Source organism: Candidatus Poribacteria bacterium, assembly GCA_021162805.1.
Classification (GTDB): Bacteria; Poribacteria; WGA-4E; order B28-G17; family B28-G17; genus JAGGXZ01.
Genome location: JAGGXZ010000081.1, coordinates 1 through 57,671, shown reverse-complemented (window position 1 = coordinate 57,671; position 57,671 = coordinate 1). Strand labels below are relative to the sequence as shown.

Sequence of the window (57,671 nt, the reverse complement as noted above, 5' to 3'; positions counted from 1 at the left end):
ATAAGCTTCATTGTTTTCTTCGATCTTCGTAATTTATGCGGATTTGAGTCATCCAGATAGATTAGACCCCCTCGATCGGGAGAACCTTTCAAAAATTTCATCGATGAGGAGAGACCTTAACCTGGCTATCGTCCCGAGCATTACCCCGTCGAAGACGGCAGCACATAAAGTGCCGCCCTACGAAAGTGTTACAATGATCGTGAACCATTCCATAACTTAGTGTTCATTTTTATCACCTGTTAAGGGTTAAGGGTAACCGTCCCAACTCCTTGGCTTATTAAAGCCTCAGCTTCCTCTTTTGAGATTGGAACGGTATCTCGGTCAACATTATACTTTCCTGCAGGCAAAAGGTAATACTTGGTCGTCCCCGATCTCTTATCAATAACGACACGCTCAGGTTCTGGAAAATATGCTTTGGAAATTTCACTTTTTAGCAACAAAAGTGTTGTTAATTCCTCCTCGGTTAATAAATCCGGCTTTCTGAGAGCCAAATTGATAAGCCTAATCGTTTCCTCAGGTGGGATGAGACCTACGGTGCTGAGGATCTCCTCAACGGTAGGACAATGTTCCTCCTCATCCTGATTGAGGGAGTTGCCTTCTGACTCAGAAGCCTCTTCTTTCCCCTCGGCTATTTTCATCTCTTCCGTTGTTTTTCCGCTCTCTTCGTTCTCCTGCCCCTCAGATTGGACCTTCTCCTCAGATTGTATCTTCGCCGGTTCCTCTGGAAGTTCTTCCAAGAGCTTTTCTACTTTCTCCAGAAACTTATCAATCTCCTTATCTGAGATACCTTCATCAGGAGCTTTCGTCTTGGAAGTTATCATCTCTGATTTTATGACCTCTTCTGAGGAAGTTTTACCCCTCCCACCAACAGATGAGATAGGCATATGATGAGTTTTCAAAATCACCAGAACGATTATCACCAAGATTGTAAGCGAAAGCAGGATCATTAATCTCTTTGACCTGAGCAGATCCATATCATATCCCCCCTTTGAAGCTCATCAGCGAAGTCCAGGTCCGTCGGCGCCTTGTAAATCCTAGCTGAACTCCTTTCTATCCTTGTAGGAGGCATACTTGAGGCTGTTGCGGATCACATGTACAACACAACCCTGACCTGCCCCCCAAAAACTGGAACAAATTGAGTGGAGTATGGTAGAATATGAGCTACCTGACATCCCTATTGCCGCTTAAATCGTTCCAGTTTGATTCTCCGCACCGTTATCACAACCATCAGGGTCTTGTCCCCATCCAGGGAGATTCCACCAATCCCAATCACCCTCGTTTTGCCGTCCCTTATACTTGTCGTCCCTCGGAGATAAACCCTCCCCTCCTTCGGCTTCTTTTTACCTAAAGCTGCCCTCAGCTGTTCGGAGGTAGTGGGAGGCGTTGTAAACACCTGAAACTCTTCCAGCTTGATGCTTTCCTTCCCAACTCTCGGTATAAAGGATATTGAGTATCCCGCGCTATCGATACTCGCAGGACTTCCCTCCTCGCAACTCAGAACGGATGTGGATATCACCCTGTAGCTCCGGAATTTGAAGATGGGTTGTAGGGCCGAGACAAGCTCGGAGATCTCCTGGGGTGTCTCCCCATGTCCCTCCTTCTTAGAGGCAACTACCAATCGTAAGATAACCTCGACCTCGCTGAGGGGAATATCCAGGGCCTTTATCATCTCCTCGATCTCCGATGTGTTTGGTTCCCCAGGGGATGGCTTCTTCACCCTCAGCAGGATAGAGTTCGATTTCGAGTCAACCATTAAAGCTTTTTTGGCTGTGAGGGTGGGGAAGTTCTCGTCGAACCACTTCCGGATCTCAGAGGCGCTTCGGTAGTTCAACTTTATAAGCTTCACCTCCTCAGCGACCGCCGATACACTCAAAATCAGGGCCATTAAAAACACAGCTGTTTTCGTAACCCTCTCCCATCTCATCTTTCCACCTCCGTTTTGTTCTCCGAAATCACCCAGACGATATCAACGTCAGGGTCTACCGTCGTCATGGTAACGACAAATTCATAATCGGGGATCTCGATCTCAACATCACTTATGGATAGGGAGGGCGCAACTGCCTTGGCAGGCAGCATCCCCTGATTATCCCGAACGCCCGGCATATTGAACCAAAGGGGCGACGTTCCGAGGATCAGGATCAGTGCTGAGAAAGCCATTGCTAATTTGAGCTTACGCCTCCTCCTGCGCTTGTGAAGCCTATCGTAGAACAACCGCAGGTGTTGATCCGAAACATCTGACTTCCTTTCAACTTTAAGCTCATCTAAAAGCTCCACGGAGCCCTTTAACTCATTGAAGATGGAGCGGCATTCGTGGCAAACCCTCAGGTGTTCCTCGATCTCCTTAGATCGAGCTTCATCCATCTCGCCGTATATGTAAGAGAGCATCTCTTCATCCCTTAAGTGTCTTCTCATTGAGAACCTCCTTCAACCGTTTCAATCCTCTGGCCATTCTGCTTTTGACCGTCCCCTCAGGTATACCCAATATCTGGGCGATCTCCTTGAATTTAAACCCCTCGAGATGTTTCAAGATCAAGACCTGCCGCTGCTCGATTGGAAGCATCTGAAGCGCCTTTTCGATCTCCGAGCGTCTCTCCTTTTCGAGCAGCGTCTCATCGGGAGATCGAGATCTATCGGGGAGGTTCAGCGCCTCCTTGCCCAGCGGGCGAAAAATCCTGAGCCATCTCTGCTTCTTACGATATTCGTCAACGGTCAGGTTGGCCGCTATGCTGAATATCCAGGTCTTGAAGGACCCTCTATCGGGGGAGAACCTCCTGATATCGCGGTAAACCCTCAGAAATGCCTCTTGAACTATGTCCTCTGCTTGTTGCGACATCGTTCTGCTAACGAACCTCTTCAGAGCAGGATAATACCGGAGGAAGAGCTCCTCAAACGCCTTCTCCTCCCCGGATATAAACCGTCTGACCAACTCCTCGTCAGATAACATAGATTTGTCCTCGTGAAGGCTCGTTTATGTATACGATTTTACCATGAGAAAGGTTCCCGCACACCGGCTCATATCTTTGCACTTTACCGGATGATATGTTATGATTCTTCCACAAGACCCAAGGGAAGAGGTGATAGGTGTGTCCAGCGTGATCGAGAAACTGGATGTGCTGAGGCGCGTTGGAGCCGAGGAGCTCGTTGATCAGGCCTTAACCAAATTGATACAGATGGAGATTGAGAGGACGAGCTCGGAGCAGGAGCGTCTGAAACGGATTCTATCGGATTTTGAACGTAAATATGGTATCTCCTCAGAGGAAGCCCATCGGAAATTCGAATCCGGAGAGCTTGGAGATAATGCAGATCTCTTCGAGTGGACGGGTATATATGAGATCTACAGGACAAACGAGAACTATCTGAAGATGTTGAAGGGAAAACTCTAATGTCCTCCATAGCCGATTACTACCGTCAAATCTATATCACAGCTATATCACATCCAAAGGTTAAATCCCTTCAAAAACTTCGTGAGGAGATCGACGTTTCAGGTTCAGTGGGAATCTACCGGTACCGGATAACCCTGATCAACGGAGACCTGGTCGAGCTTACAGAGCGGATCGTGCTCCATAAGGGAAAGCCGATCCAATCCAAATACAGATTTCACTGGCAAGACAGCGATGGTCGCCTTAGGAAGAGATGGGATAACGCGCCTCATCACCCCGAGTTAAACGGATTTCCACATCATATACATGATGGCTCAGAGGAAAACGTAAGAAGTCATCCCCCCATTGATGCCATGGAAGTTCTCAATCTGATACTCCAGGACATAGGTTGACGGGCAATTTTAGCCCCTCCAGCGTCAGGACGCCCTTTTCACTTCAGATGCGCCCTCAGAAAAGAGAGAAACGCCCCCATGAAAAGGAACAGACAGAATAAGGCTAAAAGACCGATGTCCAGAATTCCCCTTTGAATTGCATCCGTCAGTGTATATCGCTCGACGAACTTCGGTATGCCTTCGGGATGGACGGGCCTCTGAGATAACCCTTCCTTTATGAGCCAGATGTGTAGGCTGTTTGGGTCTTTTCTGTCCTCCGATCTGATGAATTCCTCAAATATCTCTTTATATCGCTTCGCTTGAGCGATGAAATGTTTATGGCGGACAAATCCCGTCCCGGCCACGGCCTGTAATGCATATTGAAAGATAGCGGTAGGGGAAAGCCTTGTTATTTGAAACGCTCTTTCCACCTGTTTGAACTGACGCTTTAGATGCTCATCCTCCACCCTGCTTTCAGCTTCTCTCCATTCCACCAGATACCTCGCCCAAAGCCGGATCGCTTCGATCTTCGGCGGTTTTTCCGAAGGCGATGCTGCATAAAGCTTCTCATCAGGATACCTCGATTTGACCTCCTGTTGAGCTGATTTCAATCTGCGTGAGAACTCACTGCTTGTCCAAGAGCGTCCCCAACGACCAGCTATCGATCCGAGCGTGTTTGGGGACAACACCACGAGGATCACCCACACTAAAAGCAGTGTCACCAAGCTGGTTGATGAACGGGAGGAGCAGGTGGATACCACAAGTCCCAGACAAAGGAATCCGGTGAGATAAACAACCGACAAAGCTATTATCACGCCGATTCTAACCCAATCATTCCCTTCAAGCTGAACGTCCCCGGAGAGGTTGATAATCAGGAGGTTGACGAAGATGCCAAAAGCCAGTGGAATCAAAATCCCGGCCAACGCTCCAAACAGCTTGCCCAGCAACACAGCTCCTCGCGATACGGGATTGGAAAACACAAGTTGTAATGTCCCTCTCTCACGTTCCCCGGATATGGAGTCGAAGGTGAACAAAATCGCTACGAAACTCATCACCACTCCGACGATGAAGCTCCAGTCCAGCTCGGTGAAATCGGGAAGGTAGTTGTTCCTTCGATATCTGACCGGCGGATAGGAGAGCCGCCACAGCGATTTCCAGAAATAGCGGAATTTATTGTAGCCGACGCCGTAACTGCCGCCTGAACTTCCCTCCACCTTCTTCGGCAGAAGATCGTCACCGCCCTTAGCACAAAAAGCCAGATGGCTTGGGAACTTGTATAACCCTCCAGGACCTTCTATCGCGAGGTCGCTCAGGTTCCCCGCTTTCTCCTTCAACCTTTCCAAGGAGTTACTGACGTCGTTTGAATATTCCCTCAGACGGTCATCATAGTCCTTGATGAAAACGAGGGCGTTCGCCACCATCAACATCAAAACCAAACCGAGAGAGAGCGAAAACCTGAGACTGAGTATGTAATCCAAAAGCTCCCTTTTGATAATCTCCCTGATCATCTAACGTCACACCTCAAAAAGGAGGCATATCCTCCGAGGAAGAGGAGGAAGTTCAGGATGACCAGAAGTAGGATATCGACGCCCGCTCGTTTTAAGCTGTCACCTATTCCCTCGCGTCGTTCGCTGAACCTGGGTAGGTCGGTTATGTCGGCCACACCCTTGTCATCGGCGAACCATTGGCGAGAGGAGAATGCCTTTTTATCGGTAAGATATTGGACGATTTGATCCCGATACATTCTGGCCTGGGCCATGAAATTCAAAAAGTTTCCGAGGTCGGTTTCCGAAAGCACAGCCGTGGCGTTGTAATATGCCGCAGCGGGCGAGATGCGGGAGATGTTCAAAGCCAATCTTGCCTGACGGATTGGGTTTTCGTCCAGATACTTCCTGTAAACCTGCCAGACCTTATCCGCATACTCAACTGCCAGTCTGCATTTGAATCCATAAAACTCCTGGGCTAACCTGACCCCCTCCTCCGATCTGAAACCGTACGCCTTTACGGTTTCTCCCCAGGTGAAGCTGTCCGATCTGGAACTGACGGTCGAGCCGGCGTTAGCCATCTCGAAAGGGGATTTTAACCCCAACTTCTTCAGGAACTCATCCGATTTCGAGTTAAACTCCTTCCAGATCTCCGACGTAGCTGAGGCGACCGTCTCCTCAGAGCGAATGGGGGCGAGTTTATCCACCAGGAAAACGGTGGCGCTTGGGAAAATCAGAACAAGGGTGACCCAGAGGAACATGGCGAACATCAGGGCAGTGCTTGAGCGATGTGTCCGGATTGAAAGGAGAAGCCCCAGAAGATAAAAGAGGGAGAGATAAAGGAGAGAAACCAGAAAGATCAAACCGATACGCGCCCAATCGGCTCCTTTCAGCGATATCCCCGGTGAAAGCTGCATAACCAGCAAGCCTCCGAGTAGGCTCACCATCAGCGGCAGCAATAGACTGACCATCCCACCCAAATACTTGCCGAGTAAAACCGTATCTCTAGGAACGTCGTTGGACAGCATCAGACACAACGTGCCGTCTTCTCGCTCGCCGGAGATCGCATCGTAGGCGAAAAGCAAGGCCAACAAGCTCAAAACGACCTGGAAGACTAACGCAAGATCCACCGATGGGAAGACGCTCATGTATGGGTTGGCAGGGCTGTATTCCTTTGCCCTCATCGGGACGGTACCGACTGAAGCCTCAACGACATTTCCCAAGCGCTTATCCACCCCTTGATTGAAAACGCTCAAGGGTTTAGGTTTCCTGAAAGCCTTCGGCTTATGGTCGCCGCAGAGCTCCGAATACACCTTTATCTTCGACATCTCCTCTTCATATTCCCGAATCGCCGTCCGATAGCTCTCCAACCTGTCGGCGTAATCCTGCGTCAAAACATAACTGCTTGCCACGATCAGCAGGAGACAGACGAGGAAGCCTATCGAGAAGCGGAAGGTCAAGATGTTCGACAGGAACTCCTTTGCCACTATCGTCCCAAGCATCATTTCTTCTCTTTCCTCATCATAAATACAACACTTTCCGCGCTAGTGCATAAACGGATTGCTCGTCTAAACCGCCGGAGGCCACCCTTTCCAGGAGTTCCGAAAATAATTCTTTCATTATTTCACAATATCCTGATGGCTTGAATATATCCCCATAGCGGAGATATGAGCTGAAAGGACATCGTGATTGGCACCAAGCTCTATAGAGGCAATCCGAACACCCCTCCAGCGATCTGATCTCTCTTCCCCTCAAAGTTGAAGCAACCTTACCAGATATCATCTCATCGAAGCTGTTATAGTAGATATTCCCCATTTTAAACTTTGGTTCGTTAACCCAGTAACCACAAGGAAACACATCTCCAGAGGGTGTTACAGCACATATATTTGTCCCTGCCCCACATGGAGTTCTCCAACACATATAGTGTCTTGACGGCTGAATGAAATTCAAAAGGGCTAATCCTAACTCTCTTTCTCGTGGCATTTCACCTGTCGCTTTGTAATAAGGGATGAGAACTTCATCGAATACTTCAAAAAGCCTGTGGGTATATTCCCTTGGTGCCAAAGCATGTATCTTGGAGCCTCTTCCCGCCGGGAGGAGCGGCGTTAATACGAATCCGGTTATCCCGATTTTTAAAAAGAATTCAGCGATCTGTTTCATCCCGGAGACACTTTCAGGAGTTATAACGCTTATTACACCGAATGGTATCCCCTCTTCCCTCAACTTGGCCAGATTCTTCATAATCAGATCCCAGCTTCCTCTTCCATCCGGGAATTTCCTGTGAGTGTCATGATATTTCTTGGGTCCATCTAAGCTGACTCCCAGTCCAATTTGAAATTTCTTAACGAACTCTAACCATTTCTCTTCGAGGTGAAAGGCAAGATTTGTTTGAACTTGAAAATCCAGTTTTTTTGGGAACTTCTCCCCCTTTAACCTTTCAGAAACGTAATAACATGTATGTTCCATTACGTCGAAATTGGTGAAAGGTTCACCACCACTGAACTGCACCGTAACTCTGAATATGGCGTTGTTCAAGCAATATTCTATGATCCTATCTATGAGCTTCTCCGCTACATCGAAAGAGGCCTTATTTGCTTCATTTAAAGGTTTAGCGTCAACATTGCAGTAATCACACCTTAGGTTACACCCATTGGTCAGTTGAAACTCAAAGTATGTCATCCTCTTAAGCTCAGACGGGTTAGGAGGGGTGTAGATTGGAACTCCGTTTCTTCTTGCTATCCCTCTTATATAGAGCTCGCTGCCGATTTCCCAAGTTAGCGGAAGCGAAAATACCTTGTAAAGCTCCGGTGTATCCAAAACGATCCATCCCCCGGTGTCAGGGGATATAGCGATATATCTGTCATTGAAGCGAACCACCCTGATATCTTCTTCCAGTGAAAACCGAGGAAGCAGCTCGGGGTTAAAGATAGAGTACATCCTATCCACCTCCTTCTTTCATATAGAGGATCAGGCCTTTCCTAATAAGCCCCCGGAAAATCCTAATACCGCTTTCCCTTGAGATACCCGCCCTATCACATATTTCAGCCACGCATCTTTCTCCGTTGGATAAAAGTAGGAAGGTGAGGGAACTAGGATCAAGCCGAATCTCTCCGGGCCACATGAGATCTAACAGTTTTATAATTCCCTTATCCACATCAACTTCCAAATCGATCGCTTTATACGGCCTGACTGTCTCATCTATGTCCTCTATTTTCGAAAGCATCGTGGACGAATACGGTTCCATCCGGATTTTATAAAACCACCTTGCCTCCTTGGAACCAGCTACAGGTAGGTTATGATACCTAAGCTTCCCTTCTTCGCTTAGTTTTATAGAGCCGATTATGTAACTCTTTATTTCGTCTTTTATCCTCACAACAGGGGAAGCAGTTGGCCTCACCTTTCTTTTGATGGAGATCATCTCCTCCAGGGTTGACTTTATCCTCTTCCCAACAGCTTTTATGCTAAAGGTTGATAAAACGTGGGTTCTGCACCTATCGGACATTCTCCTCCACAATATGTCATCATCAGAGAGCAAGTTTAAGATATATTTGACTCCAGAGCGCCATTCTAACCTCGGTCCGTTATCGGTTAGGATCGTCTCCATAAGAAATCCTGTTTCCCCATGAAGCACTGTATCTTTGATACCTCCCCACTTTGAAGCAACGACCGGTAAACCACACGATTGAGCTTCGACCTGGGAAAACCCAAAGTTCTCATCATGATGAAGAGTTGGGTTGATAAACAGATCCGATGCAGAATATAGCTCCACTAAAGCGTTGTCATCGAGATAGCCAACGAATATCACTTTATCCGCTAAACCTCTCTTTCGCACAGCCTCTTTTAACTTGTGAGCGTATCCCCACCCGCAAACTCCGAACTCCTTCAACGGGGTTTGATCTGGAGCACCGGCGATGCACAAGACGGCTTCTCTCTCCTTCGTCACCTCCTCGAATATCCTTATCAGCACATATAAGTTTTTCTGCAGGCTTACCCGCCCAGCATAGAACAGCAGTTTACCCTTCTCAGAGATCCCATATTTTCTCCTTATCGATTCACGGTTAACCGATCTCCTGCTAAAAACATCGCAATTTACGGGGAACGGGATCACTTCTGTCATCAGATCACGCTGCTTGACCAATCTATCGAATATAATGAGATCGGAAGAGCATGAGAAAGCCAAACAATCGTAAGGTCTGAGCAGGCCATGGTAGGCAAGTAGCATCAATCCTCCATTAGGCATGTCTCCAAAAGTGAAAATCAAAACGGGGATATCAAGGTGAAGGTTATGTCGAATTCTTAAAGCCTCATATGACCCAACGATCGCATCTACCCGAAAGAGATCAGATTCGTTCTCCCACCCTTTTACCACTTCAGCTTCCGATTCTAATGAGAGCAATAAGTTTTCGAATACTCGCTGGATACTTTTAAGAACAGGAAAATCTTCCAATCGGTTAGGATTTGGGCCGACTAGCGCTACCTTCATTCATTCCCCTCCTTTGGAGGTTTCCGGTATTGTCAAACTCCATCGGCTGAAACGCCGGAAATAAGCAGAGAGAAGATGATGAAACTTCCCCCTCCTAAGAACCCTTATATCTACTGGGTTTCAACGAGGTTTTTCATTATTAATTTGACAGTACAGAAGTTTCCCCTTCTGGCTGTGGAACTACTCCTGTGTTTAGCCAACTGTTATTCCAACTCTGGTTCCAATTCACCCACTCTGGAGCGATCCCCTCGCCCATCTCGCCTCTCAACACCTGCTCGATGGGCATGGTCTCCAATATCTGAGGTTTCTCATACGCCTTTTCCATCCTGTTACCTCCTTATGCAAAGCTAGGGCCCCGGATATTGAGGCCCTAGCTGATCGTTTTATCCGGGAAACTCACCCTCCTGAACAAGCTCTAACTCGGCGAACCTATTGATCAGTTCCCTGACATCTTCCTTAGCGATATCAAGATCGACATCATAGATCTCCGCTAGCTTTCCGGCTATCTCCTCAGCAGTATGTTTCCCATCGCACATCTTAAGCACCTCTAGAGCGGTGGCGTTTATCCTGTGAACTTCACCTCTGGCATAGTTGTATATTATCGCTTCTCCCTGAGCTTCCTCTCCCAATTCCTTCACATCTATCCACGGATACATCCCGGGTTTCTGAATCATTCCCCTTCACCTCCTTCAGGGATTTCTATCCCTGGTTGCAAAACCGATTCTGTATTGCTCCAATTGGACCAATTAGGCCAATTAGACCAGTTAGGCCAATTAGACCAATCACGCCATTCCGGACTTTGACTTTCCTCATTTATCAATATCTGTTCGGCAGGTATAGTTTCCATTACCCGCGGTTTTTCATATGTCTTCATCTTTCTTACCTCCTTGCCTCCAATTGTTCAAGTTTTCGGAACTTCAACGAGTCCAGGATCTCCAAGGGTTTTTCCGATAAAGCTGTTAAAATTTGTCAGTCAGCCAAGAAAACTTATCCTTGCAAATTTCCACCACGTTCCATCCAATCTCCTCACAATCCGGGCCTGGTATTGGAAATTCCTTCCAACTTCTCGGTCTACCGGCAACAGCCTCTTAGAGAAGAAAACTTCTGCTTTTCCTCCGCTTTGCATCTCCCTCCAGATGTATATGACTTTCTCAAACTTCGCTATCGCCCTGACCTTCTCCAGCAGTTGTAGGCAGGTTTCCTCCGGCGGCTCAAGCTGAGGCAATTCCCTTGCCAACGCCAGCGTCTCCTCGAGCAGTTTAAGCTCCCCCGAGCACTCCTTACAGGTCGAAAGGTGTTCCTCGATCTCCCTCATCTCCCCTGATGGCAAATCCGACTCAAGATACCACGATAGTAGCTTTCTGCATCTTTCGCATCTCATCGCTTCATCCTCCCTATCGGCATTTCGCCGGATTTCAGGTAGGGGGTAAGCATCTCCTTCAAAGCCATCCGTGCCCGATGAAGACACGATTTTACCGCAGGGACGGACATCCCTGTAACCTGCCCTATCTCCTCGTAGGAGAGCCCCTGAATCTCACGAAGCAGGAACACCTCTCGCTGTTTCCACGTAAGGCGAAGGATAGCTCCCTCCAAAACTCGTCTCATCTCCCTCCTCACCAGCTCCTCATCCGGCGTCCTGCCCTCCCACAGCTCCTTCGGTTGAAGTTCCGCCCTCTCATCTATGGGGATGGTCTCGACCCTCTCCCGTCTGCGGATCTCCTCCAGGCAGAGGTTGCGGGCGATCCGGTAAAGCCATGGGGAGAAGCTGAGCGACTCGTCGAACCTCTGAGCGTGACGGAAAACGCGGAGGAAGGTCTCCTGGAATATATCCTGCGCCCTGTGGAAATCGCCCAGCATCCTGAGGATGAAGCTGAAAAGCGGCTTTCGATATCTGGCGAAGAGCATATCAAACGCCTCCACTTTCCCCTTTTTGAGCTGAGACATCAGTTCCTCGTCCGAAGGTTGATGGGACACGGCGTTTACCCTCTGAAAAGCTGTTCCATACTCTAATATGCAGGGGACGAGGAAAAGTTTCGCGAACGGGAATTTTAGATCCTCCTGAAGAAGCAGAAGCTCAGCATGAAGAAAAGCCCGTTTAAAAGGAGCAGAACGGACATCCTGATCATTACCCCGTCCAGGATCTCACTGATCTCCGGCAGTTTGTCCTCGAACTTCGGTATGGAACCGTAATCCACCACCCTTTGGATCAGGGGTCTCATCTTATTCCAATCCTCGATAAAGGAGTCAGGGTTAAAGGGATAGAGAGCTAAAAGCGTCTCCCTCAGATTCCTCCGATAATCTCGGACGCCATCGAGGAAGCTTTCATAGTGAACTACCCCCGTCCACGCGAGTTCCTCAATGGAGATCATGTAAAGCGCTGTGGGTGAGACCGAGATCAGCCGACGAGCAGGTTCCACCTGTCTCACCTGATCGTCCCAATATCTGTTGTAAACCTCGTATATCGCCTCAGCGAGAGCTAATGCCCTGCCGAGGGATTCCCTGGGGGACCATCTCCCGCTGAGCGGTGTGCCCGCCACATCGGGATGTTGCGATTCATACTCCCCCTTGGCACGTTCATAAGCGGTCCGCATCTCATCACTCACCTTCTCCGGGCTCGGAAGAGGGGACAGCCCGCTTGCCAACACCCCTCCCGTGTTGGGAAGCAGTATGCTCGAAATAGCCCATACCAGAAGGAGGATCATCAGACCGGTGGACGGCTCGTCAACCAGGGATGCAGGGTACCCCCTGCCATTGCCGCCGTCATCACGACCATCACGAGGGCAAACCTAAGGGAATGGAGATGGTCGAAAAACTCACGCATCCATATCATCCTTATCATGGCTCACCTTGTAACCACAAGGCATTGCTAAGTTGACAAGTAATCGCTGTTTTGGTATACTGAGTTCAAGAGATTTAAGACTTAAGGTATCATCTTGCGATTATATGAAGTTATCTGGAAAGATAAGTTTGTTAATAAAATCTCCGAAAAACATAACATAACGACCGATGAGGTCGAAGATGTTTTGTTTACAAATCCCTTAATTCGCCGAGCAGAGAAAGGGCGAATTAAGGGAGAAGATCTATATGTGGCTTACGGTCAGACGAGAGCTGGCAGATATTTAGTGGTCTTTTTCGTCCGTAAACGTTCAACTTCTGCTTTGCCTATTACAGCTCGTGATATGACTCCATCTGAGCGGAGGTATTACAATGAACAAAGAAAAACACATTGACCCAATCCCAGAGGAATTTAGCGATTATGAAGAGGCGGCCGAGTTCTGGGATACCCATGATACGACGGATTATCTTGACGAATTTCAAACGGTTGATGCCATTACCGAATTCAAAGGCAGACGTTACGAAGTGGAGCTCGATGAGGAGATCGCCCTCAAACTTCAAGCTCAGGCGATCCGTAAGGGAACCACGCTTAGCCATCTGGTAAATGAGCTTCTACGTGCACATCTTTCCACCCTTATCTAACCGGCCTTCTGACGAAGGTGACGAATCCCGATAAGAAGAACAGGAGGTTTAACAGGGCCAGGATCATCATCCCATGCGATGCCCGAATCACCGCATCGCTCAACCTCTCCCGCCTGTAGACGAACCTCGGTATATCCCTTAAAGGTTGAGCTTCCCTCCACCACCGGCTCAGATACTCCTCCAGGGTTTTGCGACCCAACCTCCCCTCCATCTCCACAAGCTGGTCGTATGTGGGGGCTTCATCCAGGTTCATCCTCGTGAAAAACTTGAGCGTCGTGAGCCCTCCGTTTCGCCTCGCATACTCGATTATCTCCTCCCTATATCTCCTCGCCTGCTCCATGAACCGGGAGCGAAGGTCGGGATCGGTTCCGGAGAATATCTCCGATATCCTGTAAAACAGCCATCCCGGGGAGAGGGATGCCAGCGCGTCGGATAAAGATCTCTGTCGTTTGAGCTTCCTCTCGTAATCCACGTAGATCTCCCATTTCCTCCGGGCATATCTGAGTTTAAGGGGCATGATGAACCCGATCCCTTCAAGATACCAGATCAGGTTCTCACGAGGCGCATACCGTATCTCCAGTGCGTAAGGCAGATCGCCCGACCAGATCGAACCCTTCATGAACCTCCATAGATCCTTAGGTCTCCTGTATTTTCCTGCCTCGTCCCATATCACCTTCCACATCTCCCTGTTGAGCGCCTCGACCTTCGCATCCACCGTCGAACGATCCTGGATCGGACGAAGCTGTCCCGCCAGATACATCATCCCGTCCGGAAGCAGAACCACGAGCGTCAACCATAGAAAGAGGGAGACCATCAGCGAAGTTGATGAGCGTGAGGATCGAGCTGAGATGAAAAGCCCTAGCGTTACCCAGAAGGAGAGATAAAGCAGGGAGGAGATGAAGATCAGACCGATACGTACCCAGTCCTCCCCGTTTAAGGGAACCGAGGGAAGAAGGAGGACGATCAGCAATCCGGAAAGCAGCCCGAAGAGCAGCGATGCCGTCAAGGTGGCCATTCCACCCAGGTATTTTCCCAGCATCAGCGTTCCCCTAGGAATCGGGTTTGAAAGGGAGAGCGAGAGGGTCCCTCTCTCACGCTCCCCTGAGATCGAATCGTAAACGAGCAGCACGGCCAGCAGGCTCAAAACCACCTGTATCACACGCGCGATATCAATCGGCGAGAAAACGGCGAGCAATGGGTTGTCACCACCCTGTAAGGAGAGAAGCTCGTGGGGGACATCGTCGTATGAGATCATCGCCGCATCGCCCACCTCCCCCTCAACTCCGATGCACATAAACCCCAGCGGCGAAGGAGGACGGTCGATTATCGGCCTCAATTGTGAGAAGACCTTGATCCCCTCCAACGTCTCATTGTGGCTCTGGAGGTTTTTGACGTATCGGCTCTGGCGCTGGAGCGTGTTCCCCCTCAGGATGAAGACGCTCGATATGATGAGCGCCTCACAGAGGATCACGGCGACCAAAAATCTCGCCGTCATGATGTTAAGGAGAAACTCCTTACGTATCAGCGTGAGAAGCACCTCTCAGCTCTCCTTCCCGCGGACGGTTATTCTACCGGTCCCCGTCACGACCGCCATGAGCCCGCTTCCGAGGCGGACGTTGGCGTAGAGCCTCCTCGAGTCACCCCACGGTCCAACCCTGACCGGGGGCTTCCACATTATCTCCCCCTCCTTCGTCTCGACGCTCAGCCCGCAGTCGCTGTACCGATCTAAAATCAGCTCGATATCCCCCTCCTTGGAGATGATCTCGTAATTCCCGGCGGGCATCGCAGTGAGCTCCGCCACAATCCTCCCTTTATGCGTGGTGGCCTTCAGCCTTGACGTGCATACATCCCTGAGATGAAGTTCTCCCTCAAGCGATTGAGCCCAGCATCCACCGGAAAGCCTTTGAACCTCTATATCACCTCCCACCGTGCGCAGCTCGACATCGCCGCGTACCCTCTCAAGCTTCACCTCCCCGAAGAGCGATTCGACCTTCACATCCCCTTCGACGCCCTCGAGGTGCACATGAGTGCTCTCCTCCGGAGGGCCGACGTTCACTTTTCCCGATGCTCCCTGACGATAACCTCTCTGCCGCCTAAACTCAACTCCCCCTCTACTCCCTCACTGTGAACGACCGTTGCCCTTCCGCCCAACTTTACACTTGCTCTCAGATCAAGCCTGTGATAAAATATCAGCGAATTCTCCCTTGGAGGATGCTAGATGAGAAATGAGAGGGGCTTATCATCGCTACAGATTCTGGCAGGTATAGTTGTGGTGCTGATCGTCCTCGCCGTCTTCGTCGCGCCGAGGATCCTGAAACAATCGGAGAGGGCGATGCACGCCAAGGCGTCCGAACAGATAGAGATGATAGGCATTGCACTTGACCTTTATGCCAAGGATAACGGGGATTATCCGACCACTGAGCAAGGCCTAAAGGCCTTGTGGCAAAAACCTGAAGTTCCCCCTATTCCGATAAATTGGAACGGTCCCTATATCGACGTTCCTATAACAAAAGACCCCTGGGGACGGGATTACATCTATATCAGGCCGGGGTTGAAAAACAGATATACCTATGATCTCATATCATACGGAAGCGACGGAATGGAAGGCGGTAAGGGAACGGCCGAAGACATAACAAACTGGGTCAATATCACCGAGTGAACCTGAAGCGGAAACGATCTGTCTCATTCAATCCAGGCGGGCCTCAGCCTGGATTTTTCCGTAAGAGATGATATCATAGTTCCCATTCCTCAAAATGTCGCCAATCGTATTTTGGCTCCCATCCCAACAGCCGCTGTGCCTTGCGGATGTCGAACACCGAGGCGAAGGGATCAGTCTCGAAATAAGCGGGATCCTTCACCGGAGGGGGATCGCCGTAGATCCTACGGAGCACCTCCAAGGTGGGGATGGGATAAAAGGTGTTACGGGCGGTGAGAAAGAAAACCTCAAATGGATATTCCTTTTCCGGCCCAAAGCGGTAATTCGCCGCCGCCAGGCAGGCGCGGGCCACATCCCTTACGGCGATATAAGCGCCGAACCAGGGTTTTTCATCTATGACACCCTGACGCGCGCGGGCGACGACGCGGGCTGCTGCCTCCTTAGAGCGCTTCAGCCAGACCCAGGCGTACCTCAACGAGATGACCTCCAGCCCATAGGCCTTCGCGTAGTTATCGCCGATCCGCTCCCCGAAATGCTTGGATAGGCTGTAGGTCTCATGAGGCCAACAGGGGTGTTCCTCGTCAATCGGCACGTAGAGCGGCTTGAGCGGAACGTTGTGGATTCCGAAGCCGGTGCTTGATTCGCTGCACCCATAGACTACCCTGCGGACGCCGTTCAACCTCGCGGCCTCGAACACGTTAAAGGCGGTCATCATGTTTACACCCATCACCTTCTCCGGCGGGTCGCTGAACGGATCTGGGATAGCCGCTAGGTGTACCACCTGATCGAACCCCTGTAGGGTCTTGCATGTGGCCTGGAAATCACAGAGGTCCACCTCGACGAACGGGACATCTATCTTCGGCGGGCGTATGTCCACCGAGACGACCTCGTGACCGGCGCGGATGAACTCATCGCAGACATAGGTGCCGATGGCACCGCTGCCACCGGTGATAGCAACGCGCATGATGGAAAACCCCTCCTTTATTTTATCTCCACGGGGATCATCTTCCTCTCCCCTTTATCTATGACCCAAAGCCTGATCATCTCGCGTCCTTCGCCCTCCATAATTTTCGTCAGCGATCGATTGAGCTGGTTGAGGTTCGATACGTTCTCACCTTCGACGCCTACTATGACCATCCCTGTTTTAACGCCTGCAAATGCCGCCGGCCCGCCTGGGATGACGTGCGTGATCAGAACGCCGTCGTGAACATTATCCAGGTTGTATTTTCTCCTAAGCCGTCCCGTCAGGTTTGAGCATTCTATCCCTAATCTCGCTAGGACCGGCAGCTTGGGTTTAGGCTGTCCGGTGTATATCTTGGGCATCTCGCCTATTTTTACTCTGAGCTCCCTGATCTTGCCGCCGCGAACGACCTTGAGATGAGCCCTCTTGCCGACGGGAGTATTCGCCACATCGAGTCGGAATTCCTTCAGGCTTTTTATGGGTTTACCCTCATATTCAACTATGATATCCCCCGGCTCAACGCCGCCTCTAGCTGCCGGAGATCCGCTTAGCACCTCCATCACGCGAATCCCGATCTTGTAGTCGGTTGGGACGGAGAACCTTGCCATCTCCTCTCCCGACACCTCGCGCATTCTCACACCGAGCCATCCTCTTATGACCCTGCCGTGTTTGATTATCTTCCGGCTGACCATCGCCACGAGATTGGAAGGTATAGCGAAACCCGGCCCTTCGACCAGGAGCGGCCCGGGAGTGCGGATCATCGAGTTCACCCCGATCACCTCACCCCTGGAGTTAAGGAGGGGGCCGCCGCTGTTACCTTTGTTCACCCACGCATCGGTCTGTATGTAATCCTCATACCTTATCGTTCGATCGAACATGGCATATCTGAATCCCGATCTCCCTTTAGCGCTGATGATGCCGAAGGTGACGGAGAAATCCAAGTTGAGTGGGTTGCCGATGGCGATGGCGAACTGACCGACCTTGACTTTGTCTGAGTCCCCAAGTTTAAGCGTTGGGAAGGGTTGATCGGCGTCGATCTTTAACACCGCCACATCGGTGTTGTGATCCGTGCCGACCACCTTGGCCTTGAACCTTCTGCCGTCGAAAAGGGTTACTTCGATTCTCTCCGCACCGCTTATCACATGCTCGCTGGTGATTATGTAGCCGTCCTGGCGAAATATGAATCCCGCGCCGCTGACCTCGGGTATGATCTGCGGTCTTGCCCTTTCCTCCTCAGGCGATTTCCATTCCGAAAAATCTATGAAGGTGGGATGGACGTTTCTGGCCGTGATCGCCACCACGGCAGGACGAGCATGCTCCACTATCTTCACCAAGGCCCTCTCAACGGACGCCAGCAGGGCGAAATCCGGATCCTCGACACCTGTCCCGATGGCAGATTGTGGTTTCACCGTGGTGCTCCCACAGCTCCCCAGGGCGAGGGAGATGATCATAAGCATAAAGATCAACGTTCCCCCGCGTCTAATCCCTCTCAATTTTATCACTTCCCCTCCTCTTTGAAAGGCCATTTATGGTCATTGAGTCATTTGGCTACGCCGTCATTCAAACTACAAATGACCACAAATGACATTAATGACAACAGACGACGCTTTTCTAGTCGGTCAGATCGAGCTTGTACAGCTCCTTAGGGTTATCCCAGAACCACCTCTTTATGATGAATATGGCGTCATCAAATCCCATAAGTCCCCTGTCGATCCTCCTCGCCAATACCCTTGCTATATCCTCCTTGGCCATAAGCAAGTGGCCGTAAACCTTCTCGAGGGGGCAACTGTAATCGCCGCCGAAGGCGATGATCTTGTTAATGGGTACCAGATCGATCCATTCATCCAGGGCCGAACAGGTCATCTCGGGCGAGATGATATGACACCAGCACAGGTTCAGCCAAACGTTCTGGTTGTTTTTGCCTATCACGCCTGTGTCTCTCACCCAAGGCATGCCCATATGATACAGGTCGAACCTCGTCCTGGGATGACGCGGGAAGACGGGGATCATATGTTTCGGATCGAGCACGCGGAAATCGCCCCACATCCCGGCATGTACGGCGACGACCATATCTAGGTCGGCACATATCTCCATGATCTCGTTCAGCAGGTAGTCGTAAAGCGCCTTCAGATTAGCTCCCTTCCCGCCGTTCAGGATCTTTTTAAACGCCTCCTCGGCGGCCTTTCTGTCTGGAGGATCGTTGGGCTGAGCTCTGGTCTTCAATCCGATGGCGCCCTCCGATTTCCATCTCTCGATCCCTTTTCGGGCGAGTTGGAGATAGTCATCCAGATCCCTCACCTGCACGTTCAGGTTCTCAGCTCTCCTCTCGACCTCCTCCGCGGATCGAACTGAGGCATATGTGTCCATGGGCATAAGCGGTATCAGGTAATCCAGGTCATAATCGGTTCTTCCAGCTTGGGTCAGTACCGCCCTGATATGACACTTATCCCACAGGATCCGCTTATATATCCCCTGGGTGTTCTCAGCCATCATCCTTTCGGATATGGCCATGTAGTTGTCATCGGTTATATCGTCGAACCCGTAGAACTCCTTGACCGCTATCAACGCCGGCCGTGCATATGAGCCATATCTGATAAATTTAAAGAAGGGCTTGAAGATCTTCCACCTCTCCTCGATCGGTTCTTCGGGATTTATCATCCTCTCATAATCCTGTGGGCTCATGCCGGCGGAGATGAAATCCGTTCTGGTATAGTGTGAAAACAGGGTCATCACGTCCACCTTGAATCCCACCCGGACCCTTTCGGGTGGCAGATGCTCATGAGCATCTATCACCTCGATCTCCGCCATAAACTCAAGCAGCTTCTCCTCGGTGGAGGAATATCTCATCATCGGCCCTCCTTGAGGGATTTCAGTCGAAAATATACCACAGCCCCCCTCCACAGTCAAGTAGGGGCGAGGCATTTACAAGGAGAATGCCTCGCCCTTATTAGCTGATATGCAGCAGGAGCTTAGCTATCTCGAAATACACGGCCAGTCCCACCACGTCGACCAGGGTCGTCACCAGCGGACCGGAAACGACAGCGGGGTCGAACCTGAGTTTTCGGGCTATGATCGGCAGGAAAGCCCCTGCCATGGTTCCTATGAGTATGACGGCCACCAGGGCGAAGGCGACCGTGAGGGCGAGGGCGGCGTTATTCCCCACGAGCCACACAGCCCTGAGTATAGCGATGAAGCTCAGGATCCCTCCCAGGAGCAGTCCGGAGCTCAGCTCCTTGTAGAAGATCCTAAAGGTATCCTTAAGTCCGATCTCACCCTTGATGGCCAGTTCCCTTATGATCATCGCAGCGGACTGTGCGCCGGCGTTGCCTCCTGAATCGATCAACATGGGTATAAAATAGGCCAGTCCCACGACCGCTTCAAGCGCATGGGAATATGCCTTGAGCACCGTTCCGGATATCGCCTCCAGAAGCAACAGCACCGCCAGCCACACCACCCGTTTCCTGACCAGAAGTGGGATTGAAGCTTGGAAATAGCTGATGTCTATCGTCTCGAGGGCGCTTATCTTCTGGATATCCTCATCCGCTTCCTCGCTCAACACATCCATGACGTCGTCGTATGTGATGATTCCCCGCAACCGTCCCGTGCCGTCCACAACAGGTATGACGTCAAGGTCGTATTTCTTACAGATACGGGCGACCTCCTCCTGATCCATATCGACGTCGACGCTGATCACCTCGGTTCGCATCAGCTCTCCCACCTTGGCCGTCGGTGGAGCGAAGACCAGATCTTCGATGTGCAGATATCCGACCAGAACGCCGTTTTTATCGGTGACATACGCGTATCGGATGGTCTCCTTCTTATCGGCCATTCTCCTGAGGTGCTCTATCGCCCGCTGAGCGGTCATGGTTTCCTTAAGCTCCGCATACTCGGTGGTCATCAACCCACCGGCGGTATCCGGCTTAAACTGTATCAGCTCGACCACGTCCTTCCGCTCCTCTTTTTTCAGAAGCGGCAAGAGCTTGGCGAACACCTCCTCCGGCAGCTTTGTCATCAGATCGGCCCTGTCATCGGGCGACATCTCATCCAGCAGTTTCGCCTGTCTAACGCTATTCAACTTCCCTAAGATCTCCTCCTGGACCTCGCCTGGCAATTGCTCGAAGGTCAAGATTGCTTTTTCCTCGTCAAGGAGGTTGAATAACCTGAACCTCTCATCCTCATCCTCAATCCGTGATATCAGGTCGGCGATCTCGCTCGGATGCGCCTCGCTCAGGAGAGAACGGATCGTCTCCACCTCGCCGGAGTCGAGAAGCGGCATAAGATCCCCCGGTTCGAGAGATCTCCTCTCCACCATCGTCAACGCCTCCTTTCATGTTCTTGTCGTATCCTGGAGCTCCAGTCGATCCCCGGCGAGGAACAGACGGGGTCAAAGGGCAGGACAGATCAGGCAGGGATGAATCAACAGATCATCTTCGTTCCATCCCACCTCCTCTTTGAACCCCGACGTTCCGCCGGGGTATTACACACCGATTGCTAGAATCGCTTTCCATCTCTGCCTTGTCTACCTCCTGAAAGATAGATTGGTTTTTCGGCGGAGAATTATATCATTTCACACCCTAGGTTTGCAACGACAAGCGCCCCTATGAGAGGGCTTTTTTAATGATTTGGCATAATCGAGCATAGGTAGGGGCATGCCCCTGTGCATGCCCTCGATTCTGGCAGGCACGGGGGCCTGCCACTACGGTGTCGGTGAAAAGCGTTGAAAACCCCTAGCCCCTATGATATAATTTTTATAAACATCACACCGACTGAGGGTGTGGGGAAGCGAGATGAAGAGAATTCCCCGAGATCATCCTCTTATAAAGCTGTTTCGGTGGGCGATCGATAGGGCGGTTTATACCTCTTCCACCCAATGCTCAACGGATGTGGAGAACTATCTCTGCGATGAGGTGCTGGCGAAGTTCGTCCACATCGACAACCTCTACATGATCAGGGATTCAGCCGGCAGGAGGGTGACGGAGATAGCCGAGATGCTGATGGAAGGCGAGAGGATCCCCTTAGGCGATTCCACCTTGAGGGAGATCACGCTCCACCAGTACATAGGCGATTATGCCCTCTTCATCGCCGGCCTCTTTCCAGAAAGCCTCAGGAGGATACGTAAAGGAGCGAATAGAGATTACCTGTTGATGACCCTCGACTCCATAGTTGTGCCCTTTGAGTCGCCTCTGGATTACTACATAGAACGAGGACGCTCATCCTACGGGAAGGTTTCCAAGTTCTACGTCGGTCTGGACGGCGGGAAGTTCATGCTGTTTTCGGATCTCTCCTCCCGTTTCAGATCCTACGTCCAATTGATGAGCCTGATACGCTTCTATCTGGAGTCGAGCCCACGATTTCAGGAGATCAAGAGGATTATCACCGGCTGATTGGAGTGGGATCAGTCGGGCTCGTCAAGTGGGATACCATACTGTTTCATTTTCCGCCATACCGTGACGCGGTTGACCCCGAGGGGCCTAGCAGCTTTTGATCCTCATACCACCAACCTCAACAGGCTGTAAAGTCCCAGAAGGGAGATAATGATGCCGCTGATGATCGGCAGCTTCATGAAAAACCGATTAAATCTCCCGCCGATCGTCATCTCGGCTATCCTTCCTACGTTGGCGGCAGTGATCGCTATGGTCGTTATGGTAAAGGCCACGCCGAGGCTGAAGATCAAAACCAGGATCAGCCCCCTGTTGATCTGGCCAGATGAGATGGCCGAAAGGAGGACAGCTATACCGGCAGGGCAGGGAACCATGCCCGCCGAAAACCCCATCAGGATCAGTTGTGGATATCTATATCCATGAGGGTGATCGTGATCATGATGTATATGCGGATGGGAGTGGTATCTCCCCTTAATCCCTCCGTAAAGCACCCATATGCCGACGCCCAGGATCATCAGCCCGGCGATTAACCGGAAAGAAGTTTGCACCGGCCCGACAAATGCCTTCTCGGAGACGAATTTGAAGATCACCCCCAGGACTATAACGCTGAACGTGTGGGTGAAGGCGGTGATAAGTCCCAGTATAACGGCATCCAGCGTTCTGCCGCTTGTTCCAACCAGATAGGCGGCGATAACGCTTTTGCCGTGGCCCGGCTCAAGGGTATGAAGCATACCCAACAGAAAGGCCGTGCTGAGGTAGATCTTCGATATATCCATTATTTCGCTTTGACCTCACCCCAGACCGTCGCCAGTTTCGATTCGGGTTCGACGGCCAGGATCAACTGTTTAAGCCCGTTCATCAGCTCTTTGATCTCATCTTGAGAAAGCGCCCTGCTGAATATCGCTACTTCGTCGACATTCCCTGAAAAGAAACTGGATCTGGAATTATTGGCATATCCGCAGCCGATGGTCAGCGGCTCATCGTCCACCCTGTTTATGGGAGCAGCCGAGGCGGAGGAGCCGAGAAATTCGCCATCAACGTAAAGCTTAACCTGTTGTCCATCGGAGGTACCCGCAACATGATGCCATTGGTTTACCTTCAACACCGGTTTCCCGGCATATTTCGCCCTTTCGCCCTTGATTGAGACACAGAAACCTATATCCCCTGTGGAACCTCCCAACAGAAGGAGAAACTGGTATTGATCCATAGCCGGCGTCCAGTTGCCTCTCGCCACCACCCTCGCCCAGTTAGCCCAATTTTTCACCTGCACCCAGGCCAAAACGGAGATCTCCTTTTCGATCGAGTTTAAGCTATCTGAGGCCGGGACCTCGACGTAACCCGATCCGTTAAACTCCAGTGCCTTTCCGAATTTGCCTTTCACCCATTTGGCTCCGGCGATCTGCCCGTCGTTTCCGTTCCCCGAAAGGTCCTTTAACACCTCCCCCTCGCCCTCATCGAAGAGCCACAGACCGACGAGTCCCTCGCGCTCGATCGCCGATCCGGTCTGGACGAGTGCAAGCATCAGCAGGACCGAAACGGATATCTTCCACATAGTCATCACCCCCTTGCTGGCTTCTCCTCGTATTCTATCACAAACGACATTCCCGTTCAAATGGATCGGCAGGAACTCACTTCAACACACGGTCATTGGGGCTGAAGGCGACTGACCCGAATTACGGCGAACCTTTTCGTTTCATCCCCTGTCTTAAACCTCTCATCGATTCTATAACCTGCCACCCAGACGATCTCCCCCTCGCTCAGTAAGATCGGCACCTTATCCCTTAGTTCCGGAGGAACCTTCTCGTCGATGAAGAGATCCTTCACCTTTTTATTGCCTTTCATCCCTAACGGTATAAACCTGTCTCCGGGACGTCTGTTTCGGACGATCAGAGGCGGAGAGAGCTTATCCAGATCCAGGACGGCGGTATCCTCTCCTCCCACAAACTCCGGCTTTACATCCACAACCTCAGTCGTTATCCTCAACCCCGCCTCCGGTATCTCCACCTCACCCGGCAGATCGAGCGTATATCGATAGGGAGGGGTGCTCTTTTGAGGGCATACCGTAGCTATAAGCTCGGAGTATCGCCTTTTCACCTTAACGCCGGGAAGATCCACCTCCGAGTTGGGTTTCTCCCCGGAGATAATGTGCAGGACGGAATTGATATGCGTCAGATCTATATTCAGTAGGTCACCTTTTGTCATCTCGATCGTGCGCCTTATGATCCTCCGCTTGATAGCGATATGTAGTTCGTTGAACCCCCTAATGGAAAGCCTCACATACGTTTTTGTCCGCTCGATCAACCTTTGGTTCAGCTCATCATCGGCGATCTGGGAAAGGAGATCGTCCTCGGTGGCCAAAACCTCCCCCGTTCTGGCCAAAACGGAGGAGATATTCGGGTTGTATCGGGCTAATATGGGTATGAGTTCCAGTCGAATTCTATTTCTGGCATAGATAGGCTCAAGGTTTGAAGAGTCGATCCTGTAGCTTTGACCGATCTCGGCAAGGAACTCATCGATCTGTCTCCTGGAGATCCTTATAAGCGGCCTTATGAAACGGCTTGCTCTGACGGGCGGTATCCCCGAAAGCCCGCGCATCCCACTCCCTCGGATAAGCCGCATCAACACCGTCTCAGCCTGGTCGTCGGCAGTATGCCCCAGGGCGATCTTAGAGGCACCTATAGCATCGGCGGTTCGCTTGAGGAATTCGTATCTCACTTTCCTGGCCCCCTCCTCTTCGGAGAGGCCCGTCTCTTCGATGAACTTCGGCACGTCTATCCGCTCGATGGTGATCGGGATCCCGAGCTTACGGGCTGTTTCGGCGACGAACCTCGCATCTTCCGCGGATTCTTCACCTCTGAACCGATGATCCAGGTGAGCGATGTGCAGGGTGATGTTCAGCTCCCCTTTGAGTAGATCGAGAGAGCGTAACAGCGCCATTGAGTCCGGTCCGCCTGAAACGGCGATCAGCACTTTATCCCCACCGTGGATCATCCCGTACTCTCGTATCGTCTCCCTAACTTTCCTGATGAAATCCTTGATCTTTCCCGGCATGGTTATCAAAAATCAACGTTTAGTTATTAAGCGTAGCGGTTATCCGTGGGGCTTCCCCTGAAAAATTGTATCATAATTCAGGTGAATTGGAAAGAATCGGCGGGAAAGGACAAGGGGTTTTCAACGCTTTTCGCCAGCGCTGTAGTGATAAGCCTCCGTGCCTGCCGGACTCGAGGGCATGCACAGGGGCGTGCCTTCTATCATGCCTGATTATACCAAATCATTGAAAAGCCCTGGGGAGAGGACGCTTGATATTCTCCCCCATTTGTGGTATATTAGCTTAAAGCTAAGGCCCGATTCCGGAGGAAGGATGTGGACTTCGTCATAATTGGAGGGTCAACCAGGATCGAAATTCAAACCGATTCCGCCGGTATCCGGATGATAAGTTTTCAGAACGCCCAAACCGGAACCGAATACCTACATCCGCCCGCTCAATCTTGGGCCTCCTATGTCGGTAATCCCTTTGCCATCAAGGTGCTGCGCGGCAGATTCTTCGGTTCCTATTTCGCCCAGCGACATTTCCAGGTTATTGAGGCCATATCAACGCCGGAAGGAGGACTCAGCGCGAGGCTGACCTGCAAGGAATTGCCGTTGAGGATGGAGCTCTTCGTGGAGCCGATATCGGTTGGTATACAGTGGACGGCGACGCTATGGAACGAGGGAGACGAACCGATGGAGATGGAGATCTACCTGCCGATGTTCCTCCGATCGGTGGTCGACTCGATTGAATCCGATAGGGTTCATCTGCCTCAGATAGCTGGGCTCACCATACCGGCCGGCGAAAGATATAGACAGAGCTATATCGGACAGCTCGCCGCCCCGTTTTTGATTCAGGAGGGCAATAACGAGGGGTTTTACATCCTAGATGAGAACAGGAACGATCTACTGGATGAATCCGCCGTCGAGGAGAGGCTCAGATCGGGAGAGAATCCGTTCTCGATGCGTTCCTTTATCTCAAGCGATCGTTTCGCGGCGGGAGGCGGAGAGGCTTGCCTCGGCCATTTCGTCTCCGAGATTCACTCCGTCTACCTTCGCCCGGGTCAACGCTCTACGCTCGGGCCGATCCTGGTAGGGGCGTTCACCGGATCGAGATGGCGGGCGTTAAACCTCATCAGCACACGGCGATCAGGCCTGCCCTTTCGCAATTCACCGGAGTGGTTCCGACATACATACCTGATAGGTGAACACGGAGCCTCATCCAAAGGGAATTTCACTGAGGATTTGATGGAAGGGCTTAGGTTGAATAGGACCGTCTTCACCGATCTCTTCTATTACCACTCTTACTGGTCCGGCGATGATCAGACCGGATATGGCAGCCACGTAAGCCGCGGCAACTATCTCTTCCCGAGATCGGACATGGGCGGGGATGAGGAGCTGAAAGAGGCCATTCAGAAGGTTCATGAAGCCGGCGGCAGGGTTTTGCTCTATGTTGAGGGGTTAATCGTCTGGAGGTACTCCAAGATAGGCCCTGATATGAAGAGATGGGCGATCATGAACGCCGATGGAAGCTACCTGGAGGTCTATTACAACTTCTGGCATATGTGCCCTGCCTGCTCAGGATGGCAGGAGGAGCTGGCGCGGATATGCGCTGAGTTGATCAGGAGATTCGATGCGGACGGGGTGTTCATAGACTCCACCTGTGCCACGGAGTATCATCCATGTTATAACCCCGAACATCACCATCCCTCCCCATATATCTGGAACTGGGGTATCAGGAAGATGCTTGAGAAGATCAGAGCCGCCGTCGACGAGGTAAAGCCTGAGGCGGTGATCCTGGCCGAGGGATGCGCTGATATAGCAAGGGAGTTCGTGGATGGTTTCCTCTCGCACGGACACTCCTGGAGCAAATTTCGCCTGCAGGACCCGATCATCAGGGTGGTCTATCCGAAGATGAGCAACTTCGAGAGTTGGGACGGTGAGAAAACCGGGGAGGCGGAAAAGCTGTTATTGTGGAACTTCGCCACAGGTCATCGTATCTACTCGCGCGCTTCCCAACGGGATCGGATCGCACCGGTGGTCGAGAAGGTGAAGAGGGCTTTCGATTTAGCGCCCGAGTTGGTCGAGGCGAAGCTTCTCGGTCCCCTTACGGTCAGACCCGAGCCGGTCCTCTGCTACAGGTTCGAAGCCGGAAGCGGAGTGATCTTGACGCTTATAAACCCGTCGGCTAACCCCGTGACCGTCACCTTGCTGGCGCCGAAGGGGGCTAAATCCCTGAGGGACAGGGTCAGCGGCCAGTCGCTTCCGATCGCCGGCGATAGATCCTCAATAGATCTGGACGGATTCGACGCGAGGGTGTTGGATGTGGAGAGATGATCGGAATCACAGCTTATATCCCCTTTTCACCTTCATATCTTTCCTCCTACCTTTTTCCCTCTGCCTTCTCCTTTCGCCTCTTGCCCTTGGCCTTATAACGGAGGAGGAGCTTGCTCACATGAAGTTCCCACAGGATGAATGGATGAGCCTGATGATATCAGGTGTTAAGGTGGGGTATTCTCACACCTATACGGATATCATCCGCCGTAACGGTGAGAAATTCATCAGAATTCGCTCCGAGATGAGGATGAGGATCAGGCGGATGGGAACATCGCTTGAACTCTCCCAGACCAAAGAATCGCTGCTGGGGATGGATCTTGCGCCGAAGCATTTCATCTCCAGCATAAGCGAGCCCGGTCAGATCAGAAAAACCGAAGGCTGGATCGAAGGCAAACGGGCGAGAGTGAAGCTACAACTCGGCGGGAAAACCGCTGAGGAAGAGGTGGAGCTGCCGGATGATGTGATCTTCGAGGAAGCGTTGGGATATCACGCCTTGAAAAGAGGTCTCAAGGTGGGGGATAAGTATAGACTGAACCTCTTCAGCATGGAACTGCTGAAGCCTATACCAGTTGAGGTGAACGTCCTCCGCCGAGATAAGATAGACTACCAAGGTAAAAAGATTCCCGTCTACGTCGTCAGCTATAAACTGGAGATGATGGGCGGCCTCGAGAACAGGGAATGGCTGGATGAAAACGGGGTGACATACAGAATGGAGATGATGGGGCTGATGGGGATGAAGATGGAGCTCGTCAAAACCGATATGAAAGAGGCCCTGGGCGAAGCTGGCGAGATAGATGTGATAATCGACACTAAGCTCTTCCCCTCCGGCCAACCGATATACGGCCATCCCAACCATCTGAAAGCCCTTGTGACCCTCAAGGGAGGTGATATCGGCAAAGCCTTCGTGCCCTCTCAGGAGCAGAGGATCAAACTCTTGGGGGGGAATCGAGCGATCCTCGAGATCGATAGATCCCCCGTGGATGAGTCCAAATCGGCGCAGACCCCTATCACCTCACCTGAGGTGGCGCAGTTCCTTAAATCCACGCTTTACGTTCAGTCGGACGATCCGGATATCAAGAGGAAGGCGAAGGAGATCATAGGGGATGAAAGAAACGCATGGCGCGCGGCGAAGCTGATATGCGGATGGGTCTATGAAAATATCTACGATAAATCCCTGAAGGTAGGCTTCGGATCGGCGAAAAACACGCTTGAAACATTGCAGGGGGATTGCACCGAACATACCGTCCTTTTCACGGCATTGGCGAGGTCGGTGGGAATACCGACCAGGATATGCGCCGGACTGGTCTATCAAGGCGATGCCTTTTACTACCATTTCTGGCCTGAGGTGTATATCGGCAGATGGGTCAGTATGGACCCAACGCTGGGGGAATATCAGGCCGATGCCACACATATACAGCTTGCCGGCGGGAAGCTGGAATCGGATACGGCCCTGGAATTCGGCGAGGGCGTGCTCAGAACGCTCAACAGGCTATCGATTGAGGTGCTGGAGGTGAAACCTTGAGGAAGGAGGGAATTTCAACCCTGGCCATACATGCTGGCGAGGGGATCTGCCCGACGACTGGTTCCGTGGCACCTCCGATATACCAGGCCACCACCTTCGCCTTTCGAAACGCCGAACAGGGAGCGGCGATCTTCTCCGAGGAGATGGAGGGATACGTCTACACTAGATGGGGAAACCCCACCCTCGCTTCCCTCGAGAGAAAACTCGCCGCCTTGGAGGGAGGCGAGGAGGCTCTGGTCACAGCTTCCGGAATGGCTGCCGTGACGATCGCCCTCCTCACAGTGCTGGATTCAGGTGATCATGTGCTCTGTTCAAAAGGGGTTTACACGGGAACCTACAAGTTCCTCTCATACAGCCTGAGGAGATTCGACGTGGAGGTAGATTTCGTTGACGGGACGAATCCGACGCTCTTTGAGAAGGCCATTCATCCGAACACCCGGCTCATCTATATCGAGACGCCGGCGAATCCCACGCTTGACGTGATAGATATAGCGGTCATTTCGGATATCGCCAGAAGACACGGTTTGCCGCTCTTCATAGATAACACCTTCGCCACGCCGTGCGGTCAGAGACCGCTGGAGCTGGGCGCGGACGTGGTGATACACAGCATGACCAAATACCTCTGCGGCCATGGCGACGCAATCGGCGGGGCGATTATCGGAAGGAGAAAGTTCATAGAGGAAGCCAGGAAGGTGACGCTGAGGATATACGGTGGCGTTTTGAGTCCGTTTAACGCATGGCTGATCATGAGGGGAATACACACCCTACCGCTGAGGATGAGAGCTCACTCGCAAAACGCCATGGAAATCGCCAAATTTCTTGAGGAACATCCGGCGGTCAAGATGGTCAGATACCCCGGCCTCCCGAGCCATCCACAACATGAGATCGCCTTGAAACAGATGAAGCTCTTCGGCGGAATGATCTCCTTCGAATTAATGGGGGGCGAGGAGGCCGGCAGGAAGCTGATGAACTCACTCAGATTGTGTACCTTGGCGGTAAGCCTGGGCGATACCCGCACCCTGATCTCACATCCGGCATCTATGACACATGCTGCCGTGCCGAGAGAGGAGAGATTGCGTTTCGGTATAACGGATGGCCTCATCAGGCTCTCGGTGGGATTGGAGGATGTGGGGGATATCATCGAGGACCTGGACAGGGGGTTATCCTACCTCGGCGAATCCCACTCCCCTTAAGAGATGTCAGGCTACAGTCAACCCTTGATTTCACCTCTCCATCATGCGATAATCCAAAGCAACTGATCAGGAAATCAGACCGGTGAAAGGGAGGTCGAAGTTGGTTAAGTGTGCGCTTATAGGCGGCAAGGGGATGGGCTTGAAACACGGAAGAAACTTCCACAGCCATCCCGATGCCGAGGTGATCGCCGTCTGCGATATGGATCCCCAAAAGCTCGATTTGCTTGAAAGGGAGTTCAGCGCCCCCGGATATCCGAGCATAGACGAGCTTTTGGCCAACTGCAGTCCCGATCTGGTCCTTCTGATAGTCAACGAGACCAGACGTATCCCGCCGCTCAGGCAGCTCTTCGCCGCCGGGCAGAACGTCTTCACCGAAAAACCCCTCTGCGGACTGGAGGGCCAGTACCGCGTGCGCGAGGAGGACGCCGTTATAGCCGCCCCTGCTATCCGAGAGTGGCGGAGCTCAGGGGTGAAGTTCGGCATCGACTTCAACTACCGGTTTATGGAGCACTTCAGGAGATTACACGAGGATGTCGTTCAAGGTACCTTAGGCCAGATCAGAATGGTCCGGGCGCGAGCCCACTTCAACTGCTGGTCGCACGTGATCGACCAGATCCTCTGGACGATGGGGTTGCCCGAATGGGTGAGCGCCATCGGCGATCCCAAACAACCTGGGCCATGGCCCCGTATGATCCACATGAGATGGTCCAACGGCGCCATAGGTTCGCTCGATGGGACGAATCTCTGGAGCATACCCCTGGAGATCACGATCTTGGGCGATAAGGGATATGCCGAGGCGAGGGGATTGGTCGGCTGGTATCAGCGCTATAAGCCGGGCTGGGGAGGTGGAGTTGAGGTATCCTGGGAGGCGAAACCGGAGGAGCCGGAGATGGAGAAATCCTTCGTCCGAATGGCGGACGGAGTGATCAAGGCGATGCTGGATGATGAGCCCATGCCGGCCGACGGGAACGCCGCCTGGAACGAGCTCCTCCTTGAGGCAGCCGTGCACCGGTCGGCTCTGAATGGTGGAGAATGGGTGAAGCCGGCCGAGGTTGAAAGGGACACGATGACCGCTTCATCTTCATGATGAGCGTCGCGTAAGGCGCAGGGCGTTTTATCTTATACTCGCATTACGCCCTACGCCTTGCGCCTTACTCCGTTTCCTCTCTGCGGATCAGGTTGAAGACGAAATCATCTCCGACGAAATCCACCTCGATGGTATCGCCATCCTTGAACTTGCCCTCCAGCATGCGCACGGCCAACGGATCCAGCACCTGCTTCTGTATCACCCTCCTCAGCGGCCTCGCTCCGTAGACCGGATCGTAGCCGAGTTTGGCGAGCTCCTCCCTGGCGGCATCGGTCAAAATCAGCTCCATTCTTCTCTCCCTCAATCTCTCCCTGACCTGATCGAGCTGCAGATCGACGATCTGTTTGATCTCATCCATGGTGAGCCTATTGAAGATTATGATCTCATCGATTCGGTTGAGGAACTCCGGCCTGAAACCGTTTCGGAGCTCACTCATGACCCTCTCGCGGATCTCCTCTTTCGAGAGATTGGGGTCCTGAATCCAGTGACTCCCCATGTTGGAGGTCATGATGATCACGGTGTTCTTGAAGTCAACCGTGCGTCCCTTCCCGTCGGTCAGCCTGCCTTCGTCCAGTATCTGCAGGAGCGTATTGAAGACCTCGGGATGGGCCTTCTCGATCTCGTCAAACAGCACCACCGAGTAAGGCTTGCGTCTGACGGCCTCCGTCAGTTGGCCTCCCTCCTCGTACCCGACATATCCTGGAGGTGCCCCGATAAGTCTTGCCACGGAGTGTTTCTCCATGTATTCGGACATGTCGATTCGGATCATGGAGTTAGGGTCGTCGAATAGGAACTCAGCGAGACATTTGGCAAGGTGTGTCTTACCGACGCCGGTGGGACCCAGGAAGATAAAGGATCCGATCGGCCTGTTGATGTCCTGCAGCCCGGCCCGTGCCCTTCTGACGGCGTTTGAGACGGCCTCGACGGCTTCATCCTGTCCGATCACCTTCTCCTTCAGCCTTTCCTCCATCTTCAACAGCTTCTCCTTCTCGCTTTCAAGCAACCTGGAGACCGGTATTCCGGTCCATTTGGAGACGATTTCAGCAATATCCTCCTCGGTGACCTCCTCCTTGAGCATCTTCTGTTCGGATTGGAGCTCCTTAAGCCGCTCCTGCGCCTCTTTGAGTTCCTTCTCCACCTGCGGCAGTTCCATATATCTGATCCTTCCGGCTCTGTCGTAATCGCCGTTTCTGATTGCCCCTTCCTCCTCGATCTTCAGCGTATCGATCCTCTCCATGAGGGATCTGATCTTCCCTATGGTCTCCTTCTCGTTTCGCCAGTGAGCCTTCATCTGATCGCTCTTCTCCCTGAGCTCGGCTATCTCCTCCTCGATTTTCCTAAGTCTCTCCTGGGATGCCGGATCTTTTTCCCTGCTGAGCGCCTGGCGCTCTATCTCAAGCTGCATGATCTTACGATCGATCTCATCTATCTCCGTCGGCACGCTGTCTATCTCCATCCTGAGCCTCGCTGCTGCCTCATCGATCAGGTCCACGGCCTTATCGGGGAGGAATCTATCCGTGATGTATCTGTGGGAGAGCACGGCTGCGGCTATAAGAGCGGAGTCCTGAATTCTGACGCCGTGATGCACCTCATATCTCTCTTTCAGCCCGCGCAGTATGCTGATCGTCTCCTCGACGGACGGCTCATCCACATATACCGGTTGGAACCTTCTCTCAAGAGCGGGATCTTTCTCTATATGTTTTCGATACTCGTCCAGGGTGGTAGCGCCGATGCACCTGAGCTCTCCTCTCGCCAGGGCCGGTTTGAGCATGTTAGAGGCGTCGATGGCCCCTTCGGCCGCTCCGGCTCCAACTATGGTGTGCAGCTCATCTATGAAGAGTATGACCGTTCCTTCGGCCTCCTGAATCTCCCTCAACACGGCTTTGAGCCTGTCCTCGAACTCGCCTCTATACTTCGTCCCTGCCACCAGAGCTCCCATATCCAGGGCTACCAACCTTTTGTCCTTAAGGCTTTCGGGCACATCGCCTGCGACTATCCTCTGGGCCAGTCCTTCAACGATGGCGGTTTTACCGACCCCCGGCTCGCCGACCAGCACGGGATTGTTCTTGGTCCTTCGGGAGAGTATCTGCATCACACGTCTTATCTCCTCGTCCCTCCCGATAACCGGATCGAGCTTCCCCTTACGGGCCTCCTCGGTCAGATCCCTCCCAAACCTCTGCAGCGCCTGATATTTGTCCTCCGGATTCGGATCAGTCACCCTCTGCGATCCTCTGATCTCTGAGAGAGCCCTGTAGATGTTATCCTTCGTCACGCCGTGATTTCTGAGGATCTGGCCCGCGGGAGTGGATGTGTCCTCTGAGATGGCCACGAGTAGGTGCTCGGTGCTTAAGTATTCGTCCTTGAGCCTCTGGGCCTCCTGCCATGCCACATCCAGCGCCTTTCTCAGGCTCGGAGATATATATACCTCCAAACCCGCCCCTTGAACCTTCGGCATCCGTTCCAGATGTTGTTGAAGCTGATGTTTTATCAGTTCCAGATTTGCTCCGAGCTTTTGGATTATCGGAGGTACAACCCCTTCCTCCTGCTCCAAAAGGGCCATAAGCAGGTGCTCGTTGCCTATCTCCTGATGGTTGTACCTCTGTGCTATCTCTTGAGCCGATTGAATGGCATCTTGAGCCTTTATCGTAAATCTATCAAATCTCATCTGTATCACCTTCCGCACATGATCTCACGCTCAGGAATAAAGCAAATAACGTGCCAGGTTCCGTCCAGCGCTTTATGCCCCATGTAACACGCCTTAAATCCTTTTAGCGGCGGATGGCATGTCATATTGGCATGTCCGGGAGAGCGACGGTCATAATGGCAGATAGGCTGTAGATGTTAGGCGTTCTTCCTTTTGACTGAACCTTCCAAACGTGCTAGAATAATATCGAGAACGACTCCAGCGATCAAGGAGGTAGCTATGCCGAAGTTCAGAGCGATACATACCATAGAGCTGAAATTCGACGTCGACAGGGAGGAATTTGAAGAATTTATGCTCAAGGAGTTTCTCCCGGCGATAAAGGCTCTTCCCGGTTGTATGGGCGCGGAGCTGCTGCGCGGATATAAGGGAAATCTCCCCGGAGTGGCCCGGTCGAAGGTCGATTACGCTTGGATAACGCTCTGGGAGAGCGTCGAGGCCAACAACAGGGTTTGGTCGCGCAACGGAAAACATTACACCCCTGAGAGCATAATGCGCGTTAACGCCAAGCTGTATCACTATGCCGTTAACTATACGCTAGTGGGCGGGTTTGAAGTGGTCGAGTGATGGGGAAATAAAAAGGCTTGATTTTCTCTCGCAAATCGGTTATCATAAAGGTCGGATACCCCCCTTTAGTGAAGGAGAGGAGTGCGATGGCGAGAGATCTAACCAGAACCTTAATCTGGCGGCCCAATGAGGAGGAAAGACGGGGAGGATCAAGGCAGCGGGATTATTACTATCGGGAATATCCCACTCAGGGGTACCAGACCTATCGCCAACCCTACCAACAACCCTATCATCCCTATCGTCGAGGAGGGCCACAGCGCCCCAGGCCCCAGCGACGTTTCAACGAGTTTAACAAACCGCTTAGGATAATCCCTCAGGAGGAGTTTCTACGCCTTAAAGCTGAGGGATACGGCAGATTCTACATCGATAAGCAGATACGTCGCAAGACGCCGATGGTCTTCGTCACATATGACGGCGTGTTGAGGGGGCTGATACTCAGGCGAATGCCGTATAACCTGGATCTGCTGGCCAACGGCGAGAAGATCCGGATCAACAAGCTGGACATCAAGTACTGTTACAAACAATCTCACGAGCCAAGGATACTGCCCTACATCCAGATCGACGAGGAGGTCAAAGCGCTCGGCCTCGGCCCGGAGATGGACCCTTCCAAGAGGTATCAGATAGACGATAGGGTTTTGATACAATGCTATAGGGAGCGTCGTCCCATCGTTCTTGTCCTCAGGGGCGGTGAGGTTTTCGGTGGGGTGATAGACTGGTTCAGTAAGTACGAGGTGAAGATCGAGCTGCCTTCAAGGCGGTGTGTTGTTTGCTTCCGCCATGCCGCTTACTCCTTAGGAGTGGCCGCCTACTAAACGAGGGAAAATCAACTTGGAGGCGGAATGGCGCGGCCATTCCGCCCTTCCCCCTAGCCTCTCCGATCATATCTTCCGTATTTCTCCCTCAACTCCATCATCATCATATACCTTTCAAGCGGCATCCCCTTGAAAGCCACGTTACTGGTGCAGAAGATATAACCGCCGCCGGGCATTCCATGCTTAAGCGAATAGAGGATATTCTCCCTCACCTCCTCATCCGTTCCGGTCTGGAGCAGACCACAGTTGACGTTCCCCGCCAGACACACCTTGTCACCGACCAGCCTCTTGACCTCAGCGATATCCACTCCGGCCTGGGGATCAAGGGAATGAAGCGCATGAGGGCCGCAGGAGACAAGCTGATCCAGTATCGGCATTATGTTGCCGTCCGTGTGTTTTATCACATAGGCGCCGTTCCGTTTGTGGTTCTCGATTATCCTGTGTAGATATGGCGTGACGAACTCGGCGAACATCTTAGGAGAGAGAAACGGACCGGTATTGAAACAGTAATCGGCACACATCGTCAGACATTCCGCGCCGGCATCTATCAGCCTTTTGCCCCATTCGATCGCCCTGTCGGCGGATGCGTCCAGCTCTCTTTTGACCTGATCGGGCTCCTCGAAGAGCCTTACCGAGACCTGCACCATATTCTGACCGTTTGGTATGGCCATCGTGCCATCCGCCTCGCCACAAAGCAGATACTCCTCGCCCACACCCATCTCGGCAAGCCTCTTTATCACCCTGATGTCGCCCGAACGGATGATCGAGTAATCCAACCGTTCGGCGATCTCGACCAACAGCTCGGCGTTATATCCTATCGCTCTGTCCAGTTCAGCGCCCGTCAGGTTCCTCGTGTCGATGAAATCCTTGCCTAGAAGTTCCTGAGTGAGCTGGAACTCAAGCTCAAACGTGGGAACTATATCGTCAGGCTGCCTTAACTCCAGGGCTGCTATAACTCGCTGTTTTGGAGTCATACTCCCCCCTCCGTTTATCGGTTAACGCCCTCCACCGTTCGCCATCTGGCAGGAGGCGGAGATGCGGACGGTTAATCACATACTCCCACGACCACAACCTTGACCCCTAGAGGACGGATCCTCAACCTGAATCCTCCTATATCATCCAGCTTCTCATGAGAGCCATCATCGGGATTCAGAACCCTAAAGGGACCGGAAGCCCTCAGCCGGATCTCATCGTTGAACTCATGATCTGAGAGGTTGAAGACGAGATAGATATCCGATTCATCCCTCACCCTGTGGTTGTAAAGTATATGCCTGTTGGGATGGATGAGGAGCAGATCGGGTTCGATCCTTCTCCTCAACGTTTTTATCATCTCTTCGACGCTCCTACAGAGTTTAAGCCCACCTTCAATCTCGCTCGCCATCAATATTCCCAAAGTCTCATCATGTCCCCTCTCCATCGCCTTGTTCGGTATTCTTTTAAATGCGATGAGAAGTCCTCCTCGGCGCGCGAAGTCGATCAGCTTACGGGCGGTGTCGAACCTTATGATCTCCATCGGCGGAATCAGCACGGCGCTGTACTCCTCCTGAGCTATCTTCAGTTTACCATCGACGATCAGGGCATCTTGAACCGCCCTGTCATCCAGAAAGTCGAAATCGATCTGATGCTCAAGCAGCCCTCTTGCTATCTCCTTCAGTGAGCCGCTAATCTGACGGATAAGCCGGGATTGAGTTTCGGGCGAGATCGATCTGGTGGTCGGAAGGAAATCGGCCCAGACGGAGGTTATGGGATACAGAACCGCCATATCGGCGACATGCCTCCCGCCTGTCATCACCGAAGCGAGCCTTCCCACAAAATCATTGAACTTCCTGTATTCATCCGGAGGTATCCTTCTCCAGGGATAATATGAGGTTATCACGTTTATCCCCGTAACGAACTGAAGGGCGGCGATGCCCTTCATCTCGTCGAGACTCACCTCCCTGCCGGCTGTCCTCTCGATATGGTCGGAGGTTTCACTCATCACCCTTTCCAAGCCTTGAATGTGGGCTGCGGAGGAGGCGAACTTGGCTCCCAAAAATCCGTTCCCCTTGAAGACGTTTTCAGGACATGAGCTGAGCATGTCTATGCCCGGGATGTCGAATCGCCGCATGATCTCAAAAAGGCTTCCCTCAAATGCCACATGATGGGTGATCTCCTCCTCCCAGAGAGGATGCCCTGTTGAGGCGATTCCGTTCTCCCTACACCAATCCTGTATCTGGCCGAAATATGATTCGGCACATAGCTCGGCAACAGCGTCATAATAGTCGCATCTCACCCTCCTGGCCTCGTCAGGCGGATCGACCTTATCGGTGAACAGCGCCACGATCCTGGGCTCGATATCATACCCTTTCATCCTCCTGAAGAACTCCGGGAACTCCTCACACCAGGGCACGGCCGCATATCTAGGCTCCGGGTCAGGATGTATATAGGCGGTCATCAGGGACGGTTCGTCGGTGAAGATCGCCTCTATGGAGATTCCGATCTTATTCGGGAACCTACGTTTATACTCCCGGTGTGTCAACTCGATGAATCTGGCAACGGCTTTTCTGTCGAGGATATTTATGTATCTTCGTCTCTTATAGACGTTAGCCGTACAATGTGTGCCCTCGAACATGGTCTTTTCGGCGATGGCCGCCACACACCATTTCCCCGCCCCGATCTCCGATCCCTTTATACGTCCATTCAGGTCGAGCCTGATCGGGTTATCGAGGGATATCCTATCCCCTTGCATGCGATAAGCCCATACGGCGTATATCTTCCTGCCTTCTCTGGGCAGATGGACGTCTATCACAACCGGCCCTTTAACCTCGCGCATACTACAGATCAGCCCGTATGCCTCGAACTCCGGGTGTCCCTCAAGCACCAACCCGCCGGCAGCTCCACTGGGATAGCCCTCCTCGTCGTAAAGCCATATGATAAGACCGAGTTTCTCGGCCGCATCAAGGCCGCATCTGAGGATCTCCCATTGTTCCTCGCTTCTCAGATAATCCCTAAAGCTGACGTTACAGACCACCCCGCCGATTCCCATCTCCTTGAGCTTCTGGAGGTTGGCCTCTATCTTTTTGAGGTCCCCTCCCTCCATAAGCCCATCAAATCCGTGTATGATTTGAAGGGTTCTATATTGATTGGGTGGTTCCTTGAACTCAACCATTTCCCCTACACCTCTCCATTATCTCTTCGACCACCTGGTCGACGCTCATGTCGGAGGTATCCAATCGAATGGCGTCGGGGGCGGGTTTCAGAGGAGCGACCTTTCGGGTGGAATCCTTTAGATCCCGGGCGATGATATCCCTCTCGATCTCATCCAGGCTGATCTCTATCCCTTTTGCCTTAAGCTCCCGCCATCTTCTAATAGCGCGGACCCGCGGCGATGCGTCCAGGTAGATCTTGAGATCGGCGTCCGGAAAGACCACCGTCCCGATATCCCTGCCTTCAGCGACGACCCCTCCCTCCTTTCCGAGTTCCCTCTGTTTTTGGACCATCACCCTTCTGAGCCCGGGAATTTTGACGTAATCGGAGATCACCTTATCGACCTCCGGGGAACGGATTCGATCCGTCACCTCCCTGCCGTCCATGAAGATACGTCTGCCGGTCGGATCGAATTCTATTCGGGTTTGGGAAGCCAACTTTATCAGTTTTTCCTCCTCTTCGGGCTTAACGCCCAGCTCGATCGCCTTCAGTGTCAGAGCTCTATACATCGCTCCCGTATCGAGATAGAGAAGTCCAAGCCTTTCGGCCAGCTTTTTGGCCACGGTGCTTTTGCCCGCTCCCGCTGGTCCATCTATCGCTATAACCGGTCTGGGTCGCATTCGATCACCCCTTCGGCCGAGATACACCCTGCCGGACAGACCTCGGCGCAAAGGCCGCATCCGTCACACGCCCCGGCGGAGATGAACGCCTCTTTACCGGAGATAGATATCGCATCATACCTGCAGACCGTAAGACATCTTCCACATCCCGTGCACCTTTCGGCGTCAATCCTAAATTTCACCGGTTGATCCCTCTCGACTTCGTCGGGAGGGGTGAAGTTTCGAGATGCTATCCCCCTGATCTCCCTGAGATCCCTGATGCCCATCTCCTCCATGAGACGTCTCAGATCGTTCAATATCCCGCCGACGAGCTTCATCCCTTTAAGCATGAAAACCGATAGCGCTTGAACCGTGCTCGCCCCCAATGCGATGTATTTCAGCACATCTTCAGCCGAGGTCACGCCGCCGGATGCGCTTATCTGGAGCGACGTGGCCCGGTACACCTCCAGCACGTGTCTGAAGACGAGGAACTTGCTCCACGGCCCGCCGAATCCCGCATAGGATCCGTGCAAGACGGGACGCATCAGAGAAAGATCCACGTCTATTCCGGTGAGCCTGTTACAGGCGGTAACGGCTTCAGCCCCCGCGCGTTCCAGCTCCACCGCTAAAGCGGCGTTATCCATATTGGGTTTCAGCTTAGGTATAACCGGTATGGAAAGCACCTCGGAGAGTCTTAAGGTCACCTCCACATACATCCTGAACTCGGCGGCATGTGTGTCGCCGGAGGTATGTGGGCAGGATATATCAAGCTCCAGCCCATCTGCTCCAGCCTCTTGTATTTTTAGCCCCAGATCGACCCACTCCTTCATCTCCGCAGCCAGGAGGCTGGCTATGATGGGCACACCTAAGGTTTTGGCCTCGCGGATGAGCTTCAGATAATCCTCTGTCTCACCTCTGAAGGCCTGTTCGAACGAATAGAGCACGAAGTTTCGGGTCAGGCCGAAGGGAAGCCGATATCTAGGACGGGGCCATCTGCGCATATGGGAGAGGGAATCCGAGACGGCGGATTTCAACACCACCCCACCGATTCCTGCCTCTACGAACCTCACTATCCATCTCGTTTCGTCCGAGAACGGTCCCGGGGCCAGGAGAAGGGGATTACGAAATTGTATGCCGCAGAAATCGACCTCTAACATCTACGGTACACCATTTCCTCCCCTGTTTCCCTAGAGTATAACACACCCCTTCATGGCCGTCAACTGACCCTTTCTGACTTTCTGACTCGGGGCGCGGCACAGTTGATTCTCCGCCCCGAATTGTTATATAATCCCGTTGAGTATCATCGGGACGGCCTTAGAAAGAGGGAAACAGGGATGATAGCAGTCATAGCGGACGATTTTACCGGCGCGGCGGAACTCGGCAGCATAGGGTTCCGTTACGGCCTGAGGACGGAGATCCGGAGGGAGTTCGAGCCCGACGTCGACTCAGACCTCCTAATCATCGATACCGATACCAGATCCCGATCCGAGAGAGAGGCAGAGGGAAGGATTGAGGAGGTGGCTAGATCGCTTTGGGAGATGAAGCCGGAGTGGATCTACAAAAAGGTGGATTCGGTCATGCGAGGACATATCCTCGCCGAGTTAACGGCGATGATGAGATCGCTGGGGAGGGGGAGGGCGCTGCTTATTCCCGCCAACCCCTCACTCGACAGGAGGATCTCAAGGGGGATCTATCTCGTGGGAGGTCGCCCTTTAAGTGAGACCGATTTCTCGAAAGATCCCGAATATCCCGCCGTCACATCCGATGTGCTTGAGCTGTTAGGTGCTTCGCGGGAGGTGGAAGTCCGTTTTTTAAGCCGCGGCCGCCCCCTTCCCGCTCAGGGCATAGCGATCGGCGAGGTTGAAAGGAGGGGGGATCTGCAGGAATGGGCCAAAAGGCTGGACGAAGATACGCTTCCTGCAGGCGGATCCGATTTCTTCAGGGCTATCCTCGAGCTGAAAGGGTTCAGGCCGTCGGAAAGGAGGATCGGGATGTCAAGGCGGCAAGGCAGATCGTTTTTCATCTGTGGCAGCAGTTCGGACTACAGTCGAAAGGCCATCTACCGCGCGGAAAGGCACGGGATACCGGTGTGCATGATGCCGATCAAGCTCTTCAGATCCGAGAGGATGATGGATGAGATACTGCGGAGATGGGCTGATGAGGTCGTATCCGCCTTCAGCAGAAGCTCCCGGGTCATAGCCGCCATCGGCCATCCCGTCGTGAGGGATCCGATACTCGCCAAAAGATTACGCTACTTCATCTCCGCCTTGGCCGAGGAGGTATTGGATCGTATCTCGGTGGATGAGCTTTACATCGAGGGCGGAGCCACCGCATCTTCCGTTCTACGTCGGCTTGGATGGAATAGATTCCACCCATGTGGGGAACTTGCCCCCGGCGTGGCTCGAATGCGGGTCGTCGGGGAGGAAGGGCTATATCTCACGGTTAAACCCGGTAGCTATCCGTGGCCTAATGAGATATGGAGGTGAAAGATGCACGTGAGGAACGTCATCGTCTACCGCGAGCCTGGACGGTTCGCCGGATGGCCTGCCAATTACGGCATATGGTCCTGGGGCGACGAGATCGTTGTCGGCTTCACCCTGGGATATCACAGGGCGGGACTCGGATTTCATACCATCGACAGGGAGAAACCCTCCATTAACGTTCAGGCCCGGAGCCTCAACGGAGGGGAGAGCTGGGAGGTTGAGAGGATGCCAGGACGCACCCCCGGAGGGAGGGGGATATCGGCCGATGAACACATGAGGGAGGATCTGCGTGTGGGAAAGGTGCTGGACGAAGGGGATGTCCTGATGGATCCCCCGGGCGGAATCGATTTTACGCATCCCGACTTCGCCCTCATGTGCGCGAGAACCGGATTGAGGGCGGGGGCGAGATCCTGGTTTTATATCTCATATGATAGATGTAGATCATGGCAGGGGCCGTATAAGCTCCCGATGTTCGGCACGCCGGGCGTCGCAGCTAGAACGGATTATCAGGTGCTGAGCCGAAACGAATGCCTGCTCCTTTTGACGGCTGCCAAGCCCAACGGAGATGAGGGATGGTCGTTCTGCGCAAAAACCGATGACGGCGGGAAAACCTTTTCCTTCCTCTCATGGATCGGCCCGGAACCGGCGGGTTACTCCATAATGCCATCAAGCGTCCGGCTCTCCGAATCCCGTATCCTCGTCGCCGTTCGATGCAAGGAGGAGGGGAAATATTGGATTGACCTTTACATCTCAGATGATAACGGCAGAACCTGGAGATATATGAACAGACCGGTCGAAAACACCGGAAGAGGAGGTAATCCGCCCTCCATGATCAAACTTCAGGACGGACGGCTGTGTTTGACATACGGCTATCGTGGCGTCCCGTATGGCATCCGGGCGAAGCTGAGCGAGGATGATGGAAAAACGTGGGGAGAGGAGATCATACTGCGGGATGATGGCGGCAACTACGACCTGGGATATCCCCGGACCGTGCAGCGATCTGACGGCAAGATCGTCACCCTCTATTACTTCAACGATCACCCGGAAGGAGAACGCTACATAGCGGCGACCATCTGGGAACCCTAGATTCTCAGCTAGCGCCTCCGACGGCGTTATGTATCTTGTAACGGATACCCCCCAGATGTTATCATTTTGTGAAAGCTAGCCAGAGGATGGTGTCATATGGACGGCATGAGAGGTTACTCACCGCCGTTGCCGATCAGCTTTCCCTCGTCATCGGCGGTTTCATCGCACAGGATAAGCTGTGCGAATCCGAAATGAGGTATCGCTCACTCGCCGAGAGCGATCTCGTTGGAGTCCACGTGAATGAGAAGCTGAGTACGTAGGCAGACCCTATCATATGTATGAACTGCTCAACAAAGTGGCAAAGGTGATCGAAGGAGATGAAAGATGATTGATCCCGATAGAGTTGAAAGACATCTGAAAACGCTCATAAGCGGTGACGTTAGGTTCGATGAGATAACCCGGACGATCTACAGCACCGCCGCTTGTCTTTATAAGATCAAGCCGATCGGGGTGATATATCCGAAAAACGCCGACGATCTGGTTAAACTGGCCGAATACGCATCCGATCAAAGGATATCCCTTACGGCAAGGGGAGCCGGTTCCAGCCTTGCCGGTCAGGCGGTGAATGACGGCCTGATCGTCGATCTGAGCAAATACATGAACCGTATAATCGAGATCAATCCCGATGATGGATATGCCGTCGTTCAGCCCGGGGTCGTCCAGGATATCCTACAGAGGGAGCTTAAAAGGTATGGCAAGTTCTTCCCCCCCGATACCTCAAGCAGCGCCTATAGCACCATCGGAGGTGGAATCGCCAACAACTCCTCCGGCGCAAGATCCGTCAAATATGGGACCACGAAGGATTACGTCCTATCGCTTGAGCTGGTGCTCTCAGACGGAGATCTGGTGAAAACCAAACCCGTTCCCCTGGAGCTTATACCCGATGATTTTCCCGGCAGGCCCGGCTCGCTTGAACAGGAGATCTATGAGGGACTTAAAAGTATCACCATTGAAAACAGGGATCTCATCGAGAGGTATCGGCCTAAGGCCAAAAGCTCAAGCGGATATAACCTATTCGACCTGATTCAGAATAGGATGTTCGACCTGTCGAAGCTGATCGTCGGATCTGAGGGAACGTTATGCATCGTAACGGAGGCTAGATTGCGCGTCATCGATCTCCCGAAGCACAAGGCTGTGGCGATGGCATATTTCGACGATGTCGTTAAGGCCGGAATGGCCGTGCCGATTCTGCTGGAACTAGGCCCTAGCGCGATAGATGTGATGGATGGGTTGGTTGTGGATCTGGTACGCATGAGGGAAAGGGAGCTGGGACGATTCCTACCTGAAAAGGTTGAGATGGTATATCTGATAGAGTTCGACGGTGAGGATTCAGATCGGGTTCGTCAAAAGCTCAAAGAGGCGGAGCGATCTCTGAGAGAGGAAGGGCTGGTCACCGATTTCCTGCCCGCCCGTGATCAGGATGAGGCCGATAAGCTCTGGAGGGTCCGAAAGGCCGGTTCCGCTATCTTGGGAAGGGTAAAGGGAGAGAAACGACCGCTGCGCTTCATCGAGGACGTGTCGGTTCCTCCCGAAAGATTGGCCGAGTTCCTCGGTAAGCTCTGGGGGATACTGAAGAGATATGACGTTCGCGTAGGTACGATAGGGCATGCCGGAGATAGCAACTTTCACGTCAGACCCCTGTTAAATCCCAAGGACCCATCGGATATCGAGAAGATGCGGCTGATAGCGGAGGAAACCTTCTCGCTGGTGGTGGAGATGGAGGGGTCGATTTCGGGCGAACACGGCGACGGATTGCTGAGAACGCCCTTCCTCAGGAAGGAGTTCGGCGAGCTTTACGATCTGTTCTTCCAGGTCAAACGCCTGTTCGATCCGCTCAACCTGCTCAATCCCGGCAAGATCATCCCTCAGGAAGGCAAGGGATTCACCGATAACCTCCGTTACGGGCCGGAATATCGATATATACAGACCGGATCGAGGCTTGATCGGGAGAGGATGCACGAGGAACTGGAGAAATGCGACGGCTGCGGCACATGTCGGTCGTATTGCCCGGTGTTCGGTGCCCTGGGAGAGGAGAGAGGAGCCAGCCGCGCCAAGGTGAATCTCATCAGGGCCGCTCTTACAGGCGATCTTCCCCCTGAGATGCTGACCTCAACCGAGTTCAAATCGGTGATGGATCTATGTTATAACTGTAAGCGATGTCTGAACGAATGCCCGGCGTTGGTTAACGTCCCAATGCTTTGTCTTGAGGCGAGGGCCGTATATGTGCGCGAACACGGCCTCTCGATTCAGAATCTATTCCTGGGCAACGCCTCGAAAATCGCTCCGCTCGCCACTACTTTCGCCCCTTTGGCCAATCTGACGATGCAACTCAAACCGATCAGATGGCTGATGGAGTTGATCCTCGGGATACACAGGGATAGGAGGATGCCCAGGTACAGGTTCATGACCCTTTCCAGGAGATATCCGAGGCGAAAACCGACGGGGGAGAAAAAGGTGGCCTATTTCGCCGGGTGTTACGCCAACTACAACGATCCGGCCGGCGAAGGGGTATCGACGGTTGAGGTGCTGCGCAGACATGGGTATGAGGTTTACATCCCGAAGACCAAATGCTGTAATGTGGCTAAGATCACGATGGGCGGTATAGAGGAGTCAATGGACGATATCCGTGAGAACGTGGACATCCTCTCCCAACTGGTCGATGAGGGATTCGAGATACTCTTCAGCGCTCCGAGCTGCCTCCTGGCGGTGAGGATGGAGTATCCGGAGATATTGGACGATGAAAGATCCAAAAGGCTGGCGGAGCACTGTCATTACATATTCGAGTTCCTGTTCGATCTGAAGGAAAGAGGCGAGCTGGTGGAGGAGCTTAATCCGGTCGATATGAAGGCGGCATATCAGATACCGTGTCATCTCAAGGCGCTCGGTGAGGACAGAACGTTGGTGATTTTGAGACGGATACCGGGACTGGAGATTACAACCGTGGCTGATAGATGTTGTGGGATAGCGGGGACGTTCGGAATGAAAAAGCAGTATTACGACCTGTCGCTGAAGGCCGGGGAACCGCTTTTCCGGCAGATCCTCTCCAGCGGTGCTGAGATCGTCATATCGAGCTGTGGAACCTGCAGGTTACAGATAGAACAGGCCACAGGATTGAAAACGATACACCCCATAGAGGTTTTATTCAGGTCATATGAGGTGAAACCATGATGGTTCTGAGTAAGCCTGAGGAGGTGCAGAGGCATTGCGAGAGGGTGCGTCTTCAGGGCAAGAGGATCGGATTCGTCCCCACCATGGGGTATTTCCATGAGGGACACCTGACGCTGATGCGCAGGGCAAGGGAGGAGAACGACCTCCTCGTCGTCAGCCTTTTCGTTAACCCCACCCAGTTCGGGCCGAACGAGGATTACGAGAGGTATCCCCGAGACCTCGATAGGGACAGGGAACTTGCCGAGAAGGAAGGCGTCGATCTCCTCTTCGTCCCATCGGTCGAGGATATGTATCCGGCCGGATACGCCACATATGTCGAGGTGACGGGAACGTTAACATCGGTGCTCTGCGGCGCCAGGCGTCCCGGACATTTCCGCGGCGTCACGACCGTAGTCGCCAAGCTTTTCAACATAGTCAAACCACATAGGGCCTATTTCGGCGAGAAGGACGCCCAACAGCTCAGGGTGATCAAACGCATGGCGAAGGATCTGAACTTCGACGTCGAGATCATCTCCGTCCCCACGGTCAGAGAATCGGACGGACTGGCCATGAGCTCGAGGAACGAGTATCTTTCCCCTGAGGAGAGAAAAGCAGCCCTTGTCCTTTGGAGATCCCTAAACTTGGCCCGAAGCCTCGCGGAGGCGGGCGAGAGAAAGGCCGATCGGATTATATCTGAGATGCGTAGGTTAATCGAATCTGAACCGCTCGCTAAGATAGATTACGTCGAGATAGTGGACTCCGAGACGTTGGAGAAGGTGGATAGGATAGAAGGAGAGGTTCTGGTGGCTTTGGCCGTCTTCATCGGAACCACCCGTCTCATAGATAACATGATCATCTCTGTTTCGTGAAACACAAACGTTGCACAACAGCTTCGTTGCGCGACGAAATCTCCCGATTTCTCCCGTTGGGATTCATCTTTCGTGGCGGGGGATCCGCTGCTGATGGCGAGATGGCACGTGTCTTGCTTATAAATCCTCATCAATATGAACCGAGGTGATACGATTGATCTTGAAGGCGGTGATAGGAGCAATCGTGGGAGGAGCTCTGGGATTCGCTATGAATAGGATCTACACGAGATATAGCGAATCCAAGGGATATTGCATCTTCCTCTGTAATCCCTATGGCGCCATAATCTACGGCGCGGCCATGGGTGTGTTGGTCGCAACCATGTGAGAGGAGGTGTTCGGATATGGAGATAGAGCTGAACGAGAAAAACTTTCAGAACGAGGTCCTCTCATCCGATAAGCCCGTTTTGGTCGATTTCTGGGCATCCTGGTGTGGCCCGTGTCTGATGCTAGCTCCGATAGTGGAGAGAATCGCCGAGAAGTATGAGGGGAAGGTTAAGGTAGGCAAAGTCAACGTCGATGAGAACCTATCGCTCGCCTACAGATATGGAATTCGAGCCATACCGACGGTGATCATCTTCCACAAGGGGGAAGCCGTCCGAAAACTGGTCGGTGTCCGCTCGGAAGCGGAATACAGCAGCGAGCTTGAGAGGCTGATCTCAAAGGATGAGAAAGCGTGATTTCCCGTGGTAGGGACGAGGCATTTAGTTTTGAATGCCTCGCCCCTACTTGCGGGTGATCTTGAAGTTCGCCACGCTTTCCTCGCTTTCCCTGTAACCTATTCTGATCGCCTTCGCCCTTATCCTCGTTTCCCCTATCGGCAGGCGTATCGGTTCGGTATAGAGCCTCCAGTGAGGCCTCTCGCCATCCTCAAAGGTATAACCGATGGAAGCTCCCTGAGTGGCACAGTGGATCTGCAGCAACACCGGCGCGGTAAATGCGCCTCCCTTCGGAGCAGGCTCCAGACCCGGATTCTCCTCACAGATCGGGATGAAAAGCGGAGGAGCGGTCTGAGGCTGTCTGCCCTCGGGATACCAGCGTCGTACCATCTCCTCCTCGGAGATATGTCCCATATCGCCGACTTCCTCAAGCCACTCATCCAATGCCCTGCGCATCCTCTCCAAAACCGGCCTGTATTCCGGATCGTAGGCAAGGTTGTTTATCTCGTAGGGATCGCTCTGCGTGTCATATAGCTCCTCAACAGGACGCCGCGATCGGAACATCAGCAGCTGAGGTCCTTCCAATTTCCCCTCCAGATATAGACGCCACATCTCCTGCAGGATGGGATGACGGTTACGATAGGGTATCCAGAGCAGATATGGCAGATCGGGCCGGTAATTACGGATGTATTTGAATCGCTTGTCCCGGACGGCACGGACCATATCGTAGGACTCGTCATATCGGTCGCGGGTGGCGTAGACGTATTTTCTGGGCGGAGCGGCCTGTTCCCCGAGGAAGGCTCGTCCCTGCATGTGGTATGGGATCTCCACGCCGGCTATGGAGAGAACCGTGGGGCCGAGGTCTATGGTGCTTATCAGCCGGTCGCTGACGCCTCCCGGCTCGATCACGCCGGGCCAGCGGACGATCAGAGGCACGTGGATCCCCGCATCGTAGGGCCATCTCTTGCCCCGGGGCAGCGGCCCGTGATCGGACCAGTGGAAGACCACCGTGTTCTCAGCCAGACCGTTCTCCTCCAGCTGTCGCAGAAGCTCTCCTAGGATTCGGTCGTTGTATTCGATGTTCGTATACATCCGCGCCAGCGCCTCGCGCACCTTAGGCGTGTCGGGATAATAGGGCGGCACCTCCATCTCATCGGGATCAAATGTGATCTGAGGGCACTTCTCAGGCCACATCCCGCTTTCATGAGTACGGGTGAGGTTGAAGACGGCGAAGAAGGGCTGATCGGGATCAGGACGGTTACGCCAATGGGCCTCCCTGCTCAGCTCATCCCATGCTGTGAATGGTGGATCGAACTGATAGTCCGTTTTAACGTTGTTCGTGCAATAGTAGCCCGCCGCCCGGAGATATTCGGTGAAACATCGGACGTAATGGGGCACCACGGCGGAATAGGGGGTGGGTATCTCAGGCGTGAACGGATTGGTATGGGTGGTACGCATGTGGTGTGTGCCGATCGAGATGGGATACATGCCGGTGATGATGGCCGATCGGGCCGGAGCACATACCCCAGCCGTAGAGAACGCATGGGTGTAAAGACATCCCTCAGATGCCAGGCGGTCCAAGTTGGGCGTCCGGGCAACAAGATCGCCATAACATCCATAAAAGGGGTTTGTGTCCTCAAAGGAGATCCAAAGGATGTTCGGTCTTCTTCCCTCAGGCATTTCTACCTCCTCCTCATTGCGATCTCATATCGCCCGCGCTTAATCACTGCCAGTATGTCGCGTATTTATCCATGGCTCGCGCGGCCGCCTCGATGCTCTCTATCGGCGTAGGGGGGTAGACGCCCCAGATCAAACTCAGTCCTCCTTTCGGTGAGCCCAGCGTCTTTATGCAGTTGAGTATGTGGGCGTCCACCTCCTGAGGAGTGCCGAAGACGGTGATCTTCTGACGATCTATATCGAGATTGATGAACACCTTCCCCTTCGCCAACCTGGAGATGTTCTCCAAACCGTTGACGAGATCCTGAGGATTGAGTATGGAGATGCCACATTCGATGAGATCCGGTATGATATCCACGATGTAGCCGTCGGTGTGAAGCGAGACATGAACGCCGTTGGAACGGCAATAGGAGAAGATGTGTTTATAGGATGGCTTTATGTATCTCCTCCATGAGTCGGGACTTATCGGCAGCGAATGTTGCAGCCCAAGATCGTCCCCGAAGCCGATCGCATCGACGCCGATCTCAACCCATCTCCTGACCACCTCAAACCAATAATCCTCGACTATACCTATAAGCTCATCGAGCTCCGGGCGGCCCTCAGCAACGTCGAGCATGAAGTTCTCGAACCCGCGCAGGTATGTGAGACGCAGATAGATGAAACCGTGATCCGTGTGTCCCCATGCCACCCCGCCTTGTGATTTGACCCTCTCGACGTTCTCCCTTGCTTTTCCCCAATCGGTGAACTCATCCGGATCGGGCGGTTTATACCTCGCCAGATCCGACCATGATGAGATCGGATGGCCTATACACTGTCCGTCCAGCGCCTCAAGCGGATATATCCAGTGACACCCCCACCTATCCGTTGTCTCGCTGTACGCCTTGTGGCTGGGGGATCGGCTGATGCCCACTGAGACGTGGGGCGAAAATCCCTCCAGCCAGTTCAATCTCTCCCCATATCTCCTCCACACCGGATATGTGATGGAGATATGGGATCGGACGATTCCATCTCCATCCAGGTTCATATCCCTGAGGAATCTCTCCCTCGCATTTGCCATATAACACCCCTTATTGGAATTAGATCAACGGTCATTTGTGGTCATTAGGTCATTTGGCTTCGCCGTCATTGAAACGTCCGCAGTCGGCAGTCCGCCGTCCGCCGATATTTCACTGCGGACCATGGACGATTTACCTAAGGTACATGTTAGATCATCTGACCTTGTCGTCATTTGGGTTACAGCGAGTACCTATTTGTCGAGTGGGGTTAGCCTGATAAGGATCTCGACCGATTCAACCCTGCTCGGGGGACGGACGGTGATCTTGCGTATCCCTTTGATCGGCCTTTGAGGCGGCGGGATGCTCACCTCATGTGATTCCACGATGGCATCTTTCGGCTCGATAACCTCCAGCAGCAGGGTCGCCCCGTTCTGGCTCAACATCGCTTTTGATCCTTCGACCTTCACGCTTGCCGGCGTATGCATGTTCCAAGCCACCTCGACCGGCTCCCTAGCCTTGATTACATCCCGAATGAGGACGTATCTCCTCTCCACAAGCGAGACCGTCCTCAGGACTTTCTCGGCCAGATCCCCGTATGCTGCCGATAAATCGGCGGCAGCCGATGCAAGATCGGGGGTCGATTTGAAATCGACTATGGGAGCTTCAGCGTGAGGATCTTGGTTTTCGCCGTTCAAAGTTATCGTGTTGTGTCCTTCCGTTCTGAGCCTGTAGTAGCTCCATCTTTGCCTCCCGAAGTATCCGGGGATGTTGTAGTCGTCCGCGCCGAGGTCCACCGCCCATCTGTGTCCGTCGGCATCCAGCACGAAGCTACCTAGGTCCAGATGGCTATGGTTTGCCTTATTATCGCCGCCTTTGAAGCCGATGAAGATCGCCCTCTCGTCCTCCCACCTGCTTCTGAGGAAAACCACGTTCACGTTGTGAAACCACCTATCCAAGGGTAAACCCTCCTCAGAGGGGCTTTCGCTCCGAGGATCGAACCAGAGGAGATCAAGGGGATGGACGTGGTGAGAGGCCATATGATGCTGATACCAGGCGTAGACGGGTTTATCGAAACGCCTGGCAAGCCAGAACATCTGTGACGCGTGAGGAGCCCTATCGCCGCTATCGGCGTAATTGAACGTCTTCCAGAGAGGCCCCGTCATGTAGATACAGAAATACCCCGTCTCCGAAAATCCCGGCATATCGGACAACCCGAAGTCTGTTCCCAGAGCTGTCTCAAGCGCCGCCAGGAGATAGACGTTATAGCTGGTGGCGTAGTTCCAATATCCCGGCCCCTCAGCCCATCCGCCGTCCGGATTGAACATACGCATGGGGATCTTGATCGACTCAAGGGCATATCCTAACACCCTATCGGCCAGATCTGGGATCTCATCCGCTATGGCGAGGGCCCCGATGGCGATGCCGCCGTTGCAGACCTGGTTCCAGTTGTGGTTGCATTTGGCCCACCATCCTCCCCTCTCGTAAACCCTCAGGGCTGGATCGATTCCTTTCTCGATGATCGCCTCGCGGATCATTCTCCTCTCCCCATCGGAGAGCGAATCGTAGAGCCAATCATATCCTATGGCGAAGGCATGCGTCATCTCAGCCGTGTCGAGGAAGTGGCGCGGGTTCCAATCGGGGAAGTTCGCCGCCGCCTTCAACTCCCTCACAGCCCTCTCCTTATATCTTCGGTCGCCGCTTAACCTGAACATCGTAGCGAGGTGATATATCCGGTTAAGGCATCTTCTGCTCACGCCCAGTAGCCTCAACCCGTCGGGTATCTCATATCTGACGGGAGGCTCAGAGAGGATTTTATCGGCCTGTCGTTTTATCCTTTCGAAATATCGCCTGGCCATCTCGTTTTCACCGATGGCCCTTTTGACCCTTTCAAGTTCATCCCGCGTGATAATCAGGCGCGGGTGATCACGTTTAAGCGTTGCCGTAGGATTAGGGGGTATCCCCGGCTCAAAGTTCACCCCTGATATCATCAGAGCACAGACGAAACCGACCATATCTCGCCTCCGTCTTGAAGGTTGACCGCCTGAGTATATCACTGAGAGGGGCGTATGTCAACCCTTGCCGAGGTGGTGAGGGTCATCGACGGGGAGGGTGCCCTTCAAAACTGTATATTCGGTCTCGAAAGATGCGATAGGACCCCGGTCGCCGATCTGGCAACCAAGGATATACCTTCTATTCACCCTCCAATCGCTTCAGTTCAGTGCCCGAGTCCGGCGGTGTTGGAGTGGATAAGCGCTTCGAGACGTGAGATGAACGTCCGATTTGATTCCCCTGGAAGCGGTTCCATCGTGTCCGATCTCCTGGCACTTTACGGAGAACACTTGACAGGTATGAGTCTATTAAGCTATCATTGAAGGGCTTGTTCCGGAGGGATGATCGTCCACGAGAGGTTGGTCGATGTTCAGAAGGAGAAGGTTTCTAACGCCGGAGGAAATTCATAGGAGAATTAAGATCCGCAAGATCATTTTTCATATCCTATATCCGATCGCTATGGCCCTGATCTCCTTCCTCATACTGATGGCCTTAAAGGTATAACCGGCCATGGACGTTGAAATCATAAAAGGCAGAAATGCCGTCCTGGAGATTTTGAGGTCGTCTAGAAGACATGTCATAGAGCTGGTTGTCCGTAAATCGCCGAATGATCCCAAACTCAGGGCGGCTGTGGAAATCGCTCGGAGGAGGGGAATCAAGGTCGTCTTTCAAAGGACAGAGGAGCTTGATAGGTTAGCTGAAGGTCGGAAACACCAGGGGATAGTCGCCATAACTTCCCCGGTAAGATACTCCACCCTTGACCAGATCATCGATAAGGCCTTTCTCTCCAAGAGAGTTCCCCTTATCGTGGTCTTAGATCATATTCAGGATCCACACAATCTAGGTGCAATAATAAGAACGGCTGAGGCGGTCGGCGTGCATGGCGTGGTGATACCGAAGAGACGTGCCGCCGGCCTCACCCCAACGGTCGTTAAGATCTCATCCGGGGCGGCGGATCATATCCCGGTCGCTAGGGTGTCGAACATCGCTATGACCTTGGAAAGGCTGAAGGAGGAGGGGATCTGGATCGTCGGTCTCATGCCGGAAGCCGAACGGAACATATATCAGATTGATATGAGAATACCGCTTGCTCTGGTCATCGGATCGGAGGGTAAGGGATTAAGCAGACTTGTCTCGGAAAGGTGTGATATGCTGGTTTCCATACCTATGTTCGGTGATATCAGCTCACTCAACGCTTCAGTGGCGGCGGCGGTGGCCCTCTATGAGGCCGTGCGACAAAGGATCTCTAGCTCTCAGGGACATCTATCTTATACTCCTTGATCTTCCGCCATAGCGTATTACGGCCTATTCCGAGCTGTTCTGCCGTTTTGGATCTATTTCCTCTATTTCGCCTGAGAACGGCCTCGATATATCTCCTCTCAAGCTCTTTCAGCGTATATTCCCCCTCTATCCCCTCGGCTATCAGGCCGAGAAGGATATCCTCGGAACCTTTCCGCAGCGTATCCGGCAGGTCGTCCGGTCCGATGATCGGATCGTGGGAGAGCAGGACAGCCCTTTCAATGGCGTTCTCGAGTTCTCTGACGTTCCCCGGCCAATCGTAGCTCAGGAGCATCCTGCGTGCCTCGGACGACATCTCTCTGATCTCCTTTTTCAGTTTGGCGCTGAACCGCTCCAGGAAATACTCAGCAAGCGGGAGTATATCGTCAGGGCGTTCCCTAAGCGGCGGAATCTCGATCATCACCACGTTCAACCTGTAGAAGAGATCATCCCTGAACTTCCCCTCATCGACGAGGGCCTTAAGGTCTTTATTTGTTGCCGCTATGACCCTCACGTCGATGGGGATCGTCTCGTTGCTGCCCACCCTTCTTATCCGTTTCTCCTCCAAAACCCTGAGCAGCTTGACCTGCATCGGGAAGGGTATCTCGGCCACCTCGTCGAGGAATATGGTCCCGCCATCCGCTTCCTCGAACAGTCCTTTCCTATTATAGCTCGCCCCCGTGAACGCACCCTTAACATGGCCGAAGAGCTCGCTTTCGAAAAGCGCCTCCGGGATGGCTCCGCAGTTAACGGGAACGAAAGGCCCCTCAGCCCTATGGCTGTGGGTATGAATCGCCTTAGCCACCAGTTCCTTACCCGTTCCGCTTTCCCCCTGTATGAGCACAGTGGTATCGGTCTTGGATACGACTGAGATCATCTCGAAGATCCGCTGCATGGAGCGGCTCTTGCCTATTATGTTGCCGAGCTTATACCTCTCCTTGACCTGTGATCGGAGGTTTTTCACAGCTCTGCGAAGCCTTTTATGCTCGACGGCTTTCCGGACGTGCAACAGTAAATCGTCTGGATCTATGGGTTTAGTCAGGTAATCGAAGGCGCCGAGCCTTATGGCCTCGACGGCCGACTCTATGGAGCCGAAGGCGGTAAGTATAATCACCTCGGTCTCCGGCGAGATACGCTTTGCCTCTCTCAACAGCTCCAGACCGCTTCCATCGCTCAATCTCAGATCAGTAAGGGCCAGATCGTAAACCTCCCCCTCGATCCTCCCGACCGCCTCCTGAACGGTCTCCGCCTCGTCCACCGCATATCCGTGACGTCTGAGGAGCATCGAGATGGTAAACCTCATGGATTTTTCGTCATCGACTATGAGTATTCTGCCCTTCACCTTCCCCCTCCGGACCTCTTATCGGAAGGAACACCTTGAAGGTAGCACCCCTTCCGGGCTCGCTTTCGACCTCTATCCTCCCATCATGTTGCTCGACGATCCTCTGCGCTATCGAAAGGCCCAGGCCGGTTCCCTGGGGCTTGTCGGTGTAGAAGGGGGCGAAAATCCTGTCCATCTTATCCGGCTCGATCCCGATCCCCGTGTCGGAGATGATCAGGCATATCTCATCTCCCACCCTTTCGGATCTCAGGGTTAGCCTCCCGCCCTTCCTCATCGCCTGGAGGGCATTGAGGATGACGTTCAGAAAGACCTGCTCTATTTGGTAGGGATCCACCCTTATCGGTGGAAGGTTGGGATCGAGCTCCTCGAGGACCTCCACGTCTCGAAACAGATCCGGATTATATCTCAGCACCTTCAGGGCGTCGCGGAGGATCTGATTGACATCCAACATCTCGAACTTAGGGGCTTTCGGCCTTGCGAAGGCCATGAAATCGGAAATTAATATCTCCAGTCTCCTCGATTCCCTCTCGATCGTCTTCGTCAGCACCCTGTACTCCTCATCCGAAAGCTCATCTCTGTGTTCCCTTAGAAGTCTTGCCGATGCCATTATAGAGCTCAGCGGGTTTCTTATCTCGTGGGCCAATCCGGCAGCCATCTCGCCTATTATCGCCAGCTTTTCACGCTTGATGAGTTCCTGCTCGATCTTCTTGAGATAGGTTATATCCCTGGATATCTCGACGACCCGCTCGATGTTTCCATCGGAACCTATCACCGGAAAGCCGGTCACCTCGAACACCCGTTTTTGACCTTCAGGTCCGACCACCTCTCTGGTATCCCTGAACGTCCGATTTGAGGAGAAAACCTCCTCGACGATACAAGGACGGCAGGGTTTGCCGCCGTGAAACACCTCATAACATTTCAAACCGATGATCTCCTCCCGCCTTCTTCCGATGATCTCCTCGGCTGCACGGTTGATGAAGATTATCCTTAGATGGCTATCGACTATCTTTATAACGTCCTGGATGCTATCGAGGACGAGCTTGAAGAACTCCTCCGATATGATCACCCTGACATCTCCACGCCGCTGACCGGTGTCCCACAGTCAGGACACTTTGAATGACGTATTCTGTTCTGAACAACCCTGAACCCGAAGCGCTCTACCAAGAGGGCTCCACAGTTGTGGCAATAGGTATTCTCACCTGGATCTCCGGGGACATTTCCGGAGTAGACGTATCTGAGCCCCTCCTCAAACCCTATCTCGCGGGCCATCTGGATGGTCGAGATGGGAGTGGGACGTGAATCGAGCATCCTGTAGTCCGGATGGAACCTCGATATGTGCCATGGTGTTTCCGGGCCGAGCTCCTTGGAGATGAACCTTGCTATGTCTCTGATCTCCTCCTTCGAGTCGTTGAACCCCGGCACGAGCAGGGTAGTTACCTCAACCCAGACGCCGAGCCCTTTCATGGCTTTGAGCGACTCTAACACCCCTTCCAGCCTGCCGCCCAACCTCCTGTAAGTCTCATCGCGAAAGGATTTAAGGTCCACATTGGCGGCGTCGAGATATCCGTCTATTGTTTCAAGGGCCTCCACGGTCATAAAGCCGTTCGTGACGAAGATGTTGTAAAGGCCCTCCTCATGGGCGAGTTTCGCCGTGTCGTAGGCGTATTCGAAAAATATGGTCGGCTCAGTATATGTGTAGGAAATGCTCCTACATCGATAGTGCTTTGCCGTGGCGACGACATCTTCAGGCGGGAAATCCTGCCCCTTTATCCTCCCCTTCGGATCCTGAATCTGTGATATCTGCCAGTTCTGGCAAAACGGACATCTGAAGTTACATCCCACCGTAGCTATGGACATCGATGCTGACCCGGGCGCCAGATGGAAGATGGGCTTTTTCTCTATCGGATCGACATGAGCGGCGATGGCTTTGGCGTAGACCAGCGAGTAGAGCGTACCACCTCGATTTTCGCGCACCCTACATATTCCCCTCTGGCCGTCGGGGATTAAGCATCTGTGATTGCAAAGACCACACCTGACCCTATTACCATCCAGTTTTTCGTAAAGCATAGCCTCTTTCATCGAGCGCCCCCCTTATCTCATGCGATTATCCTAACATACATCTCCTAATTATGTCAACCTGGTGGATCAGGGGGAGTGTGACCGGCGCTAATTTAACATTCCGCCACTTTGACGAAGACCCTTCTCGTTCGGGGGCCGTCGAACTCACAGAGGTAGATCGCCTGCCATGTGCCCAGCAGCAGGTCACCGTCTTCTATAAGGACCACCTCAGAGGAGCCGACCAGAGTCGATTTTATGTGCGCGGCGGAGTTGCCCTCCACATGGGCATATCTATCCTCAAACGGTATGATCTTGTTCAATTCATATATGATGTCCCTTACCACGTCCGGGTCAGCGTTTTCGTTTATGGTGATCGCCGCTGTGGTGTGAGGGGCGAAAACGTAACATACGCCTTCACCGACTCCGCTTTCCCTCACGATCTCGCGCACCTGAGAGGTGATATCGATGAATTCGACTCTCGATTTGGTTTTCACGTTAAACTTGTAAATCATTCACGTCCTCCTCTTTCGGATTTCAGTATTGCGAGACGGTTCACAATCATGGTAACACTTTCGTAGGGAGGCACTTTATGTGCCGCCGAAATCCGGCGAGGGATAAACCCCCACCCTAAGAGATAAAGTGTTACCCTAATTCATTTAGTATGAACCATCCCCGGAATGTCAGTAGATCACAATGACTAGGGATCAGAATAATCCTAAAATCGATTTGAACGTTAAAAAGCATGGGGCACACCCAAAACCAAATAACAAGGAGGTGAATACCATGTGCGCCCCACGCCAACTGTTT

General features: G+C 52.9%; 57 protein-coding genes and 1 pseudogene (1 of these 58 running past the window's edge). 22 read left to right on the top strand and 36 right to left on the bottom strand.

What is annotated here, in order from left to right:
- The 5 genes from J7M22_06575 to J7M22_06555 form a co-directional block, all read right to left on the bottom strand.
- Positions 1 to 11: the 5' end (the start) of a hypothetical protein gene (locus J7M22_06575; protein MCD6506274.1), read on the bottom strand. It extends 760 nt beyond the left edge of the window; the window shows 11 of its 771 coding nt (coding positions 1-11); its start codon is at positions 9 to 11; its stop codon lies beyond the left edge, outside the window.
- A gap of 228 nt (positions 12 to 239) precedes the next feature.
- Entirely contained in the window at positions 240 to 974 is a 735-nt protein-coding gene (locus J7M22_06570) for a hypothetical protein (protein MCD6506273.1), read from the bottom strand.
- A 200-nt stretch (positions 975 to 1,174) separates the two neighbouring features.
- Positions 1,175 to 1,924: a hypothetical protein gene (locus tag J7M22_06565; protein ID MCD6506272.1), complete on the bottom strand. Its 750-nt coding sequence runs from the start codon at positions 1,922 to 1,924 to the stop codon at positions 1,175 to 1,177.
- A complete protein-coding gene (locus J7M22_06560; GenBank protein ID MCD6506271.1) occupies positions 1,921 to 2,412 on the bottom strand; it encodes a zf-HC2 domain-containing protein in 492 nt (163 codons plus the stop codon). The genes J7M22_06565 and J7M22_06560 overlap by 4 nt, the downstream gene beginning before the upstream one ends.
- Positions 2,390 to 2,944, bottom strand: a complete 555-nt coding sequence (locus J7M22_06555) for a sigma-70 family RNA polymerase sigma factor (GenBank protein ID MCD6506270.1) — start codon at positions 2,942 to 2,944, stop codon at positions 2,390 to 2,392. The genes J7M22_06560 and J7M22_06555 overlap by 23 nt, the downstream gene beginning before the upstream one ends.
- Positions 2,945 to 3,044: 100 nt before the next feature.
- On the opposite strand from J7M22_06555, the gene J7M22_06550 reads away from it, so the two are divergent.
- Together J7M22_06550 and J7M22_06545 are read left to right on the top strand one after the other, a co-directional pair.
- Positions 3,045 to 3,383 (top strand): hypothetical protein, encoded by a 339-nt coding sequence (locus tag J7M22_06550; GenBank protein ID MCD6506269.1) that lies wholly within the window; start codon positions 3,045 to 3,047, stop codon positions 3,381 to 3,383.
- On the top strand, positions 3,383 to 3,772 hold the full coding sequence (locus J7M22_06545; GenBank protein MCD6506268.1) for a hypothetical protein: 390 nt from the start codon (positions 3,383 to 3,385) through the stop codon (positions 3,770 to 3,772). Before J7M22_06550 ends, J7M22_06545 begins: the two co-directional genes overlap by 1 nt.
- A 38-nt stretch (positions 3,773 to 3,810) precedes the next feature.
- On the opposite strand, the gene J7M22_06540 is transcribed toward J7M22_06545, so the two are convergent.
- The 9 genes from J7M22_06540 to J7M22_06500 form a co-directional block, all read right to left on the bottom strand.
- Positions 3,811 to 5,259: an ABC transporter permease subunit gene (locus tag J7M22_06540; protein ID MCD6506267.1), complete on the bottom strand. Its 1,449-nt coding sequence runs from the start codon at positions 5,257 to 5,259 to the stop codon at positions 3,811 to 3,813.
- Positions 5,256 to 6,737 (bottom strand): ABC transporter permease subunit, encoded by a 1,482-nt coding sequence (locus J7M22_06535; protein ID MCD6506266.1) that lies wholly within the window; start codon positions 6,735 to 6,737, stop codon positions 5,256 to 5,258. The genes J7M22_06540 and J7M22_06535 overlap by 4 nt, the downstream gene beginning before the upstream one ends.
- 19 nt (positions 6,738 to 6,756) lie before the next feature.
- Positions 6,757 to 8,172 carry a radical SAM protein gene (locus J7M22_06530; protein ID MCD6506265.1) on the bottom strand — a complete coding sequence of 472 codons (1,416 nt, stop codon included), beginning with the start codon at positions 8,170 to 8,172 and terminating at the stop codon, positions 6,757 to 6,759.
- A 1-nt stretch (position 8,173) separates the two neighbouring features.
- Positions 8,174 to 9,718, bottom strand: a complete 1,545-nt coding sequence (locus J7M22_06525; GenBank protein ID MCD6506264.1) for a glycosyltransferase family 4 protein — start codon at positions 9,716 to 9,718, stop codon at positions 8,174 to 8,176.
- A 139-nt stretch (positions 9,719 to 9,857) separates the two neighbouring features.
- A complete protein-coding gene (locus J7M22_06520) occupies positions 9,858 to 10,043 on the bottom strand; it encodes a hypothetical protein (protein MCD6506263.1) in 186 nt (61 codons plus the stop codon).
- 58 nt (positions 10,044 to 10,101) lie between these two features.
- The gene (locus J7M22_06515) at positions 10,102 to 10,392 is read right to left on the bottom strand and encodes a PqqD family protein (GenBank protein ID MCD6506262.1); all 291 of its coding nucleotides are present in this window, start codon (positions 10,390 to 10,392) and stop codon (positions 10,102 to 10,104) included.
- A gap of 299 nt (positions 10,393 to 10,691) precedes the next feature.
- A complete protein-coding gene (locus J7M22_06510; protein MCD6506261.1) occupies positions 10,692 to 11,099 on the bottom strand; it encodes a zf-HC2 domain-containing protein in 408 nt (135 codons plus the stop codon).
- On the bottom strand, positions 11,096 to 11,662 hold the full coding sequence (locus J7M22_06505; protein ID MCD6506260.1) for a sigma-70 family RNA polymerase sigma factor: 567 nt from the start codon (positions 11,660 to 11,662) through the stop codon (positions 11,096 to 11,098). Before J7M22_06505 ends, J7M22_06510 begins: the two co-directional genes overlap by 4 nt.
- Positions 11,663 to 11,766: 104 nt before the next feature.
- Entirely contained in the window at positions 11,767 to 12,360 is a 594-nt protein-coding gene (locus J7M22_06500) for a DUF3526 domain-containing protein (GenBank protein ID MCD6506259.1), read from the bottom strand.
- A 291-nt stretch (positions 12,361 to 12,651) separates the two neighbouring features.
- On the opposite strand from J7M22_06500, the gene J7M22_06495 reads away from it, so the two are divergent.
- Together J7M22_06495 and J7M22_06490 are read left to right on the top strand one after the other, a co-directional pair.
- Positions 12,652 to 12,948, top strand: a complete 297-nt coding sequence (locus tag J7M22_06495) for a BrnT family toxin (GenBank protein MCD6506258.1) — start codon at positions 12,652 to 12,654, stop codon at positions 12,946 to 12,948.
- A complete protein-coding gene (locus tag J7M22_06490; GenBank protein MCD6506257.1) occupies positions 12,926 to 13,195 on the top strand; it encodes a hypothetical protein in 270 nt (89 codons plus the stop codon). The genes J7M22_06495 and J7M22_06490 overlap by 23 nt, the downstream gene beginning before the upstream one ends.
- On the opposite strand, the gene J7M22_06485 is transcribed toward J7M22_06490, so the two are convergent.
- Complete coding sequence (locus J7M22_06485) at positions 13,188 to 14,732, bottom strand: ABC transporter permease subunit (GenBank protein ID MCD6506256.1); 1,545 nt, start codon at positions 14,730 to 14,732, stop codon at positions 13,188 to 13,190. The genes J7M22_06490 and J7M22_06485 overlap by 8 nt on opposite strands.
- 3 nt (positions 14,733 to 14,735) lie before the next feature.
- Complete coding sequence (locus J7M22_06480) at positions 14,736 to 15,218, bottom strand: DUF4097 family beta strand repeat protein (GenBank protein ID MCD6506255.1); 483 nt, start codon at positions 15,216 to 15,218, stop codon at positions 14,736 to 14,738.
- Between the two features lie 195 nt (positions 15,219 to 15,413).
- Between J7M22_06480 and gspG the strand changes: the two genes are divergently transcribed.
- A complete protein-coding gene (gspG, locus tag J7M22_06475) occupies positions 15,414 to 15,854 on the top strand; it encodes a type II secretion system major pseudopilin GspG (GenBank protein ID MCD6506254.1) in 441 nt (146 codons plus the stop codon).
- Positions 15,855 to 15,927: 73 nt separating this feature from the next.
- On the opposite strand, the gene J7M22_06470 is transcribed toward gspG, so the two are convergent.
- The 4 genes from J7M22_06470 to mgtE all read right to left on the bottom strand — a co-directional run bounded on the left by J7M22_06470 (position 15,928) and on the right by mgtE (position 21,124).
- Positions 15,928 to 16,815 carry an NAD-dependent epimerase/dehydratase family protein gene (locus J7M22_06470; protein MCD6506253.1) on the bottom strand — a complete coding sequence of 296 codons (888 nt, stop codon included), beginning with the start codon at positions 16,813 to 16,815 and terminating at the stop codon, positions 15,928 to 15,930.
- A gap of 17 nt (positions 16,816 to 16,832) precedes the next feature.
- Positions 16,833 to 18,314: a trypsin-like peptidase domain-containing protein gene (locus tag J7M22_06465; GenBank protein MCD6506252.1), complete on the bottom strand. Its 1,482-nt coding sequence runs from the start codon at positions 18,312 to 18,314 to the stop codon at positions 16,833 to 16,835.
- 109 nt (positions 18,315 to 18,423) lie between these two features.
- The gene (locus tag J7M22_06460) at positions 18,424 to 19,659 is read right to left on the bottom strand and encodes an amidohydrolase family protein (GenBank protein MCD6506251.1); all 1,236 of its coding nucleotides are present in this window, start codon (positions 19,657 to 19,659) and stop codon (positions 18,424 to 18,426) included.
- 100 nt (positions 19,660 to 19,759) lie between these two features.
- Positions 19,760 to 21,124 (bottom strand): magnesium transporter, encoded by a 1,365-nt coding sequence (gene mgtE / locus J7M22_06455; GenBank protein ID MCD6506250.1) that lies wholly within the window; start codon positions 21,122 to 21,124, stop codon positions 19,760 to 19,762.
- Between the two features lie 475 nt (positions 21,125 to 21,599).
- On the opposite strand from mgtE, the gene J7M22_06450 reads away from it, so the two are divergent.
- Positions 21,600 to 22,196 (top strand): hypothetical protein, encoded by a 597-nt coding sequence (locus J7M22_06450; GenBank protein ID MCD6506249.1) that lies wholly within the window; start codon positions 21,600 to 21,602, stop codon positions 22,194 to 22,196.
- A gap of 11 nt (positions 22,197 to 22,207) precedes the next feature.
- Here the strand turns inward: J7M22_06450 and J7M22_06445 are convergent.
- The 4 genes and pseudogenes from J7M22_06445 to tilS form a co-directional block, all read right to left on the bottom strand.
- Positions 22,208 to 22,297 (bottom strand): annotated as a pseudogene (locus tag J7M22_06445) (hypothetical protein).
- A gap of 3 nt (positions 22,298 to 22,300) precedes the next feature.
- The gene (locus J7M22_06440) at positions 22,301 to 22,969 is read right to left on the bottom strand and encodes a sulfite exporter TauE/SafE family protein (protein MCD6506248.1); all 669 of its coding nucleotides are present in this window, start codon (positions 22,967 to 22,969) and stop codon (positions 22,301 to 22,303) included.
- Entirely contained in the window at positions 22,969 to 23,745 is a 777-nt protein-coding gene (locus J7M22_06435) for a LamG domain-containing protein (GenBank protein ID MCD6506247.1), read from the bottom strand. Before J7M22_06435 ends, J7M22_06440 begins: the two co-directional genes overlap by 1 nt.
- 92 nt (positions 23,746 to 23,837) lie before the next feature.
- Positions 23,838 to 25,244, bottom strand: a complete 1,407-nt coding sequence (gene tilS / locus J7M22_06430; GenBank protein MCD6506246.1) for a tRNA lysidine(34) synthetase TilS — start codon at positions 25,242 to 25,244, stop codon at positions 23,838 to 23,840.
- Positions 25,245 to 25,556: 312 nt separating this feature from the next.
- On the opposite strand from tilS, the gene J7M22_06425 reads away from it, so the two are divergent.
- The 4 genes from J7M22_06425 (at position 25,557) to J7M22_06410 (ending at position 31,359) form a co-directional block, all read left to right on the top strand.
- Positions 25,557 to 27,557, top strand: coding sequence for a hypothetical protein (locus J7M22_06425; GenBank protein MCD6506245.1), 2,001 nt, complete (start codon positions 25,557 to 25,559; stop codon positions 27,555 to 27,557).
- Between the two features lie 142 nt (positions 27,558 to 27,699).
- Positions 27,700 to 29,079 (top strand): hypothetical protein, encoded by a 1,380-nt coding sequence (locus J7M22_06420; protein ID MCD6506244.1) that lies wholly within the window; start codon positions 27,700 to 27,702, stop codon positions 29,077 to 29,079.
- The gene (locus J7M22_06415) at positions 29,076 to 30,272 is read left to right on the top strand and encodes a PLP-dependent transferase (GenBank protein MCD6506243.1); all 1,197 of its coding nucleotides are present in this window, start codon (positions 29,076 to 29,078) and stop codon (positions 30,270 to 30,272) included. Before J7M22_06420 ends, J7M22_06415 begins: the two co-directional genes overlap by 4 nt.
- Before the next feature lie 100 nt (positions 30,273 to 30,372).
- Positions 30,373 to 31,359: a Gfo/Idh/MocA family oxidoreductase gene (locus tag J7M22_06410; GenBank protein MCD6506242.1), complete on the top strand. Its 987-nt coding sequence runs from the start codon at positions 30,373 to 30,375 to the stop codon at positions 31,357 to 31,359.
- 64 nt (positions 31,360 to 31,423) lie between these two features.
- Here the strand turns inward: J7M22_06410 and clpB are convergent, their stop codons facing one another.
- Positions 31,424 to 34,024, bottom strand: a complete 2,601-nt coding sequence (gene clpB, locus J7M22_06405; GenBank protein MCD6506241.1) for an ATP-dependent chaperone ClpB — start codon at positions 34,022 to 34,024, stop codon at positions 31,424 to 31,426.
- Positions 34,025 to 34,282: 258 nt separating this feature from the next.
- Between clpB and J7M22_06400 the strand changes: the two genes are divergently transcribed.
- Positions 34,283 to 34,627 carry a hypothetical protein gene (locus tag J7M22_06400; protein ID MCD6506240.1) on the top strand — a complete coding sequence of 115 codons (345 nt, stop codon included), beginning with the start codon at positions 34,283 to 34,285 and terminating at the stop codon, positions 34,625 to 34,627.
- An 86-nt stretch (positions 34,628 to 34,713) separates the two neighbouring features.
- Positions 34,714 to 35,439 carry a hypothetical protein gene (locus J7M22_06395; GenBank protein ID MCD6506239.1) on the top strand — a complete coding sequence of 242 codons (726 nt, stop codon included), beginning with the start codon at positions 34,714 to 34,716 and terminating at the stop codon, positions 35,437 to 35,439.
- A 53-nt stretch (positions 35,440 to 35,492) separates the two neighbouring features.
- On the opposite strand, the gene J7M22_06390 is transcribed toward J7M22_06395, so the two are convergent.
- The 4 genes from J7M22_06390 to J7M22_06375 all read right to left on the bottom strand — a co-directional run bounded on the left by J7M22_06390 (position 35,493) and on the right by J7M22_06375 (position 40,381).
- Positions 35,493 to 36,413 carry a hypothetical protein gene (locus J7M22_06390; GenBank protein ID MCD6506238.1) on the bottom strand — a complete coding sequence of 307 codons (921 nt, stop codon included), beginning with the start codon at positions 36,411 to 36,413 and terminating at the stop codon, positions 35,493 to 35,495.
- 71 nt (positions 36,414 to 36,484) lie between these two features.
- Positions 36,485 to 38,587 carry a hypothetical protein gene (locus J7M22_06385; protein ID MCD6506237.1) on the bottom strand — a complete coding sequence of 701 codons (2,103 nt, stop codon included), beginning with the start codon at positions 38,585 to 38,587 and terminating at the stop codon, positions 36,485 to 36,487.
- On the bottom strand, positions 38,580 to 39,245 hold the full coding sequence (locus tag J7M22_06380; GenBank protein MCD6506236.1) for a (d)CMP kinase: 666 nt from the start codon (positions 39,243 to 39,245) through the stop codon (positions 38,580 to 38,582). The genes J7M22_06385 and J7M22_06380 overlap by 8 nt, the downstream gene beginning before the upstream one ends.
- Positions 39,224 to 40,381 (bottom strand): 4Fe-4S binding protein, encoded by a 1,158-nt coding sequence (locus J7M22_06375; GenBank protein MCD6506235.1) that lies wholly within the window; start codon positions 40,379 to 40,381, stop codon positions 39,224 to 39,226. Before J7M22_06375 ends, J7M22_06380 begins: the two co-directional genes overlap by 22 nt.
- 177 nt (positions 40,382 to 40,558) lie before the next feature.
- On the opposite strand from J7M22_06375, the gene J7M22_06370 reads away from it, so the two are divergent.
- The 7 genes from J7M22_06370 to trxA all read left to right on the top strand — a co-directional run bounded on the left by J7M22_06370 (position 40,559) and on the right by trxA (position 47,486).
- Entirely contained in the window at positions 40,559 to 41,710 is a 1,152-nt protein-coding gene (locus tag J7M22_06370) for a four-carbon acid sugar kinase family protein (protein MCD6506234.1), read from the top strand.
- 3 nt (positions 41,711 to 41,713) lie between these two features.
- Entirely contained in the window at positions 41,714 to 42,793 is a 1,080-nt protein-coding gene (locus J7M22_06365) for an exo-alpha-sialidase (protein ID MCD6506233.1), read from the top strand.
- A 68-nt stretch (positions 42,794 to 42,861) separates the two neighbouring features.
- Positions 42,862 to 43,053 carry a hypothetical protein gene (locus J7M22_06360; GenBank protein ID MCD6506232.1) on the top strand — a complete coding sequence of 64 codons (192 nt, stop codon included), beginning with the start codon at positions 42,862 to 42,864 and terminating at the stop codon, positions 43,051 to 43,053.
- 64 nt (positions 43,054 to 43,117) lie between these two features.
- Positions 43,118 to 45,961 carry an anaerobic glycerol-3-phosphate dehydrogenase subunit C gene (locus J7M22_06355; GenBank protein ID MCD6506231.1) on the top strand — a complete coding sequence of 948 codons (2,844 nt, stop codon included), beginning with the start codon at positions 43,118 to 43,120 and terminating at the stop codon, positions 45,959 to 45,961.
- Complete coding sequence (locus J7M22_06350) at positions 45,958 to 46,809, top strand: pantoate--beta-alanine ligase (protein MCD6506230.1); 852 nt, start codon at positions 45,958 to 45,960, stop codon at positions 46,807 to 46,809. The genes J7M22_06355 and J7M22_06350 overlap by 4 nt, the downstream gene beginning before the upstream one ends.
- 154 nt (positions 46,810 to 46,963) lie before the next feature.
- The gene (locus tag J7M22_06345; protein ID MCD6506229.1) at positions 46,964 to 47,134 is read left to right on the top strand and encodes a hypothetical protein; all 171 of its coding nucleotides are present in this window, start codon (positions 46,964 to 46,966) and stop codon (positions 47,132 to 47,134) included.
- Positions 47,135 to 47,150: 16 nt separating this feature from the next.
- Positions 47,151 to 47,486: a thioredoxin gene (gene trxA, locus J7M22_06340; protein ID MCD6506228.1), complete on the top strand. Its 336-nt coding sequence runs from the start codon at positions 47,151 to 47,153 to the stop codon at positions 47,484 to 47,486.
- A gap of 45 nt (positions 47,487 to 47,531) precedes the next feature.
- Here the strand turns inward: trxA and J7M22_06335 are convergent, their stop codons facing one another.
- The 3 genes from J7M22_06335 to J7M22_06325 all read right to left on the bottom strand — a co-directional run bounded on the left by J7M22_06335 (position 47,532) and on the right by J7M22_06325 (position 52,149).
- Complete coding sequence (locus J7M22_06335; protein MCD6506227.1) at positions 47,532 to 49,145, bottom strand: sulfatase-like hydrolase/transferase; 1,614 nt, start codon at positions 49,143 to 49,145, stop codon at positions 47,532 to 47,534.
- A gap of 43 nt (positions 49,146 to 49,188) precedes the next feature.
- Positions 49,189 to 50,199, bottom strand: a complete 1,011-nt coding sequence (locus J7M22_06330; GenBank protein ID MCD6506226.1) for a hypothetical protein — start codon at positions 50,197 to 50,199, stop codon at positions 49,189 to 49,191.
- Between the two features lie 189 nt (positions 50,200 to 50,388).
- Positions 50,389 to 52,149: a heparinase II/III family protein gene (locus J7M22_06325; GenBank protein ID MCD6506225.1), complete on the bottom strand. Its 1,761-nt coding sequence runs from the start codon at positions 52,147 to 52,149 to the stop codon at positions 50,389 to 50,391.
- A gap of 54 nt (positions 52,150 to 52,203) precedes the next feature.
- Between J7M22_06325 and J7M22_06320 the strand changes: the two genes are divergently transcribed.
- The 3 genes from J7M22_06320 to rlmB are packed head-to-tail and all read left to right on the top strand — an operon-like array spanning position 52,204 to position 53,467.
- On the top strand, positions 52,204 to 52,509 hold the full coding sequence (locus J7M22_06320; protein ID MCD6506224.1) for a hypothetical protein: 306 nt from the start codon (positions 52,204 to 52,206) through the stop codon (positions 52,507 to 52,509).
- A gap of 43 nt (positions 52,510 to 52,552) precedes the next feature.
- On the top strand, positions 52,553 to 52,690 hold the full coding sequence (locus J7M22_06315; GenBank protein ID MCD6506223.1) for a hypothetical protein: 138 nt from the start codon (positions 52,553 to 52,555) through the stop codon (positions 52,688 to 52,690).
- Positions 52,691 to 52,696: 6 nt separating this feature from the next.
- Entirely contained in the window at positions 52,697 to 53,467 is a 771-nt protein-coding gene (gene rlmB, locus J7M22_06310; protein MCD6506222.1) for a 23S rRNA (guanosine(2251)-2'-O)-methyltransferase RlmB, read from the top strand.
- Here rlmB and J7M22_06305 read toward each other — a convergent pair.
- From J7M22_06305 to J7M22_06290, 4 genes are all read right to left on the bottom strand, one after another.
- Positions 53,433 to 54,767 carry a sigma-54-dependent Fis family transcriptional regulator gene (locus J7M22_06305; GenBank protein ID MCD6506221.1) on the bottom strand — a complete coding sequence of 445 codons (1,335 nt, stop codon included), beginning with the start codon at positions 54,765 to 54,767 and terminating at the stop codon, positions 53,433 to 53,435. The genes rlmB and J7M22_06305 overlap by 35 nt on opposite strands.
- 10 nt (positions 54,768 to 54,777) lie before the next feature.
- Entirely contained in the window at positions 54,778 to 55,872 is a 1,095-nt protein-coding gene (locus tag J7M22_06300) for a PAS domain-containing protein (protein MCD6506220.1), read from the bottom strand.
- Positions 55,869 to 56,885 (bottom strand): AmmeMemoRadiSam system radical SAM enzyme, encoded by a 1,017-nt coding sequence (gene amrS / locus J7M22_06295; GenBank protein ID MCD6506219.1) that lies wholly within the window; start codon positions 56,883 to 56,885, stop codon positions 55,869 to 55,871. The genes J7M22_06300 and amrS overlap by 4 nt, the downstream gene beginning before the upstream one ends.
- A 92-nt stretch (positions 56,886 to 56,977) precedes the next feature.
- On the bottom strand, positions 56,978 to 57,376 hold the full coding sequence (locus J7M22_06290) for a YjbQ family protein (GenBank protein ID MCD6506218.1): 399 nt from the start codon (positions 57,374 to 57,376) through the stop codon (positions 56,978 to 56,980).
- Positions 57,377 to 57,671 lie beyond the last annotated feature (295 nt).

Coding starts and splice junctions, on each gene's coding strand:
- J7M22_06570 (MCD6506273.1), bottom strand. CDS start 974: ATGGATCTGCTCAGGTCAAAGAGATTAATGATCCTGCTTTCGCTTACA.
- J7M22_06565 (MCD6506272.1), bottom strand. CDS start 1,924: ATGAGATGGGAGAGGGTTACGAAAACAGCTGTGTTTTTAATGGCCCTG.
- J7M22_06560 (MCD6506271.1), bottom strand. CDS start 2,412: ATGAGAAGACACTTAAGGGATGAAGAGATGCTCTCTTACATATACGGC.
- J7M22_06555 (MCD6506270.1), bottom strand. CDS start 2,944: ATGTTATCTGACGAGGAGTTGGTCAGACGGTTTATATCCGGGGAGGAG.
- J7M22_06550 (MCD6506269.1), top strand. CDS start 3,045: ATGATTCTTCCACAAGACCCAAGGGAAGAGGTGATAGGTGTGTCCAGC.
- J7M22_06545 (MCD6506268.1), top strand. CDS start 3,383: ATGTCCTCCATAGCCGATTACTACCGTCAAATCTATATCACAGCTATA.
- J7M22_06540 (MCD6506267.1), bottom strand. CDS start 5,259: ATGATCAGGGAGATTATCAAAAGGGAGCTTTTGGATTACATACTCAGT.
- J7M22_06535 (MCD6506266.1), bottom strand. CDS start 6,737: ATGCTTGGGACGATAGTGGCAAAGGAGTTCCTGTCGAACATCTTGACC.
- J7M22_06530 (MCD6506265.1), bottom strand. CDS start 8,172: ATGTACTCTATCTTTAACCCCGAGCTGCTTCCTCGGTTTTCACTGGAA.
- J7M22_06525 (MCD6506264.1), bottom strand. CDS start 9,718: ATGAAGGTAGCGCTAGTCGGCCCAAATCCTAACCGATTGGAAGATTTT.
- J7M22_06520 (MCD6506263.1), bottom strand. CDS start 10,043: ATGGAAAAGGCGTATGAGAAACCTCAGATATTGGAGACCATGCCCATC.
- J7M22_06515 (MCD6506262.1), bottom strand. CDS start 10,392: ATGATTCAGAAACCCGGGATGTATCCGTGGATAGATGTGAAGGAATTG.
- J7M22_06510 (MCD6506261.1), bottom strand. CDS start 11,099: ATGAGATGCGAAAGATGCAGAAAGCTACTATCGTGGTATCTTGAGTCG.
- J7M22_06505 (MCD6506260.1), bottom strand. CDS start 11,662: ATGTCTCAGCTCAAAAAGGGGAAAGTGGAGGCGTTTGATATGCTCTTC.
- J7M22_06490 (MCD6506257.1), top strand. CDS start 12,926: ATGAACAAAGAAAAACACATTGACCCAATCCCAGAGGAATTTAGCGAT.
- gspG (MCD6506254.1), top strand. CDS start 15,414: ATGAGAAATGAGAGGGGCTTATCATCGCTACAGATTCTGGCAGGTATA.
- J7M22_06470 (MCD6506253.1), bottom strand. CDS start 16,815: ATGCGCGTTGCTATCACCGGTGGCAGCGGTGCCATCGGCACCTATGTC.
- J7M22_06460 (MCD6506251.1), bottom strand. CDS start 19,659: ATGAGATATTCCTCCACCGAGGAGAAGCTGCTTGAGTTTATGGCGGAG.
- mgtE (MCD6506250.1), bottom strand. CDS start 21,124: ATGGTGGAGAGGAGATCTCTCGAACCGGGGGATCTTATGCCGCTTCTC.
- J7M22_06450 (MCD6506249.1), top strand. CDS start 21,600: ATGAAGAGAATTCCCCGAGATCATCCTCTTATAAAGCTGTTTCGGTGG.
- J7M22_06440 (MCD6506248.1), bottom strand. CDS start 22,969: ATGGATATATCGAAGATCTACCTCAGCACGGCCTTTCTGTTGGGTATG.
- J7M22_06435 (MCD6506247.1), bottom strand. CDS start 23,745: ATGTGGAAGATATCCGTTTCGGTCCTGCTGATGCTTGCACTCGTCCAG.
- tilS (MCD6506246.1), bottom strand. CDS start 25,244: ATGCCGGGAAAGATCAAGGATTTCATCAGGAAAGTTAGGGAGACGATA.
- J7M22_06420 (MCD6506244.1), top strand. CDS start 27,700: ATGAGCCTGATGATATCAGGTGTTAAGGTGGGGTATTCTCACACCTAT.
- clpB (MCD6506241.1), bottom strand. CDS start 34,024: ATGAGATTTGATAGATTTACGATAAAGGCTCAAGATGCCATTCAATCG.
- J7M22_06400 (MCD6506240.1), top strand. CDS start 34,283: ATGCCGAAGTTCAGAGCGATACATACCATAGAGCTGAAATTCGACGTC.
- J7M22_06395 (MCD6506239.1), top strand. CDS start 34,714: ATGGCGAGAGATCTAACCAGAACCTTAATCTGGCGGCCCAATGAGGAG.
- J7M22_06390 (MCD6506238.1), bottom strand. CDS start 36,413: ATGACTCCAAAACAGCGAGTTATAGCAGCCCTGGAGTTAAGGCAGCCT.
- J7M22_06385 (MCD6506237.1), bottom strand. CDS start 38,587: ATGGTTGAGTTCAAGGAACCACCCAATCAATATAGAACCCTTCAAATC.
- J7M22_06380 (MCD6506236.1), bottom strand. CDS start 39,245: ATGCGACCCAGACCGGTTATAGCGATAGATGGACCAGCGGGAGCGGGC.
- J7M22_06375 (MCD6506235.1), bottom strand. CDS start 40,381: ATGTTAGAGGTCGATTTCTGCGGCATACAATTTCGTAATCCCCTTCTC.
- J7M22_06370 (MCD6506234.1), top strand. CDS start 40,559: ATGATAGCAGTCATAGCGGACGATTTTACCGGCGCGGCGGAACTCGGC.
- J7M22_06365 (MCD6506233.1), top strand. CDS start 41,714: ATGCACGTGAGGAACGTCATCGTCTACCGCGAGCCTGGACGGTTCGCC.
- J7M22_06355 (MCD6506231.1), top strand. CDS start 43,118: ATGATTGATCCCGATAGAGTTGAAAGACATCTGAAAACGCTCATAAGC.
- J7M22_06350 (MCD6506230.1), top strand. CDS start 45,958: ATGATGGTTCTGAGTAAGCCTGAGGAGGTGCAGAGGCATTGCGAGAGG.
- trxA (MCD6506228.1), top strand. CDS start 47,151: ATGGAGATAGAGCTGAACGAGAAAAACTTTCAGAACGAGGTCCTCTCA.
- J7M22_06335 (MCD6506227.1), bottom strand. CDS start 49,145: ATGCCTGAGGGAAGAAGACCGAACATCCTTTGGATCTCCTTTGAGGAC.
- J7M22_06330 (MCD6506226.1), bottom strand. CDS start 50,199: ATGGCAAATGCGAGGGAGAGATTCCTCAGGGATATGAACCTGGATGGA.
- J7M22_06325 (MCD6506225.1), bottom strand. CDS start 52,149: ATGGTCGGTTTCGTCTGTGCTCTGATGATATCAGGGGTGAACTTTGAG.
- J7M22_06320 (MCD6506224.1), top strand. CDS start 52,204: ATGTCAACCCTTGCCGAGGTGGTGAGGGTCATCGACGGGGAGGGTGCC.
- J7M22_06315 (MCD6506223.1), top strand. CDS start 52,553: ATGTTCAGAAGGAGAAGGTTTCTAACGCCGGAGGAAATTCATAGGAGA.
- rlmB (MCD6506222.1), top strand. CDS start 52,697: ATGGACGTTGAAATCATAAAAGGCAGAAATGCCGTCCTGGAGATTTTG.
- J7M22_06305 (MCD6506221.1), bottom strand. CDS start 54,767: ATGAGGTTTACCATCTCGATGCTCCTCAGACGTCACGGATATGCGGTG.
- amrS (MCD6506219.1), bottom strand. CDS start 56,885: ATGAAAGAGGCTATGCTTTACGAAAAACTGGATGGTAATAGGGTCAGG.
- J7M22_06290 (MCD6506218.1), bottom strand. CDS start 57,376: ATGATTTACAAGTTTAACGTGAAAACCAAATCGAGAGTCGAATTCATC.